General features: G+C 60.4%; 48 protein-coding genes and 1 pseudogene (1 of these 49 running past the window's edge). 30 read left to right on the forward strand and 19 right to left on the reverse strand.

Going from position 1 to position 57671, the window contains the following annotated elements:
• Nucleotides 1-357: 357 nt before the first annotated feature.
• The 6 genes from BLU17_RS19740 to BLU17_RS19765 form a co-directional block, all read right to left on the reverse strand.
• Complete coding sequence (locus BLU17_RS19740) at nt 358-1542, reverse strand: hypothetical protein (protein WP_092000055.1); 1185 nt, start codon at nt 1540-1542, stop codon at nt 358-360.
• A 142-nt stretch (nt 1543-1684) separates the two neighbouring features.
• Entirely contained in the window at nt 1685-2257 is a 573-nt protein-coding gene (locus BLU17_RS19745; protein ID WP_092000057.1) for a hypothetical protein, read from the reverse strand.
• A gap of 41 nt (nt 2258-2298) precedes the next feature.
• Complete coding sequence (locus BLU17_RS19750) at nt 2299-3162, reverse strand: DUF2971 domain-containing protein (RefSeq protein WP_092000360.1); 864 nt, start codon at nt 3160-3162, stop codon at nt 2299-2301.
• Nucleotides 3163-3376: 214 nt separating this feature from the next.
• The gene (locus BLU17_RS19755; RefSeq protein WP_092000060.1) at nt 3377-3619 is read right to left on the reverse strand and encodes a helix-turn-helix transcriptional regulator; all 243 of its coding nucleotides are present in this window, start codon (nt 3617-3619) and stop codon (nt 3377-3379) included.
• Nucleotides 3620-3809: 190 nt separating this feature from the next.
• A complete protein-coding gene (locus BLU17_RS19760; RefSeq protein WP_092000063.1) occupies nt 3810-4766 on the reverse strand; it encodes a nucleotidyl transferase AbiEii/AbiGii toxin family protein in 957 nt (318 codons plus the stop codon).
• Entirely contained in the window at nt 4714-5154 is a 441-nt protein-coding gene (locus BLU17_RS19765) for a DUF6088 family protein (protein ID WP_092000363.1), read from the reverse strand. Before BLU17_RS19765 ends, BLU17_RS19760 begins: the two co-directional genes overlap by 53 nt.
• 432 nt (nt 5155-5586) lie before the next feature.
• Here BLU17_RS19765 and BLU17_RS32505 point away from each other — a divergent pair, with 432 nt between their 5' ends.
• Complete coding sequence (locus BLU17_RS32505) at nt 5587-7188, forward strand: metallophosphoesterase family protein (RefSeq protein ID WP_143189296.1); 1602 nt, start codon at nt 5587-5589, stop codon at nt 7186-7188.
• Nucleotides 7189-7221: 33 nt separating this feature from the next.
• On the opposite strand, the gene BLU17_RS32510 is transcribed toward BLU17_RS32505, so the two are convergent.
• Nucleotides 7222-7782: a hypothetical protein gene (locus BLU17_RS32510; RefSeq protein WP_143189297.1), complete on the reverse strand. Its 561-nt coding sequence runs from the start codon at nt 7780-7782 to the stop codon at nt 7222-7224.
• 177 nt (nt 7783-7959) lie between these two features.
• Here BLU17_RS32510 and BLU17_RS19785 point away from each other — a divergent pair, with 177 nt between their 5' ends.
• From BLU17_RS19785 to BLU17_RS34275, 3 genes are all read left to right on the forward strand, one after another.
• Entirely contained in the window at nt 7960-11736 is a 3777-nt protein-coding gene (locus BLU17_RS19785; protein ID WP_092000072.1) for a hypothetical protein, read from the forward strand.
• 278 nt (nt 11737-12014) lie between these two features.
• Complete coding sequence (locus BLU17_RS19790) at nt 12015-12341, forward strand: MBL fold metallo-hydrolase (RefSeq protein WP_342713839.1); 327 nt, start codon at nt 12015-12017, stop codon at nt 12339-12341.
• Nucleotides 12342-12344: 3 nt separating this feature from the next.
• A complete protein-coding gene (locus tag BLU17_RS34275; protein WP_281247849.1) occupies nt 12345-12467 on the forward strand; it encodes a hypothetical protein in 123 nt (40 codons plus the stop codon).
• 97 nt (nt 12468-12564) lie between these two features.
• On the opposite strand, the gene BLU17_RS19795 is transcribed toward BLU17_RS34275, so the two are convergent.
• Complete coding sequence (locus tag BLU17_RS19795) at nt 12565-13206, reverse strand: hypothetical protein (RefSeq protein WP_092000078.1); 642 nt, start codon at nt 13204-13206, stop codon at nt 12565-12567.
• 6 nt (nt 13207-13212) lie between these two features.
• Entirely contained in the window at nt 13213-13863 is a 651-nt protein-coding gene (locus BLU17_RS19800) for a hypothetical protein (protein ID WP_092000081.1), read from the reverse strand.
• A 399-nt stretch (nt 13864-14262) separates the two neighbouring features.
• Between BLU17_RS19800 and BLU17_RS19805 the strand changes: the two genes are divergently transcribed.
• From BLU17_RS19805 to BLU17_RS19825, 5 genes are all read left to right on the forward strand, one after another.
• Nucleotides 14263-14670, forward strand: a complete 408-nt coding sequence (locus BLU17_RS19805; RefSeq protein WP_092000084.1) for a type II toxin-antitoxin system RelE/ParE family toxin — start codon at nt 14263-14265, stop codon at nt 14668-14670.
• Nucleotides 14663-14983: a helix-turn-helix domain-containing protein gene (locus BLU17_RS19810; protein WP_092000086.1), complete on the forward strand. Its 321-nt coding sequence runs from the start codon at nt 14663-14665 to the stop codon at nt 14981-14983. The genes BLU17_RS19805 and BLU17_RS19810 overlap by 8 nt, the downstream gene beginning before the upstream one ends.
• 54 nt (nt 14984-15037) lie before the next feature.
• Nucleotides 15038-15319, forward strand: a complete 282-nt coding sequence (locus tag BLU17_RS19815; protein ID WP_092000087.1) for a hypothetical protein — start codon at nt 15038-15040, stop codon at nt 15317-15319.
• A gap of 82 nt (nt 15320-15401) precedes the next feature.
• Nucleotides 15402-15686 carry a hypothetical protein gene (locus tag BLU17_RS19820; protein WP_143189298.1) on the forward strand — a complete coding sequence of 95 codons (285 nt, stop codon included), beginning with the start codon at nt 15402-15404 and terminating at the stop codon, nt 15684-15686.
• Nucleotides 15687-15794: 108 nt separating this feature from the next.
• On the forward strand, nt 15795-16316 hold the full coding sequence (locus tag BLU17_RS19825) for a hypothetical protein (protein ID WP_143189299.1): 522 nt from the start codon (nt 15795-15797) through the stop codon (nt 16314-16316).
• A 306-nt stretch (nt 16317-16622) separates the two neighbouring features.
• Here BLU17_RS19825 and BLU17_RS32515 read toward each other — a convergent pair whose 3' ends face one another.
• Nucleotides 16623-16808, reverse strand: coding sequence for a hypothetical protein (locus BLU17_RS32515; protein ID WP_143189300.1), 186 nt, complete (start codon nt 16806-16808; stop codon nt 16623-16625).
• 56 nt (nt 16809-16864) lie between these two features.
• On the opposite strand from BLU17_RS32515, the gene BLU17_RS19830 reads away from it, so the two are divergent.
• The 4 genes from BLU17_RS19830 (at nt 16865) to BLU17_RS19845 (ending at nt 29211) form a co-directional block, all read left to right on the forward strand.
• Nucleotides 16865-18058: an SIR2 family protein gene (locus BLU17_RS19830; RefSeq protein ID WP_092000095.1), complete on the forward strand. Its 1194-nt coding sequence runs from the start codon at nt 16865-16867 to the stop codon at nt 18056-18058.
• A complete protein-coding gene (locus BLU17_RS19835; RefSeq protein WP_092000099.1) occupies nt 18055-19848 on the forward strand; it encodes an ATP-binding protein in 1794 nt (597 codons plus the stop codon). The genes BLU17_RS19830 and BLU17_RS19835 overlap by 4 nt, the downstream gene beginning before the upstream one ends.
• A gap of 406 nt (nt 19849-20254) precedes the next feature.
• The gene (locus tag BLU17_RS19840; RefSeq protein ID WP_176929150.1) at nt 20255-27925 is read left to right on the forward strand and encodes a CHC2 zinc finger domain-containing protein; all 7671 of its coding nucleotides are present in this window, start codon (nt 20255-20257) and stop codon (nt 27923-27925) included.
• Nucleotides 27926-28125: 200 nt separating this feature from the next.
• A complete protein-coding gene (locus BLU17_RS19845) occupies nt 28126-29211 on the forward strand; it encodes a hypothetical protein (protein ID WP_092000104.1) in 1086 nt (361 codons plus the stop codon).
• Between the two features lie 567 nt (nt 29212-29778).
• Here BLU17_RS19845 and BLU17_RS19850 read toward each other — a convergent pair.
• The gene (locus BLU17_RS19850) at nt 29779-30504 is read right to left on the reverse strand and encodes an SDR family NAD(P)-dependent oxidoreductase (protein WP_092000107.1); all 726 of its coding nucleotides are present in this window, start codon (nt 30502-30504) and stop codon (nt 29779-29781) included.
• A gap of 228 nt (nt 30505-30732) precedes the next feature.
• On the reverse strand, nt 30733-31311 hold the full coding sequence (locus tag BLU17_RS19855) for a TetR/AcrR family transcriptional regulator (RefSeq protein WP_092000110.1): 579 nt from the start codon (nt 31309-31311) through the stop codon (nt 30733-30735).
• Nucleotides 31312-31473: 162 nt separating this feature from the next.
• Here BLU17_RS19855 and BLU17_RS19860 point away from each other — a divergent pair, with 162 nt between their 5' ends.
• Nucleotides 31474-32913: an alpha/beta fold hydrolase gene (locus tag BLU17_RS19860; protein ID WP_092000113.1), complete on the forward strand. Its 1440-nt coding sequence runs from the start codon at nt 31474-31476 to the stop codon at nt 32911-32913.
• A 177-nt stretch (nt 32914-33090) separates the two neighbouring features.
• Here BLU17_RS19860 and BLU17_RS19865 read toward each other — a convergent pair whose 3' ends face one another.
• Nucleotides 33091-34251, reverse strand: a complete 1161-nt coding sequence (locus tag BLU17_RS19865; RefSeq protein ID WP_245746938.1) for a LysR family transcriptional regulator — start codon at nt 34249-34251, stop codon at nt 33091-33093.
• Nucleotides 34252-34398: 147 nt separating this feature from the next.
• On the opposite strand from BLU17_RS19865, the gene BLU17_RS19870 reads away from it, so the two are divergent.
• The 3 genes from BLU17_RS19870 to BLU17_RS19880 all read left to right on the forward strand — a co-directional run bounded on the left by BLU17_RS19870 (nt 34399) and on the right by BLU17_RS19880 (nt 37653).
• Nucleotides 34399-35145, forward strand: coding sequence for an SDR family oxidoreductase (locus tag BLU17_RS19870; RefSeq protein ID WP_092000116.1), 747 nt, complete (start codon nt 34399-34401; stop codon nt 35143-35145).
• Between the two features lie 124 nt (nt 35146-35269).
• The gene (locus BLU17_RS19875) at nt 35270-36211 is read left to right on the forward strand and encodes an alpha/beta fold hydrolase (protein ID WP_092000119.1); all 942 of its coding nucleotides are present in this window, start codon (nt 35270-35272) and stop codon (nt 36209-36211) included.
• Between the two features lie 257 nt (nt 36212-36468).
• A complete protein-coding gene (locus BLU17_RS19880) occupies nt 36469-37653 on the forward strand; it encodes an MFS transporter (RefSeq protein WP_092000121.1) in 1185 nt (394 codons plus the stop codon).
• A 224-nt stretch (nt 37654-37877) separates the two neighbouring features.
• Here the strand turns inward: BLU17_RS19880 and BLU17_RS19885 are convergent, their stop codons facing one another.
• The 4 genes from BLU17_RS19885 to BLU17_RS19900 all read right to left on the reverse strand — a co-directional run bounded on the left by BLU17_RS19885 (nt 37878) and on the right by BLU17_RS19900 (nt 41584).
• Entirely contained in the window at nt 37878-38870 is a 993-nt protein-coding gene (locus tag BLU17_RS19885) for a sugar-binding protein (protein WP_176929151.1), read from the reverse strand.
• A gap of 208 nt (nt 38871-39078) precedes the next feature.
• On the reverse strand, nt 39079-40074 hold the full coding sequence (locus BLU17_RS19890; RefSeq protein ID WP_092000124.1) for an ABC transporter permease: 996 nt from the start codon (nt 40072-40074) through the stop codon (nt 39079-39081).
• Between the two features lie 84 nt (nt 40075-40158).
• The gene (locus tag BLU17_RS19895; protein ID WP_092000127.1) at nt 40159-40899 is read right to left on the reverse strand and encodes an ATP-binding cassette domain-containing protein; all 741 of its coding nucleotides are present in this window, start codon (nt 40897-40899) and stop codon (nt 40159-40161) included.
• Nucleotides 40900-41110: 211 nt separating this feature from the next.
• Nucleotides 41111-41584 (reverse strand): Lrp/AsnC family transcriptional regulator, encoded by a 474-nt coding sequence (locus tag BLU17_RS19900; RefSeq protein WP_092000132.1) that lies wholly within the window; start codon nt 41582-41584, stop codon nt 41111-41113.
• A gap of 254 nt (nt 41585-41838) precedes the next feature.
• Between BLU17_RS19900 and BLU17_RS19905 the strand changes: the two genes are divergently transcribed.
• The 12 genes and pseudogenes from BLU17_RS19905 to BLU17_RS19960 all read left to right on the forward strand — a co-directional run bounded on the left by BLU17_RS19905 (nt 41839) and on the right by BLU17_RS19960 (nt 53813).
• The gene (locus BLU17_RS19905; protein ID WP_092000135.1) at nt 41839-43233 is read left to right on the forward strand and encodes an amino acid permease; all 1395 of its coding nucleotides are present in this window, start codon (nt 41839-41841) and stop codon (nt 43231-43233) included.
• 48 nt (nt 43234-43281) lie between these two features.
• Entirely contained in the window at nt 43282-44484 is a 1203-nt protein-coding gene (locus tag BLU17_RS19910) for an amino acid aminotransferase (RefSeq protein WP_092000138.1), read from the forward strand.
• 271 nt (nt 44485-44755) lie between these two features.
• A complete protein-coding gene (locus BLU17_RS19915; protein ID WP_092000141.1) occupies nt 44756-45163 on the forward strand; it encodes a DnaJ family domain-containing protein in 408 nt (135 codons plus the stop codon).
• Between the two features lie 11 nt (nt 45164-45174).
• The gene (gene tadA, locus BLU17_RS19920) at nt 45175-45843 is read left to right on the forward strand and encodes a tRNA adenosine(34) deaminase TadA (protein WP_245746939.1); all 669 of its coding nucleotides are present in this window, start codon (nt 45175-45177) and stop codon (nt 45841-45843) included.
• 12 nt (nt 45844-45855) lie between these two features.
• Nucleotides 45856-46782, forward strand: coding sequence for a muramoyltetrapeptide carboxypeptidase (ldcA, locus tag BLU17_RS19925; RefSeq protein ID WP_092000147.1), 927 nt, complete (start codon nt 45856-45858; stop codon nt 46780-46782).
• 307 nt (nt 46783-47089) lie between these two features.
• Nucleotides 47090-47812: a GntR family transcriptional regulator gene (locus BLU17_RS19930; RefSeq protein ID WP_092000150.1), complete on the forward strand. Its 723-nt coding sequence runs from the start codon at nt 47090-47092 to the stop codon at nt 47810-47812.
• Nucleotides 47813-48098: 286 nt separating this feature from the next.
• Entirely contained in the window at nt 48099-49616 is a 1518-nt protein-coding gene (locus BLU17_RS19935; protein WP_092000153.1) for an NCS1 family nucleobase:cation symporter-1, read from the forward strand.
• A 37-nt stretch (nt 49617-49653) separates the two neighbouring features.
• A pseudogene (locus BLU17_RS19940) lies at nt 49654-50504 on the forward strand (aspartate/glutamate racemase family protein).
• A gap of 183 nt (nt 50505-50687) precedes the next feature.
• Complete coding sequence (puuE, locus tag BLU17_RS19945) at nt 50688-51647, forward strand: allantoinase PuuE (protein ID WP_092000159.1); 960 nt, start codon at nt 50688-50690, stop codon at nt 51645-51647.
• Nucleotides 51644-52165: a 2-oxo-4-hydroxy-4-carboxy-5-ureidoimidazoline decarboxylase gene (gene uraD / locus BLU17_RS19950; protein ID WP_092000160.1), complete on the forward strand. Its 522-nt coding sequence runs from the start codon at nt 51644-51646 to the stop codon at nt 52163-52165. The genes puuE and uraD overlap by 4 nt, the downstream gene beginning before the upstream one ends.
• 79 nt (nt 52166-52244) lie before the next feature.
• Nucleotides 52245-53255, forward strand: a complete 1011-nt coding sequence (gene alc / locus BLU17_RS19955) for an allantoicase (RefSeq protein WP_092000163.1) — start codon at nt 52245-52247, stop codon at nt 53253-53255.
• Between the two features lie 21 nt (nt 53256-53276).
• Nucleotides 53277-53813: an ureidoglycolate lyase gene (locus tag BLU17_RS19960; protein ID WP_092000165.1), complete on the forward strand. Its 537-nt coding sequence runs from the start codon at nt 53277-53279 to the stop codon at nt 53811-53813.
• Between the two features lie 469 nt (nt 53814-54282).
• On the opposite strand, the gene BLU17_RS19965 is transcribed toward BLU17_RS19960, so the two are convergent.
• On the reverse strand, nt 54283-55476 hold the full coding sequence (locus BLU17_RS19965) for a urate hydroxylase PuuD (protein ID WP_092000168.1): 1194 nt from the start codon (nt 55474-55476) through the stop codon (nt 54283-54285).
• Between the two features lie 147 nt (nt 55477-55623).
• Entirely contained in the window at nt 55624-55977 is a 354-nt protein-coding gene (gene uraH, locus BLU17_RS19970) for a hydroxyisourate hydrolase (RefSeq protein WP_092000170.1), read from the reverse strand.
• A 558-nt stretch (nt 55978-56535) separates the two neighbouring features.
• Between uraH and BLU17_RS19975 the strand changes: the two genes are divergently transcribed.
• Nucleotides 56536-57671, forward strand: the 5' portion of a protein-coding gene (locus tag BLU17_RS19975; RefSeq protein ID WP_092000173.1) for an 8-oxoguanine deaminase. Its footprint extends 265 nt past the window's final position; 1136 of the gene's 1401 nt are visible here — the first part of the coding sequence; the start codon lies at nt 56536-56538; its stop codon lies beyond the right edge, outside the window.

Genomic DNA, 57671 nt, shown 5'->3' on the forward strand with positions numbered 1-57671 from the left:
ATGCCTGTTACCCTGCGCTGAGCACACGCACGCCTCTCAGTGAATCATGGCGCTCGACCCGTCGCTCAGAGCGACGTCGACAATGGATCGCTTACGATCGAACAGGCAGCGTCAGATTGATTGCCTCAGTTTGACCATGAACCGTTATTTGCCCCGGTCATAGGTCGGACGTTCAGGTGTCGACTTCGCTCAGTTACCGGCCTCACGCGCACAATGATGCCCTTTTGCTAGCGACTCACTTGGGACGTCCGTAAGTCGTCGTAGGACTAATCACCGCCGTGTGGAGGCGAATATAGACCCGGTTGGACACGGGCGCTCTACGATTGTTGAAAATCCGCGCTTCCCGAATCTCGTGAATTATTCATCGATCTCGATGGACGTCACGGTAAGATAATCCCCCTCCGTTGAACAGTGAAAGGAAGAGTTGCATTCTCGGCAACTGTATTTGATTACGTTGGTCTCCGCAATTATTTCCGAATTTTGCTCAAGGTTTTGAGAGTGGCAAACGTTGCACAATACCCCAAGTGTGGCTCGGGCTACATCCCACATATCGAGATTAATTTTTAGCACGTTTATACCGAGTCTCACAACTTCGGAAAAAATATCGGTCCATCGTTCAAATTTTGTCTGTTGATAGACGAAACCGCTCCAGTTTCCGGAATGAATGCCGCCATTATTAAAAGCATCCTCCGCGCCGTGAATGTAACCGTTGAGTACGCCGTACACTGAGGAAACAGAGTCCGCGAGAGCTGCAGGCAGTGTCCCGGACGTGACCATTTTCGCGAGCAAGCCAGATTTTCCGCGCAAAGCAGGGATGTGGAAGCTATTGGCTTTCCACTTCCTAAGGTCGTCGATGTTGGTACAAAAATGGACTGGAAGAACAAAGCTTTCGATGAAGCCACGCAGTACTTGGAATGCCTGCCTGTAGTAAAGATGGGCAGCCAGGTGAATCGAGCTGGATAGATCCGTCTCCGTTTCGAGAATGTGAGAAATCGAGAATTGGCCGTTTTCCGACAGAATATTGCCAATCACGTTCTCCCACGCGATCATGTGCTTCGCAACAGACCCGAAGTGCGAATCCTTTGCGAAATTGGGGATATGGATATTCTTGGAAACGGAGGCCGGAGCGGGTCTTGCCTCAAGTGCAGCTTGATGAAAAATCTCTGCATAGGCCGAAAATTTTTCTTTCCCTTCCTCGAGGCGATAGCTCACCACATCTCCGTAACCCGTACCTTCGTATAAGTCATGCAAAAACTGGCTCAAATCTGTGGATTCGGTCCACTCCGACAATGCTTCTGGATTAAGCGGAAGTCGACTAACCGCCTTCGTGGGAAGCATAGCTTCGCTATTGGCGTTTTGTTTGAATATTTTCTCTATTTTCATGATCCCGTTTATTGTTGTCAGGTGTGAATGTAGGGGGGCACGCGATATAGACGCGCTCAGACCTTTCGTGCTAACAGCCGCGATCCAGTCCGCAACCATATCCATCGCCGTCGGCGAGGTCTGGAAGAAGCAAGGAGTGCCGAGCGCAGTCCCGCTCATTTTAGTCCAGCATTATTGTCCGATTCTGCTCCAGCTACTCCCGGTGTTTCGCATACTTTTTTCGGGTCCATACGTTGTTCTTTCATCTATTTTCATTGTAGGAAGATCTAGGCTTGTATAACTGATCGCTGCCGGGACGGATTCAGGCGCGACAGGCCTCTGCGATGGCCTTTTGCAACGTCTTGCACGCTTTATCGAAGGCCAACTGGGCTTGCGTGGCAGGAGCCAGGAATCGATCACCTGGCTCGCCACTTTTGTAGGCAGCCTTGTGTGTGTTGTGGATCTGACTGATCGTGTCCCGTTTGGTAAGGGCATCGTCGAAGGCAGAGGCGATATCGCCGCCGTATATGCGGACGATCATCTCCAGCCGGTTGAAATCGGTCTTGTCGTCCGACGCTGCCGCGATGATGGTATCGAGATACTGGTTGTAATCAGTTTGCCCTTTCATGACGAGCGCCAGATGCAGATGATGACTGGCGGAGACATGAGCCCATCGACCCACCAGGATGTACAGCTCTTCCAGTCGGTCGCGCGTCAATTCCTGGGTTCGCATTTTTTCTTCGTGCGCAAATCGGACCTTCTGTTGATGTGAATTGAAACCGTTCGTGATCAGAGCGCCTGATGCACTGGCAATGGCTCCCACTATGCCGCCTGCCAATGTGAACCAGGCCTGGGACGGGGCATCGTGCAGGATCTGCTGGATTGTTTCGAACATGTCGATCGTTTGTCTTTGCGCAGTAGGCCAGGGAAAATCTGTTAGCGGTAAGGTGATTGTGAAACAGTCACTTTTGCATTCTTGATTCCGGAATCATCGAGAAACTGGCGGATATAATTTTCGGCGCCGTTATCCGCGTTGGATGGCCCGATGATAACTTCCCGGATACACTCCTTGAGTGAGGGTGTTTCGAGATATGGTGTCAGTCCATAAATGCTTTTCCGCCAGTTTATGTCGGGACTCACGTCGACAAGTTCTTTTGCTCGTTCGCGGGAGAGCGTGACATTGTGTACAATTCGCCATTCGTGCTCGGTTCGAAAATCGGGGTGCTTGCAAAAAGCGCAAACCCGATCGATATATTCACGGGCGACTTTTGAAGCATCGAGTCCGAACGAAGGTTCAATATCGATCAGCATCATCAGATGATCGAGTTGTTCATTTTGTGTATTCTCTTCGGCATAAAACACCGGACCAAGGCCCCATGGCCCTGAACCGGCTTCTCCCGGCACGATGGAGTAGCTGGAGTCTACCAGCGGGGCGTCTACAGCTTTTCTCAAGGCGTTTACGTCGAATCCAATCGAAAATCCAGTGCCGCGCTCGGCGTAGGCGGCCCATTGCGGCACGGAGTCCGGTTCTTCCGAAAAGCAGCATATATAGTAATCGCTGATATCCTGTATTAATTCAAAGTGCAAATCGAGGTCTGCGATTATTGCATTGCGTTGATTGTCGCGCTTTGAATGGTTTTTCAGGTGACCCAATGCCAATGCCTTGAATCTGTGAAGTTCCTGGCGATCGTTTGTTTTTCGTGCATCAGAAACCCATAGTCGGCCATGTGTAATAATGTTCAAAAAAGCATCTGCGCCACAGTAGTGGTAAACGGTTCGAGGGCGATTCTTGTTTTTCATCATTGAACCTGTCTGGCCGTTGGGGGCAGTTAGATAGTCGGCTGGTTTCTGGAACGATCTCTGGAAGAATTTATAATAAAAACCGCTGCGATGCCACGACCGGTAACTCCGTGGATGGCCAGACCACAGTGATCCGACCTCAGTCAACGTGAGCAGAAACGATGTAATCCCCGGACCAGGATGACAGGGGGCGGTGTGTGTTGTCCTGCCTGGATCAGCGCGCTTGCGACGCATGGACCGCCAGGATGGCCCGGAGCTCGGCAACGTTCCAGCGGGTCGATGCACCGATTTTTCTCGGGGCAGGTAATTTGCCTGATCGGGTATGTCGCCACACGGTCGGGACAGAGATACCGAACAGGCCGGCGACGGTGCGCACGTCCACATGGGCGGCGTCGGGCAACTGGTCGAACTGCTGAAGTGCGCGGGGAAGGACAGCGTGGTGGGCTGAAGGTGTCATGGCCGCTCCTGGCGATCAGATCGCGTCAGACGGTGGGATACCGTTGCACTGCGATACATCCAGATTCGGCGATATCGGAGCGAGCGACGTGCTATAGCACGATGAAATAGCGAATATTTCGCTATTTCATGGAAGATCGAAGCCTGTCGGGCTGTCTTGGCCTTCGCTTTTTCACTGGTTCGGGACCGGGCTAAAGTGTACCGAGCAGCTTGTTGGCAGCGGTCTTGAACACCCCGAACGCCTCGTTGAAGGTTGGCCTGTCCCTGCCGTAAATCAGCGGGATGAGCTTGTCGACATATTCGCCGATCGTTTGGGCGTCGTGCCCGATTTCGCCGAGTGCGGTCTTCATGCAGGTCGCGGGATCGTTGACGAAGGCTTCGTGTTGCTGAAACTCGCCTCGATCGAACTCGACGAGTTCCCTGAAGTGAGTCGCGGCCCGGTCAACGGCTCCCGGGTCGACAGACACGATGCGCCAGGTGTCGTAGATGTGTCGCACCAGCGCTTCGTCCCAGTTTTCACGCACCTTTGCGCGGTGTTCGGCAAAACGGCGCAGAAACGAGAGGACCTTTTCCGCGAGGGTCTCTTCCACGGAGACACATTGCATGGCGAAGGGCTGGCCCGCCCGCTCGGCCAGTCGATCGACCAGATAGCCGAGTTGATGCTCTGACGTGTCGAAGACGGGCGTCCGGACCGTAAACTCGACGCTCAAATGGGTACGCAGGCTTTGATGCGCTCCGTAAACCGACGCGTAGCGCCAGCTGCTCGCGAAATACCGGTTGGCATTTCTCGCAGTTGCCGCTTCCTGAATTTCCTGAAAATCCAGTGAAGTAAGTGTCTCGGCTACCTTCTTTTTCAACGCGGAAAGATGCTTCCTTAACGCGTTGTCGCTGAGATCGTGCATCGGAGACAGCACGACCTTGAGATCAACGTCTTCCGACATCCGCTCAATGATGCCGTGTGCCTTCGAGAGGTTGGTGCCGCCGCAGAAGACCAGTTTGACGTGATCGTGCGCCAGGCTCGACAGGGCTCGCAAAGCGTCTGTGACATGGATGTCTTTCTCGAGGATGGCGGCGGAAATCCCGCCGACGTCTTTTTCAGCGAGCAGGGCGTCGATCAACTCCCGTTGGTCGGTTGTAATTGTTTTCATATTCGATGGTCTTGGGTCCGAAGCCTAGCTTGCGGGAGATGCGCCGATTTCCGGTGTTAATGACCGCCCCGGCTGGAATTTGCGTCGTCTGGCCTGCGTTATATTCTGCCGTTCGGCGGCTCGGATAGACCTTCACGCCAAGCTTCTTCAGTGCCTCTGGCGCCAGGAACTCGACGGGCTCCACCGGAATCGGCTTGCCGCTCAGCGCGCTTCGCTTGGCCTTGGCGTAGACGCCGACCCCAATTTTTACCACGGCGCCTTCGTCGACCAGATTGCGCAGCGCGCGGCTCAGTTGAGCATTGCTTCCCAGTTTCTCGAAGTCAGCCCGCAGGAAGACATTGGCCCTTTTCCGGCCGAGCGCCTTTCTCAATTTGTCCCGCAGGATCATGATCATCTCCATCAGACATCAGTCAGGGTTGTAACTGACTGATTATACGTCGAAAAGGCGTCACACGACGCTCATCGGACTGACTGGCCCAGTATAGCATCCGGGTCCGGTTCGGGAGCGTTGAACGCCTGCAGGTGGGGGCGCGGGCCGCCCGACGTGGAGCCTGCGGTCGCTGGCGCATGCCTCATGCGATGAGGCCGGGGTCGCCCGACAGCGTCCTCTTGAATGTCGCTCAACAGAAAGTCGTGACGGTATCTTCCAACGCTTCCAGCAGTATCGGGGTCTGCGTTTGCGCATCCCAAACGCGCTCCCGTGCAGCGGTAATGTAGCCGGCGCCAGTCCGTCATGTGTGGTGTGCAGTCTGGCGAGAAATTAAATAAACCAGAATATCGGCCGATATGGAATGTACGACAACCGGGTTCGATCTGCCGAATGCAAAAGCACCAACCGTATAGTTTCAGTGCGCCCGACCGGGAGGACGAATTGCGGGCAAAATTCTTTGGCCTGATTTGGGAGGATGAAAAGCATGTCCAACACGTTTCAGGCCCATGGTATCTGCTTGCCTATTTGTTGATCCTCGCGGGTTCTCTTTCCGTTGGTTTTCACCTGTTTTCGGATTGGACCCAGCTCTATATCGTCCCTGCGGCCATTTTGCTGGCCTGGATCGGATATGGTGGGTATCGGCGCACACGGTCGAATGAACACTGGCCGTCCTTCCGCGAGTCGCTTCCGGCTGCGGTGAAGCTGTTCATCGTTTCGAAAGGGGAGTCACTGGCCGCGGTAGCCAGTTGGCCTGTTGTTTTGCTATTCGTTCTGCTTGAATGGTTCTTCGACCGTAGGTACCTGCCGCTGTGGATTGTGACCCGCGTTGCCAGCGTGAGTGTGCTGGTGAGTTCGGTGCTCATGGCATATGGTGAGGTGAACATCTTCTCGAGATGTCCGTACCTTCGCCCGTTGATTGCACGATCGTGGACTGAGCTGATGCATGAACGTGCAAGGGATAGCGTCTGGAGCCGACTCGGGTTGATGGGCCACTATCTTGTCGCATGGGTGGGCTGGACGTACGCGCAGGCCATGGTGTTTGCGGCCATTGGCTGCTTCGTCTATTGGCTTTTCAGTCGTCGCATCGACAGGAACGCGCGCCCTTTGCCCGATGGTGTTCATCATCTGTCTGACCTGCATATTACGTCGGGGATGGACAAACCGATTCAGTCAGATGCCTATTCCAATACAAAGGTCTTCGAGAAGCTGAAGGCACAAGCTCAGATTGCGGATGTGCTTGTGATTTCCGGCGATATCACGGATGGTGGCCTGCGTGGCGAGTGGCACGATTTCCTGGCGGCGTGCAACCCGTTAAAAGCGGAGGCAAAGTTCATCCTGTGCCCGGGAAACCACGATTTGCACCCGTATTCGCACAAATATCGCCCGAAGGTCAGCGCGATCCCGATGAACTCGTGCCTGCCGCGGTTGAGAAAGATTCGTTATCTGCGCGCCGTGAACGAGCTGTGCCCTGACGGCTACGTGATGGAGAGTGGCGGTCCCATTGAGCTAAATAGATATCTTGCCCGATACGACCACGTTTTTTCTGAATATGCCTATGGCAATGATGGCGCGCTTGCCCGACAGGTCGATTCAATCTGGGAGGCCGCGTTCCCGATGTTCTGGACCATCAGAGATCAGATGTTTGTTGCGCTGGATACCAATCGGCTGCCGTCGAATTTGCTGACCTCCGCATTGGGTGACGTGGGCACGGCGCAGTTGCGCAGGCTGAAACAGATCGCTGGGCAGTTGCCGTTTGGCGCCCGACTGATTGTCGTCGGCCATCACCATGTGTATACCCCACCGTCCAGGAATCCGTTGGTCGAGCTCCAGATGAAGTACCTGCAGATGCTGCGGTCGAACGCCTTGACGCGGGTACTTTCGGCAGTTGACTGCCACTATCTTCATGGCCATCGCCACTACACCTTCGAGTTTTCGATTGACAGGATGAGTGTCGCGTCGGCGCCTTCCGCAAGATATAAGGATACCGTATAAATGGATGCAGGGAGATTGGAGCTCCCGTGATACTCAGCGACTCAAGTCCTTGCGGCGATCGATGGCGTCTGCGATGCAGGCCAGGTGCTTGTTGATGGTGCGGCGAGACAGGGTAACGCCAAGCTCGTTGCTTGCGCGTTCGATCGCGCCGGCATCGAGTTTCCCGGCACGAGCAGCGGCAGCAATCAGGACCAGCAGGGTGATGTGTTCGCGGGGGTCAAGAGCATCAGGATCTTCACCGCTGCGCTCGTGATCAGGGAGTAGTGATGGAGCTTGCTGTTCGGTGCTGACCAGCGGAGCTTCATCTTCACCGGGATGGTGAGGAACTTTCCAGGGCGTACCGCTAGCTTCGCACCAGCGCCGTAAGTCAGCCTGGCGAACATATCGCGTACCGTCATGTTCCGTCATGGAGATAACGCTACGCGCGACGGCATCCATGACCAGCGAGAGCCAATGGTCCTGATCGGCCTGGAAATGCATATTGCGTTGTGCACCGGACCGTGGCGAGCCGCCCGCCAGGATGGTGCCGGCATCGTCGAGCCGGATCCAGGGCTTGCCGACCAGGGCCTTGTTCCATGAACTGAAAATGCTCATAGGTGCTCCCATCCAGTCTTTCGCATGTGCGGACGAAACCGCCTGATAAAAATATAGTGCAGGACAACGCAAAGGTCATCACGCCCGATGCAATGGGGCGATGCGCGGGGACATGGAACGGTTCAGGCGCGCATGGCCAGTCGCTATCCCGGTCTAAAATGAGCCATCTCATCCGTCATGTCCTCCGCCATGTTTGACGTCGAACCCGCCGATATCCAGAAGCTCAATGACACAGATCTTCGCGAGTTGGTCGGGCGTCTATGTGAGGCTGAGCTTGCCGCTCAAGGTCTATCTCCCGCTGCGGTAACTTGGGGTGGGAGCCAGACCGCGAAAGACGGTGGTCTGGATGTGCGGGTCAATCTCCCGTCCGGTATCGACATTGCCGGATTCATCCCGCGTGGGGCGACAGGGTTTCAGGTCAAGAAGCCGGACATGGCGCGGAGCGCCATTACAAACGAAATGCGGCCCGGCGGGCGTATACGCCCCGTCATTGATGAGCTGGCCAATATGTCTGGTGCTTATGTCATCGTCAGCGCGAGTGGCTCAACAGCGGAGACGGGACTGCGCAGCCGGCGCACTGCGATGCGCGATGCCTTGGGTGACGTGACGCATGCAGACCAGTTGCAGACGGACTTTTATGACCGGACCCGACTCGCCGCGTGGATACGGATGCATCCCGGCGTCGCCACGTGGATGAGGGAGCGCATCGGCAAACCGCTGGTCGGGTGGCGACCCTATGGGGCATGGAGTTCACCGACCGAGGATATCCAGGCTGAGTATCTGCTGGATGAAACGTTGCGCCTGCATCTCGGGCAGTCCACGCTTGCGGTTCACGAGGGGATCGACGCACTGCGGGACGAGCTGGCCCAGCCCGGGAAGGTCGTTCGTCTGGTGGGCCTTTCGGGTGTCGGGAAGACGCGTTTCGCCCAGGCGTTGTTCGATGGGCGCATCGGCTCGCGGGCGCTGCCTCCTTCGCTGGCCATCTATACCAGCCTGCCGGATGCCATCAATCCGGCGCCGGTTGGGCTTGCGTCCCAACTGGTCGCGACGCGAACGCGAGCGATCATGGTGGTCGATAACTGTCCGCCGGACCTGCACCGGGAACTTGCTGAACTCTGCCGGGTGCCCGCGAGCCGGCTCAGCGTGATCACGGTCGAATATGACGTTCGCGAAGATCAGCCGGAAGGGACCCAGGTTGTCGTGCTCGAGACGTCATCGACTGGCTTGATCGAAAAACTGCTGCTCCAGCGATACAGGACGTTGTCTCAGGTGAACGCTCGCACGATCGCCGAGGCATCGGATGGCAATGCCCGTATTGCGATTGCGTATGCCGAGACGATCGGTGTAACGGAGTCGATTTCGGGTCTGTCCAACGAAGAACTGTTTCTCCGGTTGTTCCGGCAACGTCACGAAGCCGATGAAGGATTACTGGCCGCGGCAAAAGCGTGTTCCCTCGTCTATTCGTTCTGGGGCGAGGGGATCAGCCAGGGTGAGTCGGAACTGCCGCATCTGGCGAAGCTCGCGGATCAGACGCCCCGCACGGTATTCAAGCATATGAGCGAGTTACGTCGACGTGATCTCGTCCAGGCGCGTGGTCCCTGGCGGGCTGTACTGCCTCACGCCATCGCAAACCGCCTCGCTCGTCACGCGCTGGATGATCTGCCGTTCGAGGTCATTGATCAGCATCTGCTGGCTGGCGGTACGGCACGACTTGCCCGATCGTTTTCCCGACGCCTGTCGTTTTTGCATGATCATCCCGTCGCGGTATCGATTGCACAGAACTGGGTGGCGCCCGGTGGCCTGTTAAGTGATCTCCGCACCTTCGACGATGACAGGCAGGCCATGTTCAGGAACATCGCCCCGGTTGTGCCGGATGCCGTTCTTTCAATTCTTGAACAGGAGAGTGGCGGTGCGGCGACGTGGTCAACGTCTGTCCGGCGTCTTGCCATTTCACTGTCGCGCTCGCTCGCATATGACGCCCGGTTTTTCGAGCGCAGTGTTGCCGTGCTGGTCCGATTGGGAACAGCGCAGGAAAAGAAAGGGGATCTTTCTTCGGCATCCGAAACCTTCCTTTCACTATTCCCGATATGCCTGTCGGGAACCCATGCCACGATCGAGCAACGCCTGAAAGTGATTGAATCGCTGCTTCGGTCGGAGCGGGAATTGGGTGTCGAGGCATTGAAGAGGGTATTGCAGACGGGTTTTTTCAGCTCGCACCATTCGTTCGAGTTCGGCTCGCAGTTGCGCGATTTCGGCTACGAAGTACGGACTGGCGATGACGTCCGCCACTGGTACGCGAGCGCACTACAGTTGATCGAGCGCGTGGCCAGGGCCGATCCCACTCTCGAATCAAGCTTGAAGTCGCTGCTGGTGGAAAACTTCCGGGGACTGTGGTCGGCCTCTGGCGCGCATGACGAACTCGCGAAGCTGCTTCGCCTGTTTTCCGTAAACGGGTTCTGGCGCGAGGGTTGGGGGGCTTGTCGGGAATCGCTTTTTTACGACGGGGAGTCGATGGCGCCGGATATCAAGGCGCAGCTCTCCGGGCTCGAGAGCGAGTTGAGGCCCGCCAGTCTGGCAGATCGGGTGCGTGCGTCTGCACTGGGCAGAACGTGGGGGAATTCGGCAGAGCTCGATGGTCTGGATCCTTTGCAGGACATGGGCGTTGTCCTGCAACGACTGGATCAGATCGCGTATGACCTGGGGCAAGCGGTTGCCGTCGCGCCTGTGGTGCTCGACGAGTTGTTACCGGACCTGATGGAGGGGGGCGTGCGGGCGTGGCAATTCGGGCGAGGGCTTGCGAGCAGGGCGACGGAACCGTTTGCAGTCTGGACGAAGCTGGCTACTTCAATCGATGCTCGCACTATCGATATCTCGGTTCATCGTGGTTTTGTGCACTGGCTGTGGGAGCACAAGCGGGACGTGGCGCAACGCGTGCTGGATAACGCGCTCGAACATGCCGCCTTTGCCGGCCTGTTTCCGATGTTGCAGTCAGCCGTCGATCTGGACAAACGGGCGGTGGGCCGCTTGAGGCGCGCGCTTCACGAGGGACGCAGTCCGGTTTATATGTACCGCGCGTTGTGTTCTGCGCCAGACGCGGATCCGCTGGATGGCAATGATTTTCGGGACCTGGTCGGTCAGGTTGCTGCTCAGGAAAATGGACTGGATGTTGCGCTCGAAATTCTCGACATGCGTATTCACTCGGATAACTTGGCCAGTCACGATCTGGAACCGCTGGTGCTCCAGACCGGACGGGACCTGCTCGATCGGGTGCAGTTTGCGCGCCATTTCGCAGGGCAGGACCACCGTCTCGCAGAGATCGTCAAGACCTGCTGTGTATCTTCGGAGGGGGAGGCTGCTGCCATCCGTGTGGCGATTCGTCTGGGGACTGCGGTGGCGGAATACCGTGCCCACTGGACCAGTTACGATGAGTTGACGTGCGCGTTGCTGGAACTGCACCCGGTCTCGGTGCTGAACGCGCTGTTTCCAGTGGAGGCAGAGGACCTGGATAGACGAGCCTTCTCCTTTCGGGAGGCCCGCTCGCACTTCAGAAGGTCGACCGGTCTGATTCCGGACGACGCATTGCTGACGTGGTGTGCACAGCATCCGGCATCGCGCTACGCGCTGGCTGCGGCACTGGTGCCGTTTGCGGTACGGGCCGCCGATGGTGAGGGGGTGATGTGGTCGCATCAGGCATTGCTCCTGTTCGAACATGCACCCGATTGCAGGCTGGTGCTGGCCGCGTTTATCGATCGTTTTTCGCCGACGTCGTGGAGCGGCTCACGCGCAGTGCTGATTGAAGCCAACGCCAGGTTGCTGGATACACTGGATGGTAGGGTTCCGCCTGGCGTGATGTCTTTCGTAGAGCAGAACCGGCGCCGGTTAAGTCACCTGATTGAAGAGGAGCGCAAACAGGAACTGGATCGTGCGCGAATCTCGGACGAGCGTTTCGAGTAAGGATTGCGTTTGACAGTGCAGTGGCCTCCGAACTAGGGTTCAGCGCCGGAACGGGTTTGCAGCGACATTCATCGTGTACCGCCGGGAGGAGCGGGTGCTTCAGATCATGGCCGCGCGCGTAGGCCTCCGCGGCGGCTTGACCAATTGCTTGGGCGACACCAGCGCATTGTCTACCTTCCCATTGCGCTGGTATGCGCCTTACTTACTAGATACGCTGACGCTGTGGTTTGGCAGTCGCGAGATCACGTTGTGTCATCTCGGCGCGGGCCACTCGTTCGGTGTCGGTTTGCTGGCTACCGGAAGAGCGCGTGCTGTTTTCAGGCGATCTCGTTGAGAATCGTTGCGGGGTGTATGCGGGCAACGGCTATCTTCGTGCATGGTCGAAGACGCTTGCGAAACTGCGCGGACTCGATGCCGATGTATTGCTCCCGGGGCGCGGTGTGGCGCTCAGTGGGAGCGAGCAGGTCGAACAGGCGATCAACGGCACACAACGGTTCGTCGACACGGTGCTCGACTGTGTGAGCGCCGCGATTGCGCGCGGTGCCCCGCTCAAGGAGTGCTATTTCCAGACGCTCGAAACGATGAATCCCGTGTTCGGTGACTAGCCCGTGTTTCAGCACGTGTTGCCATTCGACGTCTGCCGCGCCTTCGAAGAGCTCAACGGAGCCGAGCATCCGGGCATCTGGACCGCCGAACGGGATGTCGATCTCTGGAAATTGCTGCACGAGTGAGCGATGTTGCCGGGCATGATCATCGCGGCGTGGTGGACTTCGCGGCGAACGATCGTGCCCAGCCAGGTCGGTTGACTATGCTCGCCATCCTGGTGGCTCAGGTCAACGGGAACGGGGCGGGACACGCGGAGACACGCTGTTCATGGGCGTTGCGCGCGTCGTCAACGCGCTTGATGATGTTTCGCAGTTCCTCATCGCGATTCCATTCGCCGGGTTCCGGTTCGACCACGGGCGGCAACTTGCCATAGGCGCGCAGGCGCTGCGCGAGGTTCGACACGGAAAGCGCAAGTTCAGCATAGCCGCGTTGCCTCACCCAGAAGAATTCTGTATGGTCGGGGTAGTCGTCGTCATATTCGTCAATCCCCCATAGCCTGTTCTCAATCTGCGCCTGATCGTCTGGAATCCGCAGGATCGCATACAGGAGATCCTGTGGAAGCACCTTCCATTCGACGTCCAGTTCCAGCGGCCTGAATTCGGGCGGTTTCGTCGTCGTAACGTATTCACCGTCCTTTCCCACGGGTTGCCCCATCGCGGTTCCATCGTCCAGGGCGACGTGGAAGCATCGGTTGGCCACCTGCTCCAGATGAGACAGGACATTGATCGAGAGATAGACCGCATCCTTTTGACGCTTCGTCCGGCTGACGATCCATTCCTTGACCGCGACGAACGAATTGCCGAGCAACACACCGGTGATGCCGGCCGTCGCAGAAATGATCGCCGATATGCTTCCTGTATCCATATGCCCTCAACTCGCCGTCGGTGTCGGGTGGGTGCTGCGTTCCCAGGCCTGGAACGTTCTCTGCATGGCCACGCCCAGTTGGTAGAGCTGCACAGAGCGTGCGCGGAGCCGCTCCGTCAGTGCCGCATTGCCGAACGCTCTTGAGGTCGTCGCGAACGTCGTGAGCGCCATCGCGACGCTATAAATCATCGAGAGTCCGGCGGCCAACCCGGCCGTGGGATGGGGGACGCCAGACACGTGGAAGGCGGGCGGGTTTCCACCATAGAGCTCCATCAATTGCGAGCAGTTTCCGTGGACGTAGCCTGAATCAAGCACGTAAGATGTTTTCATGAGGCTGCTGACTTTTGCATCTCCAGGTAGGGCCGGGCCGTTCGTGTACAACTCGTCCATGTATTTCCGGATCTTGTAACGGTTGAACTCCGGTCGCTTGTTCACTTCAGGGACTTCCGGGTGCGGGCCATCCTTCCAGTATTCGGTGAAGAAGCTGGTGAGATATTCCTGATGCTCTTCGCGCAGACCCAGCTCCAGGCCGCGTGCCAGGAACATGACATCCTCGACGGTCTCATCGACCATCCGTTTCAAGGCGTTGAACTCGCCGAAGTAGAAGGCGTCGAGGAGCAGGGTAGCTGCACGGGCCGTGCTGATCACGCGGGCCATTTTCGGCACGATGGCCTGCTCGACCCCTTGTTTCGCCTAACGGTGTGCTGGCCTGCCGCCGTGAAGTTTGACCATCTGCGGTGCGTCGATCATGGCAGCGAGCTGATGCAGAGCCTCTTCCATCAGGTCCAGCGATTCCGCTACCGCCTTCATGCCGTTAGATGGGGCTGTGCTCACTGGTCGCTATCCTCATCGTTCGCAGCGATGGACCGATGCCCTGGTGAGGGCAGAGGTCCATGGCGCGGAAATAGCCCGTAGCACATCTGTTCGCGCACCGGGCATCGACGCGAAGAGCGCGATGCCGTCAGGTAGGTTATCCATGGATCTCCCTGGAATTGGCTTGCCAAGTGTACCACTAAGTGGTATATATGTTGGCATGTCATTCAGTCTGGTTTTCCAATGAAAAAACAGTCTAGGCAGGTTGCCGCGGCGCGGCCGGTTGAGGCAAGCGTAGCGTCACGGGCCTTCAAGACGGCCTGGTTCGCCAGGAAAGCCAGGGCGGCCGGGATCAGGGACGCGGAGCTTTGCGAAGCGATCGCCGGACTGAATAAGGGTCAGGGTGACGATCTCGGAGGCAATGTCTGGAAGAAACGACTCGACAGGAACACCAGGCGCGGCATTGTCGTGAACAGGATCGGTGATTTCTGGGTGTTCGTCTACCTGTTCGCAAAGAGTGACCGGGAAAACATCGATGAGCGTGAGTTGAAGGACTTCAAGCGCCTTGCTCGTGACTACGGCAGGATGAAGGATGCCGACATTGACCGGTTGCTGGAATCGAAGGATTTAGTGGAGATTTGTAATGGCTAAGGCACGTTTCAGAAGCGATGCGTCGGAAGCAGTTCATAGCGCGGCTTCCGGCTTGTATCGTGCGAAGGTCATCGACAAGAAGACGATGCGCGAGTACGACGATCTGTGCATCGAGAAGGCGCCGGAGTTTGATGCGAAAGAAATTGCGCGGATCCGCAAGGGCGTGAACGTCAGCCAAGGTGTGTTTGCTGTGTATCTCAACACCACGGTGTCCACCGTGCGTCAGTGGGAACAGGGCGACAAGAAACCCAGCGGGATCGCTGCGCGCATGCTCCAGCTTGTGGAGAAGAATGGCCTCGGCATTTTCGGCTGACGATGGCCTGTGCTGCGTGACGCAATGACGGCACCCCTGTGTAAGGGTAAGTCTATGTACAAAAGGCGGCTGGTTCGTTGGTTCGTCAACTGGACGGATAGCTGGAACCGGGAGTTCCACGAGGCAATCGAGGCGAAGGTGCATGCGGAGTTCCGCCAGCTATTTCCCGAGGGGGCGCAGGATACGGAGGCCATGATCGAGAAAATGCGTAGCTTCTACTATGCACGCATGACAAACACGTCGATGCTGTTGATGTCGATCGCGGCGCTGGTGATTGCCCTCCTGGGAATCGCAGTCGCCCTGGGGATTGCAGTCTTCAGTGGGGCGGGGCAGTGAAAGGCGCGCACGATGGCGGGCGTCGAAGCCTATTGATCGGGGAAATGCGATGTCGTGTGTCCTGTGTCCGGATGAGCCCTGGGTGAGCAGCAGGATCCTCTACGCGGAGCGGACGAAGATTGTGACCGCGCGCCGGATGGAGACCGATGGCAGGTACGACGACCTGTATGAAGCGGCTATCGATGCGCTTGACCGTCTGTTGGATCAGACCATGAAAGAGATCGATAACGACGAGTGGAAACGTGGCGTGCAGCACGTCCAGGCGCAGCTGCTGGCGGCGATGCTTGGGGACTGTCACCGATGCGATTTCTTCCGTGGCGTCTATCGGGGATTGGTCGAGGCAGGACTGATCGTGGTGGATCAATAAGACATGGCGAATGGCGGGGGCGCGAATGGTCGCTACGATGTTCTTCCCGTTACGGGCGGCAAGTGCAACGGGCGCGGGTCGGCAATGCGAAGCAAGCCAGCAGTTGGCATGAAGACACATTGGCTGCGTCTCATGCATCGGGAAGCGTTGGAGCGACTCGATGATGCGGGGGCACTAAGAGGCGTGCGTCCCGATTCGAATGCGAGTTATCTGCTTGAGCTGATCGCTTTCGAGCTTCTATTGAAATTCGTCGCTTACGCGGCGGAACCAGCGAATATTGAGCGCAAAAAATCTTTCCGTCACGACTACAGGAAGATTTTCGATGCACTGCCGCTCGATGTACAGCATCGATTGCTCGCCTCGGCGGGTGAGCGTATTGGTCCGTCGGCGTTGTCCGATCGGGACAGGGTCTTCGCCGACTGGACCGCGAATTTTGATGGTCTGCGTTACCCGTTCGAGAAGTACGAGGGCGATACTGCGGAAGAATATGCCGCGCGGGGCAACCAGTGGCTATCTGCAGGCGGATGTCTGGAGGATGCGATGTTCCGTTTCCATCCGCAGGAGCTGTTCGGCATGCTGTATGCCCTACGGGTAGAGGCTCAGGAGCGACTGCAACAACTGCAGCAATAGCGAGACGAAAGATACGAAAAGCATAACGCGAGGAAAGCCGATTGCACGAAAGCTACTCCGTTTATGCTCTTGGACTCGAAGGAGATCATTTCTATATTGGCCTCACGTCAGGGCCGCCTGCGATTCGCATTGGCCAGCATGGCGGTAAACACGGGGCGGCATGGACGAAACTGCATCCTCCTGTCAGTCTGGTTGAAACGATCGCTTTGCCGGCAGCGGACGAGCCGCGAGCGTCCGAGCTTGAGAATGTGGTGACGTGGCAGTATATGCAGCGCTACGGCTGGCAGCGTGTGCGAGGCGGATATTTCACCCGTTGTGACGAAGAAGAAACGCGAAAGAACCTTCTGGCTCACGGATTTTTTGAAGCGCCCCCATGTCGCCGATAGAAACAGGCGTGTTGCGATACAAAAAAGGCAGCGCCAGAAGCGAGTACTTGTCTGCTCGCGAGAACATGTACGAAGTGTCGCGCAACAGGGGGAGCGATGTTCGCAAGCGCTATCTCCTTGCACGATCCGGGTGTCCAGCAGTGATTCGGCGAAGGAGCGGCAGTGATTGCAATCAGCGACATCTATGACAAGGACATCAACTTCTTGTTCGGATCGGGCGCGTCATTCGGCCTCCTGCCGACCCTGCAGTTGCAGCTACGAACCGGCGATGGCGACGCGCGCTACACTCTGGAAGAGCTCGCGACCAGGTTTGAGCGGGAGAACGACCGGCGCTTGATCCCGCTGTTCATGCACTACTACGCGAACTGCATCCGGCCTGCTGAACAGCTCAGCCTGGAAGGCGCGATGGCTACTGATTCAGGCGCCACGGTCATCAAGAACTACCGCACCTTTCTGATGACCGCGCTGGAGATGGTGAAACGCCGCAAGGCGCTGGATCGGCGCTGCAACGTGTTCACGACGAACTACGATGGCTGCTTTCCGCTCGTGGCTGACGCCCTCATCAGAGAAGGCCAGATTGACTTCGTGCTGAACGACGGAACGCGGGGCTTCGCTCAACGCATTCTGCAGGCCAGGAACTTCGGAGCCTACCTTTGCCAGGCTGGTGTCTTTGGTCGCTATCAGAGCAGCATCCCGCAGATCAATCTGATTCACCTGCATGGTTCAGTGTACTGGAGCAAGTTAGGCACCGCGATTCAGGTTGGCTACGACCTGTCGACACGTGAGACTCTGCTTGATGCCGAAGCGATCGGGTTGTTGCAACCGTTTTCCGTTGCCCTCGATAATCCTGCCTTCACGCTCGCGGATCTCCCTGAACCAGAATTTACCGACGAGGTGATGAGGGCGTTTTGGACAAGGTATGAACAGATGCCCATCGTGAACCCGACGAAGTGGAAGTTCCACGAGACGGTTTATGAAGAGCATTACTACCAGATGTTGAGGCTGCTGAGCTATGAGCTCGAAAAGCCAAACGCAGTACTTATCACTTTTGGTTTCTCATTCGCCGACGAGCACATCCTCAACCTGGTTATGCGTTCCCTTTCCAACCCCGGCTTGCAGGTATTCGTATGCTGCTTCAGTAAGTCCGGGCACGCTGAGATGGAGGACAAGTTCAAAGGTTACCGCAATGTCCAGTGTGTGGCGCTTGACGAAGGAGTCATGGACTTCACCGCCTTCAATAACCAGGTGCTGGCGTGGCCAGAGGCACTCGAATCTACATCCGCCGCACCTGCAGTTCCCCCGGCAGAGCCCATGGCACCGGTGGCGGACGCTGCGGGCGCCGAGGACCTGTTATGAGCATCCGCGTGGGCGAAGTCATTGCTGTCCATGGCACCAAGGTGGTCCTGAAGATTGACGAGCAATCGAGCAAGGAAACGCTCTTCTACGCAGGCGACAAGTACAAGGGGGTGTCGATTCGCGAGTACCTGTCGATCCAGCGCGGGTTCCGCGACATCATCTGTATGGTCGAGGGCGAGTTCCTGGACGAGAGCCGAATGGAGACCCGTGACGGCAGGACGACGTTTGTGCGGAAGGTCGAGGCGAGGCCGATTGGTTTCTTCGACCGCACCGGCTTCACTCAGGGTATCAAGTATCTGCCGATGATCCAGGACGCTGCTTACCTGCTTCCCGAGGAGCGCATCCGGTCCATCTTTGACCGCGGGGCAGACAGTGAATTCAGGATCGGGTGCATGCTCAAGGAGGAGATCGCGGTCGGGCTGCCGTGGAAGCGGCTCTTCAACAGCCATATCGGCATATTCGGTAACACTGGCAGCGGTAAGTCAAACACTCTGGCCAAGCTTCATACTGTCCTCTTCGATCTCAAGTTACCACTCATCGCGGGGAAAAGCCGCTTCATCGTCCTGGACTTCAATGGCGAGTACGGTGGTGAGCAGCTAGCTCCAGCGATCCACAAGACGGTCTACCAACTGTCGACGCAAGCAGATCCCGACCCGAACGATCCAACGGCCCGTTTTCCTCTGGCACCGCAGGAGTTCTGGGAGCTTGAGACGATGTCGCTGCTTTTCCAGGCCACGGCCAACACGCAGCGCCCCTTTCTCAATCGCGTCATCACGGGCAAGCTTAGATTCGGAGCCAACCCGGAGGCGCTGGCCAACTACGCAAAGGTGAAATTCCAGCAATCGTTTTGCGCTGGCGAGGTCAAGCCCGCAACGCTGGACCTGATGCGAACCGTGGCTCGGCGTGTGGGAAACCAGGCGCTGTTGGATCTACTGGCAAGCGTTACTTGGTACCGCAACGGTCGCTTCAACTATCAAGGCGCGTTCATCGACCCCGACGGGGCACAGTACAACGCCCGTATCGCGCCAACTGTTGACACCCTTGACGTCCATGGGCTCGACGAATTCGACCAACTCGTGCTGCGCGTCAATCTGCAACTGATATCAGACTTGAACGCTGGATACGTTCAGTTCGAACATATCCAGCCTCTTCTCAAGCGCGTCGAGTCCTCTTTGGTCAGCCTTCGCAAGGTCTTGTCTATCTCGGATGCTGCACCGGTCGAGCGTTTGCTCACCGTAATCTCGATGCGCCGCTGCAACAACGAGGTCAAAAAGGTCTTGCCGTTGTTGTTTGCGAAACACTACTACAACAGTCACAAAGCTACGGTCTCCAATCCGCCCGACCGTACTATCCATCTTATAGTCGATGAGGCGCACAACATTCTGTCCGACCAGTCGACGCGCGAAAGTGAAACCTGGAAGGACTACCGGCTGGAGCAGTTCGAGGAAATTATCAAGGAGGGGCGCAAGTTTGGAATGTTCATCACTATTGCCAGCCAGCGGCCGGCTGACATCTCGCCTACGATCGTTTCCCAACTACACAACTTTTTTATCCATCGGCTGGTGAATGACCGAGACTTGTATTTAATCGATAACACTATCTCAACGCTGGACGCGCTCTCGCGCGGGCTCATCCCGGGGTTGTCGCAAGGATGCTGTGTGGTGACGGGTACGGCATTCGAGCTGCCGATGGTGATTCAGGTGGACCGCTTGCCGAACAACAGGCAACCAGCTAGTGAGGACGTCGACCTGGAGAGGCTTTGGAGTCCGCCGCCGGCTGCTGCAGAGTAGGCGGCCTTCATGATCCTGCCTCGTTTCCACGTACAGCAAGTTATGCAGCGATCATCCTAACCTCGTAATCAACGGGAGTGGAGAAATTGATAGAGGTAAGCATGTAGCGCGTTCGCGATCAGTATTATGGATAGCAACGGAACGTCACGCACGACCGGTTATCAATCCAAGTCGCTGACGACACGACCAATTGACAAGACGCGGCTATGGGCTTTGTCAAGTCACCAATGCGTACCGTTGCGGGAGTCTGATTGATGCGGCACCTTCCCCCAACGCATCGATATAGAATTTGGGTTCGATTTTTCTGCAAAATCTCGCGACTGGGCGTTGATTCGAGTTAGCGCGAGTAGGCATGGATGAGCGGCAAGCTGATTGTGCCGTCTATGGAAAACAAAAGGAAAAATGCATGGACTGGTACGACCTTGACGAAATCTTGGCAACGGCGGAGCTGCCGGAAGTCGCGCGCCGGTTGGGTATGGACGTCGAACAGCGCGGGGCAAATCTGGTCACACGCTGTCCGTTCCACGAAGATACGCGGCCATCACTGGTGTTGTACCCGCGAGATGCGGGCCGGCATTCGCACTATCACTGTTTTGCATGCAACGCCCACGGGTATGCTGTCGATCTTGTCAAGGAGGTCCAGGGCCTCGATTTCAGGCCAGCCGTCGAATGGCTGGCTCGCAATCTGGGCATTGCACCCAAAACCGGGAACGCTGTTCGGGGTATCAAAAAGGACCCCCCCCGTGAAGAAGCGCTCGCCTTCGCGCAGCGGGTTTTCAACGAGAAGCACGACGAATCTGCGTTCATCCAATGGTGCGAAGCAAGACGCTTTGACCGGAATTTCCTTTTCAGCTTCGGGATGCGCTGCCTACCGGTTGGATCGTCACTCGTCCGAGCCTTAAAACATGAGAGTTTCGGCCAGAGACAGGAACTCATTGATGGACTGCTTTCTGCCGGGCTGCTGGTGCGGTTGCGCCCAGATAGGGTGCTCGATCTGCAGACTTCCCTTGACCTGAGTGAGCAGTTCAGAGACTACTTCCATGACGGGCGGGTGTTGATTCCGATCCGCGACATGAGCGATAAGCTGTTGGGCTTTGCGGGACGCTTCAGGCCCCCCGTAGATTCTGGCAGGGCGAACGAAAATGTTATAGCGAAATATCTACTGACGCCGGGGTTTCGTAAGGCAGACGTTCTGTTCAACGCGAACGTAGCCCGCAAGGCCGTGCGCGAATCGGTTAAAGCTGGCAACGTACAGCCGGTAATTTATGTCGTTGAAGGCTTCCTGGATGCTTTAAGGCTGCAGTCGTTGGGGATGTCGGCCGTCGCTGTGATGGGCTCAAATCTCGGGGAAAAACAGCGCACGGAACTAATCGAGCTCGTCGAAGGAGTCAACCTTCCCGGTGATACCCATCTGAGCGTGCGTCTTTTCTTTGATCGAGATACAGCGGGCTTTGACGGTGCAAGTCGCGCCGCTCGCCAACTTCTCGGGCGCTCCGGTATGGCGACCGAGTGGGTCGGTTTCACGATTGAAGAAAACACTTCGACCGGGAAGGACCCCGACGAAATACTGGCTTCGCTGGATCGTCAGGCAGGAGAAGCCATACTCGATCAGCACTCGTTGCCTGCAGTAGGTATTCTGCTCGCCGCGAGCCTTGGATATAAGGATGCGGCGCCATTGGTCAGTAATGATCTCTGGCACAGTATTTCTCACTACCTGCGAGAAAGAGCATTGCTTCAGACGGCGCGCTCGTTGCGTGCCCTCAGCGGTGCTTCCGCGAACTGGGAACAGCGACTCGATGCGTTGGCGGAGCCTCGCGCACAGTGGGTCGAAGACCTGCTTGCGCTCCTGCGACCACATTCGTTGAACGTTTCAGCCCACGCCAGCGTAATCGAGTCAACGGTGCTCGCGAACGAGGAAGCACGGCTGAATCATGCGCGGATGCTTGCTGAACACGGGTCCCGGCGAGGCGAGTTACCTTGCGATGATGAAACATGGCGTGTCCTAGATCGGAGCGCTCAACTGTTCAACTCACTTGCACGAGATCGCCTGCAGCAGACAGACTGGCGCCCGACGGCTCCATGCGATGCAGTACATTTGCCACGCAAGCTGTCCGGTGATGCGAACATGTTGGCGGACCCGAGGCGTAAAGTTATGCCTCATCCGGCAGACCTCCATCTGCAGCAGTTCCTCATAAACGAGCTGCTAACCGAACGGCATGATTTCGCACATGAGGGCCCACGGACCTTTTCTGATTGCATACCTGCGGTCCGCTGGTACGAAACCGAGGATGAGATTCGTGTTACTGGTTATGTCGGTGCGCACGATTCGGATTCTGCGATACGTGACGATGAGCGCGGCCGTTACGACGAGGTAACCCTGAGTTTTGCTTATCAGGTGGACATGGATGTGCTGGAGGGCCGGCGCAAGCCGAGCGACCAAGGCATGTTCAGGCCTTTCATGGAGTGTTGGCGCGGGTATATGGCCTCACTCAGTCGGCAGGCTCAAGCTATCGGCCCGCATGTGCACGTTCTGCGGCTGGATGCGAAACGCTATTACGACGCTATTCAGCGCTACGTTGTACGAGACCGGTTGATGGAGCCCATCCAGCAGGCCCTTACTGTCAGCGGCGGGGAAGAGTTTTCTCGACTCTTGAACCGACCGGGTCACGATGCAAAGGATACCGCCAAACATTTGGTGGATCTTTTGTGCGGCAGTCTATTCGAGCACGGCTACCGACATCCTGATAATGGAACTGAACGCTTCAGCGATCAGGTGATAGGCATTCCCCAAGGACCCGTTATTTCAGCCTGGATCGGGACAATCGCGATGTTCCCGCTGGATGCTGCAGCGCGTGCTTTCATGCGTGAGCCTAGCCAAAGACATCCGGATGATCCCGAGAGGCCGCGCGTTGGGTACGCCAGATACGTGGATGACATCGTCCTGCTGGCAGATTCTGAGGCTCGCCTGAATGCGCTGCGCGAGGCCGTGCAGAACGCTGCCTCGCATCTCGATCTGACTTTAGTGCGCAAGGGCGATGCCGTTACTCCTGGTACACCAGAAACGGTCATGCAGCAACTAAACAGTGGGCGGATATTGGCGGCATCCGTACCGGCCTGGGAGCCGCCGATGGTTGGAGACGGCGAATCCGGCTGGGGTATGAGCGCCGATGATAGCGGCGTTATGGATCGCCAAAGTGCTCTGCACCTCCTGAGGCACCCGGGTCTACTGGATGACTACGCCACCGTTCACGAAAAGGTACGTGAGGCCATGCAGGCACCGGACCTTCGTCCCAGCGACCTCGGCAAGTGTGCGCGAGCTCTGTGGTGGCAAGTGGCGATGCAGGAATTAGACCGCACGCATCCACTGGACACGGATGCATGGACGAGCCTTTGGGACGCCTACCGCCAACATTGGGAAGATGTCTGCGCCGGACACGCCTGGGCAGTAGCTTACGCGCGCCAGGGATATGACATTCTGTTTGCGATAGAGGGCTTGGACATGTTGATGGACTGGAGTCCATCAATGCAGAAGGGACGCACAAAGGAATGGATCGCGCGACACGACAAGGCGCTGGATGCTCTTGCTGCAGCTATTCTGCAGGCGGACGATTTGTTGCAGAACGTTCCACTGAAACGCAATCGGGCGCATATTCGCAGTCGCGTTCGAAAAGTTCAATGGAAAGCATTGCAGCGCGTGCCAGGCACGACACTTCCGTTTCACGTAGAGTCCCAAAGGTCAACGGATCCCACGTTGACCGAATGGCTATGCCTCGCAGCGATTCTTTTAAACCGCTATGACGCGAAGAAGGATACAAAGTTTCCCCTGAACCAGCTGCCGCTCGGTTTTAACCTGAAAGAAGCTTTGGGTCCGGAAACGATAAAAACAGCGTGCGGGTATATTCAGGCACCTGCCTTGGGCCGTGAAGGCAGGGGCGATAGCATAGACCCCGAGGCCAACAAGATAGCGCTGCAATTTCTGGTCGCGAATACCGGTGGGCCGCCGCGCTTTAGCCGTTGGGAGATCCTCAAGAAGTACGGTGACCTGATCGGAAATGGAATTGTCGGTTCGCAGGAAATCTCTATCTTGCCACCGCTGCCCGTTGCCGATTCAGGCATGCTGGCTTATGTGCAGGACGACAATAACCCGGGCGTCACACTTTTTGCGTTTGCATCTGAAAGCAATGCGCAACCGCCTGCACAGTTTGTCGGGGCAACAATGACAGAAGCCGGCGCGCAAGCTGTTTCTCCTTTGGCTTTGACCTGGGGAGCCTCCGATACATTGGCTCACGGATTGCACAGGTCCGTTGGCCAGCAAAGTCTTAAAATTGTATTTAACTCGCTGGCCCCCGCAAACCGGGCGCGCTTTGCTGCGGACTTGTACGAAACCCTGCATGTTATTCAGCAGACATCGGCCGTTGACGGCAAAGAATGGGTCGTTGTAATGGCCCATTTGGCTCACGGGCCCACCAACGGTAGCGTACAGGACGTCCGTGAATGTAAGTGGTATCTGGTCTCGGTCCCGCTGGACAGCGCGAACCTGGGCGTAAGCGCCTGGGTGCGGGATGGTCGAGGCGGATTGCGCAGCGTTAGTGTACCCGGCGGGGAATACACCAAACTGTGGCGGCTGGGGTGTACGGTGAGCGACGCTTTGGGTATGGCATTTGATCTGCCTTACGACGAAACCTCAGTGGAAGAGGGCGAAAATGCGTTAGCGCATCCGCATCAGATCGAAGACTATGTGCTGCGGCAACAACTGGGCAAGTTGCGCGGAACGCTGATCGCGGACGCGCAGGTTCAGCAGGAAGTTAGCAACGGCCTTCCTGGAACCGTCAGGCGCTCATTAGACATCCTGCGGCGATTCGATCCCGCGCTTGACCCTGTCTCACAGGTCAAACTGGTACTCCTCACTGAAGCCGAAACCCGATGTATGGCAATGCGCCTGCAGCGCAGGGGGCCCAGCGACCTGCGTGATCGTTTGCATCTGCTGCCTGCGTTTATCCTGCAGCGGTTGCCGCTCAGCGTTCTGGAGTGGATGGCGCTGCCGCGCAATCACGGCAGTGAGTCAATTCGTACTGACCTCGCTGTAATGCTGGCATTGGCAGAGTCTTGTAGCTTAGACCAGTCAGATGTCCGTTTCGAACAAGCGAAGAACGGAGCGGGATTTGGGGCTGTCCAAGCATTACATATAGGACTTTCGCTTGCGGCGACGGGGTTAGCTCTTCGAGGCCTCGTTGCGTCGACCTGGGGTGCGGCACGTTATCGTGGACACGCTTCACTGCCGGAGCGCTTGCCAATACCGCCGGGCTGGAACGCTCCAGACGCGAGCAGGCAGGATCCTCAGCTTGAGTACGATGCCGCGTGCAGGATTTTGCGCGCGGATGATTGGGCTGCTGCCAAGGAAACCACGCCGTGGCAATGGATGCTCGCATTGCTTGGGATCCTCGATCGTGTCGCACCTCAGGTGCTGAATGCGACCGATGACAATCCGTTGCGTGCTGTCTATGAGCAGTTGCGTCATTGGCAATCGGCGCCAGCTGAAAATGTCGAAAATCGGCAATGGGCGTGGCCATTTGACGACTTGCCGACCTACGACGCTAGCGCATGGATTTCCGTGGTAGGAACTTTGTCGCTTGCAACACATCAGGTCGATCAGCATCTGGGGCTTTCGGTTCGGCAGGTCGAGGCTCCGGCGTACCGTCGTCATCGCAATGACAGTGGCTTTACCGATGCAGAAAGTCAGCAATGGCTTCTGGCAAAATTGCAATACTCCGGACTCGGTTCAAACGACAGCGTTGCTCGCGTGCAGCGAGGTCGTAGTCGTCTCGCGACTTGGACGGAAGTCCGCCGCCAAGCAGACAACGAACTATTGTCAGTCCACACCCTCGATGACAAATTGGGGCGGTGGTGGCATGGCGAGCCGGCTGGTGGGACAGGGTCTCCATCCGCACCCCAGAAGATAGGACCTGAGACGACCCCGGCGACTCTGCTGGCGGACGTTGCGCCTGTGCCTGCCGTGCCTGGGACCGCTGACGATAAAGATATCGCCACGGCCACAACGGAGGATTCGATATCCGGATCGGATAAGGCAGGCGTCGCTACTACGGAAACCGCGATTGGCGAAGCCGTTACTGCGGACACAGGCGATGCCCAGTCTGCTAATGCTGATGCCACTGCTGGTGAATCCAGACCTTCGAATGCGCGTGGAGACGCTGGCAAGATAGATGTTGAAAGCGATGACATCCGCCGTAGGGTTCGAGATTCTCAATATACATCTTGGTCGCAACGCGGCGACCCAGAAAGCGGGCCCCATATGCGGGTGGCTTTGCTGCAATGGCGAATAGAGGAAAGTTACAGCCATCCTTTGGCGGAGGTCGGGCTGTGTGGCATGGGTATGCCGGACTTGGAAAAGAACGACTTGATCTCAGAGTTGAACGCGCAAGGAGCGCTCGCCAAGGCTAATGGGGCCGCCGCGCGTGGGAAGGAGCATACCTGGCCGACAGGCAACTCAACGTCGGTGCCGAGCTGGCCGGAGCACCGGCGGCGTACCTTGTTGAAGCGTGCCCTTGAAGCGTGTGCCCTTCTCAAGGTGGAATTGCTGGTGTTACCGGAAGTCTCGGTGCGTCGGGAAACGGTCGAATGGTTGGACGAACAACTTCTTCGCCACTATCCCAACCTCGCAGTGCTCGCTGGAACATACCGGCATTTTGGCGATTCGATTCCCGATTCGAGGAAGTCGACTGATGCGATCGCGGACATTCATCCGCTAATGGCGCCGCTCACACTGCTGTGGCGACCTGACGACGCTCTTTCCAAGGCGTTTTTCGGAGAAGGTAATGCGGTTCGAACGCTTCGATTTGTCCGGGGGAAGAAATACCGTGCTGTGGCTGCCAATGAGCTTTTTCGCCCAGATTGGAATGATCTACGACCGCTTTTTGGGGTTACCCAGCTACTGGAACAACTGGGCGACTTCGGCGTGCCTAACGAACGCGGCGTGCCTAAAGAACGTCTCAGAGAATTGATTCGCGCGATTGCGGAATCGATGCCTCCGGTGCGCTACTGCATGGAACTGATTTGTTCGGAATTATTTCTGCTCACAAGTCCGGCCAATTACGCACCACTGCAGCGGGAGGTGGCCGCCATGCTCAACCGCTTTCCTGATACGGCCGCAGCAGATGCCGACGAGATTGTCTGGCAAGACGTTAAGGCGTTAGGGGATGTCCTTACCGTGGCACAGCCACATAACAATCCTCGGCGCACTATTCTGTTGGTACCGGCAGCGACGTCCCGAAGTAACGACTATTGGCATGCAGGGCAGGCCAGTGTTCTTGCATCGGGAACAGCCACGATTTTCTGCAACGCTGCCAAATCTCCGATTGCCTGCGGAGGAAGCTGTTTCATCGGAATCGATTCGGCCACGAAGCCGCATGCCAACTCTGCCGGAATTGTAGAGACGCTGACGCCATACCATGGCTGGCGCAAAGGTATTCTCTCTGCCCGGGCGGAGGGGGCATTGTCTGATAATGACCAGGCCTTGGTAGTCGTTGACGTCGATCCGGTACATGTCGTCAGCGGTCGGCCACGGCCGCAGTTGCTTCCTGAACCGATGGTGCTCGTTGCCTATCTACCCGTTGTCGAACTTCTTGACCCGATCGCAAACAAAGTCAATCTGCACCAGGCGTTAGCCAAGGTTTCTGAATCCGAATTTAAAGAATCAAGCAGCGCCGAGAAAATACAGCTAGCGTTGGAAAAGGTTGCCACAACTTCGAATAGGCGAACGTCGCCAAGTGCATTCTGGCGAGCATTCGACGAACTGAGATCCGCATCGACTCAGAGCCTCGACGTCTCCAAGTTGGACGCATTCGCTAAACATTTTTCCGATCCAAAAGCCATGCGCGAGCGTTTGTCGGCGTGGGAGCGAGATCGATACCAACAACCGCACGCCAAACATGGCCCACTGAATCTCGAGCCAGCCTGGCTGGACTTTCTCGACGTCGATCTCACGCTTAGAGAAAACCAGGAATTGCCAAGCCTGCTCGTTCCGCCTTGGTGCGAGGAGGGGGAGGCTGGCGCCCCTTAGTGGAGTCCTCGCAGCTTGGATAATGACGCCGTTGAAAAGTCGTGTATCTCGCACGAGTTGATCAGACGCAGAGTGGGGCGTACTCTTTCTTTGTGAGCAATTGGCATGACGTTTTTACCTACGACTGTCGAAAGGCACGTGGGTTTCGGGTAGCACCGCGCAAACGTTCGCCTGGCATCTCAAACTTAAAGCGTTGGAATATGTCTCTTGAGTACATCCTAGAACAGTGCATCATTGGCAGACGCCTTCAGATTCCCATATCGGAGGCGCGCTTCAAAGAACTCGCAAACGCGCGAGAGGTGCTCTCGGCAGCACTGGCGTTTGAACAACGCTACGAGCTATTGCTGGGAAATTTTTTGGCGATGGAGTTGGCCTTTTCCGAAATTGGTCTGCGTGCGAAAGTTGAGCCCCAATACCGATATCCGGCCGTGGCAGAATTCCTCGAGAAAGCGAACCGCCATGTGGTGAACCTGCTTACCGCCATGCGAGGCTATGCCGACCAAGTGGTACAGGACTTCAAATGTTTGGAACTCGAGCCTGAGTTTGGCGTGGTGGCTAAGTCGGCACTCAGTCGGGCATACGACCAGAGCGCAGACTACCGGTTCATGTGCGGAATGAGAAACCACGTTCAGCACAAGGCAACCGCTGTTCACGGCTTCGTCGCCAATGATGAAAGCACGGGAGACGCCAACAGCTGGGCTGAGTCCGTTAAATTCATCGCAAACAGATCTACTTTACAAGGTGACAGGGTTTTCAAAACTCGCATCTTGGATGAGCAGCCTGAGAAGATCGACCTTCGTCGGTGTGCACGACGAAGTGTGCGAGATTTAGGGGCGGTGCATCTGGTGCTGCGCGAAATAGCCAAGGACCAAGTTGCTCGAGCCAGGTCGGTAGTTGCGAACGCAATTCATGACTATCAGGAAGCGGGCGCCGATTCCGTCGTCGGCCTTGGTGCCCGACGCGTTGGCTATCCGGACGAAGACGTCCCTCTGTTTTTGGACTGGGATGACATTCGACTCCAGCTCGTCGACAAGAATGGGAGCCTGCCGCAGCTCTGGCCGGATCGTACTCATCGTGAACCAAAAGTTGAGCAGATAGTCGCGCTACGCGAAGAAGTGAAACACACTCGGGCTCAAGCGGCAGCAGCGGTATTTGTTTCGGAGGAGCGCTGGCAGGACTATGAAGCTGGTTTGCCAATGCCTGAAGGACTGTTCATTCTGTACAAGCTCCAAGTGGGACGACATCCAACACACGCGCTGCAGCTATCGAACGCTGTGGCTGAGTAAGAGAAGATCAGATGCCGACTCCAATTTCGGGACGCGTTGGATCGAATCTCTAACGATGATGCATGTGCCGAAAATTCCGCCGGCCAGCAAAGGATGATCGGTGTATATGGTCAACGACTGCGCAGTCGATCAGACGGTATCGTCGACGGTACGAAAACGGCAGTCTCCCGGAAAGCCAGTTTCCAATTAGGCGCTTTATTCTTGTTGACAATCGAGTGGGAGTGATCTAAACGGCTCCCAAGTCGTTCCGGAAACTTTTTTTTTGTGTTTTTCGTTAAAAACATGGAGTATTGCCCGGGGAGATCCATGATGATCCGGGCAATGCCTTGCGGGAGGGGGCGGTACTGCTGACGGTATCGATATTCTCTCGTCGTACGGCCTTGTCGATACCGTCACAAACCACCGTGACGGTATCGGCTGACGATATACGTTCGAGAAGGCTGTAATCGGGCGAATGGCCGCCGGGAGACCTCGGTCATCGCCGCCATGGCCTGCAATTGCCGCCCCGGAAGCTACGTGAAGCGGACCAGTTGAGTTTTTGGTATATCGGTCAGCCTCGCAGTTCAGTCAACGCCCCGCTGCTGCCCCGCCATCAACCGGAAGAATCACGCCCGTAGTGAAGTCCGCGTCCGTCAAATATCGGACCGCGTCGACGATTTCCTTTATTTGGCCGAGTCGCCCAAACGGATTGAGCGTTGCCAGGAAGGCATGCTTTTCGGGGTTGTGTAAAGGCGTATCGATAACGCCCGGGGCAACCGCATTGACTTTGATCTTGTGTTTCGCGAGCTCAGTCGCGAGCGAGCGCGTGGCCTGATTAATCCCGCCTTTCATGAGTGCCGGCAACGTCGCGGGCACATTGGCATTGGGTTGAATACCAACCACAGCCGTGATGTTGACGATGTGCCCGCCGCCGTTCTCGATCATGTGCGCAGCGGCGGCTTGCGTCGGATAGAAAAAACCGCGCAAATTCGTGTCGATCAACATATCGAGGTCGTCGGTCGTGTAGCTCGTAATCGGCTTGGCAATGAAGATGCCAGCGTTGTTCACGAGAATATCAACCTTGCCGAAGTGGCTGATCGCCCTGCCGAACAGGAGATCCGATGTATCGGCAGCCGCAATGTCGCCCTCCACGGCGAGGAAGTTATCTGGATTGCCAAGTTTTTTCGCAGCGTCATGCAGACGCTCTTGTGAACGCCCATTGCCGACAACGTTGAAACCTGCCGACAAATACGACTCGGCGAGCGCGAATCCGATACCGCTTGATGCGCCAGTAATGATGACGGTCCGAGACATGACGAATTCCTCAATGTGTTAATCCGAAATGGAGGAATGGACAATACGCTCAGCAAACAAAACGTGAAATCGGGTGATTGTGAGGAACACTTGTTCAAATTCCAGGAATCGGAAAGAACAGCGAGCTACCGCGTATAGCACGCTTGTCACGTAACGTCATCAGCTTTCGCCAGGGCTAGACAACTCCGGGTAGGGCAGGCCGGTTTGACCAGGGCGCCGGACAATGCATTAATCGGGCGCGCGGGGTGCGCTGTCTTTGGCGAGATCGAGCAAGGCATTCATGGTGCGCTTGTAAGGTCCGGCTTCACCAATGGCCGCCTGCAGGATCAGCGCACCCTGCAGGCGCGCGACCCAATCTTCCCCGAAGTGCCGCGCTTTCACCGGTGACATCCCGCTCTCGCGCGCCAACGCTTCGATTGCCCCAATCCAGTGGGTAAGCGCCAGGACCAGATTCTGGCGGGCATCGGCGCCGATGCTGGCACCCGACAACTGGCCGAGGACGCATGGCGTGCTGCCCCCGGCATACATCCGGTCGAGCGTCGTCACGATCCTTCGGATGCGCGCCTTGAGCGAGCCAGTGGCTTGCGCGGCGCCGAGGATATCGCTATCGATCATGGCCGTGGCGCGCTCGAGCACGGCCTTCGCCATTTGCTCCTTGCCCTCGGGGAAGTGGTGGTAGAGGCTCGACTTGCCGAGCCCCGTCGCGCGCGACAGGTCGGCCAGCGAGGCGCCTTCGAAGCCACGGTCGCGGAACACCGTGAACAGTCGGTCGACTATTTCATCTTTCGTAGCCTGCGCTGCGGCCATGGTTGGCTCCAATTGGACGGATCATTCGGTACAGAAGCTAGTTTACAAAAATACTACGAGCAAATCAATGCTTGACCGACTGAGGTTTTGCTTATACTGTACCGATCGTTCGGTTCAGATTGATTGAATCGAAACCGTTTTTCACGTTCCCAGGAGATTTCGATGTCCACGCTTCCCGACTATCAAACCGTTTCCGTCTCGGACCGTCGCACCGGCTCGGCGCTCAATCTGTTCTACCGCGAGGCCGGCCACGAGGATGCGCCCGCCGTGCTGTTGCTGCACGGATTTCCGGCTTCGAGCCACCAGTACCGCGGCCTGATTGCACGGCTCGGCGACAAGTACCGCGTGATCGCGCCGGATCTGCCCGGTTTTGGCTTCTCCGACGCGCCGGATGCGAAGACGTTCGGCTATACGTTCGACCATCTCGCGGAGGTGATCGAAAGCTTCACCGACGCGATCGGCCTGACGCGCTACGCGCTCTACGTGTTCGATTACGGCGCGCCGGTGGGCTTTCGCCTGGCCGTGTCGCGGCCGGAGCGCGTGTCAGCCCTGATTTCCCAGAATGGCAACGCTTATGAGGAAGGCCTGAGCGAAGGCTGGAATCCGATCCGCGCCTATTGGCGGGAACCGTCCGACGCAAACCGCGCGCAGTTGCGCGGCATGCTGGCAGCCGAAACCACGCAGTTCCAGTACAGGCACGGCGAGGCGGATACCTCGCATATCGCGCCGGAAAGCTATACGCTCGATCAGCATTTCCTCGACCGCGCCGGCAGCGACGAAATCCAGCTCGACCTGTTTGGCGATTACAGGACGAACGTCGCAGCATACCCGCGCTTCCATGAATATTTCCGCACGCACCGTCCGCCGACACTGGCGGTCTGGGGCAAGAACGATCCGTTCTTCCTGCCGGCGGGCGCTGAGGCGTTCCGCCGCGATATCCCCGATGCCGAAGTGCGTTTTGTCGATGGCGGGCATTTCCCGCTCGAATCGCATCTCGATGAGGTGGCCGGCATTGTCCGCGCGTTTCTCGCGCGTACGCTGGACGTGGCGCAGGGCGCGGCCTTGTTCGGTATGCTGGGCGAAGCGACCACGCCGGCGCAAGCGCAACCGATTCTCGACGCCATGCGCGGCGTGTTCGGTTTCGTGCCGAACCTCGGCTATGCGCTGGCGGCCGAGCCGACCGTGCTCGGCGCTTACCTCGCATGGCTGCAGGCGCTCGGCACGACGTCGCTAGACCCGATCGCGCAGCAGGTCGCGATGGCGGCGGCCAGCCGGGCGAATGCGGCGGACTACGGCGTGGCCGTGCATGCGACGCTGGCGGCCAGGCTCGGCGCGAGCGGGGTCGTCGTCGATACGCTGCGCAACGGCGGCGCATTCGTGGATCCGAAGCTGGAAGCCGTGCGCCGCTTCGCGACCGCTATTGCGTCGAAGCGTACTCAGGTGTCCGACAGCGATGTCAATGCGCTGAAGGCCGCCGGCTTCGATCGTCGCGCGGCGGTGGCCATCGCGATGGCCGTTGCGGGCAAGACGCTAGCCAATACGGTTGCGCATCTGTCGCGAGTCGAGATCGATGCCGGCTTCCTGCCGGGCGCAGCGGTTTGATCCTCTGCGGGGACGGCGCGCGGCAAGGCTGTCCCGGCATTTGTCAAACGATCAGGGCGATGCCGAATACGGCATCTTGAACGAATCGGCATTCGTTGGCCTGTCGGCGGCAATGCGAGTTCGAGCAGCCGAACAGGCCGGCGCGCCGCCACTTGCGGCGTGACCCAGCGGTCTCGTTCAAGCTGGCTTGGCAAACCGGGACAAGGATTCCCTGAGCCGTGGCGTCACGAAGTCGAGAAAGCGCCGTAGCTTGAGCGGCATCATGTTGCGTGAAACATGAACCAGCTGGATCGGCACCGGGTCGAGCTCGAAGGTATCCAGAACGATCTCGAGCTTCCCGGCGTCAATCGCTTCCGCGACGTGGTAATGCAGCAGTTGCGTGAACCCGAGACCGCGAATGGCGGCATCGGCAGCCGAATCGGGCGACGACACCTGAAGCCGCGGCGAAATAGGGATGGTGACGAGCCGTCCTGTGTCCGGACACCGGAAGGTCCAGTCCGGCGAGAGCATCGGGCCGTTGAACACTACGCAGGGCATCTTTGCCAGATCGGCTGGCATTCGGGGAACGCCCTGTTTTGCCAGCAAATCAGGGCTTGCGCATATGACCGGGCGAAATGAGCCGACGCGCGTCGCGATCATGCTGCTGTCGGGTAGCCTGCCGATACGTACCGCCACGTCGACGTGAGCGTCGACCAGATCGACGTTGCGATTTGACTGCGTCAGCGTGATGTCGATCTCCGGAAACTCGTCCAGGAAGTCCAGGATCTCCGGCAGCACATAGAGCCGCCCGAGAAGCACTGGCGTCGCAATCGTGAGTGCTCCGCGCGGTACGGTGAATTCCCCTGTCGCCTCGCGTTCCTGTTCGGCAACCAGCTCCAGAATCTGTCGCGCCGTGGCCGCATAGGCCACTCCCGCATCCGTCAACGCCAGCTTGCGTGTCGTACGCGTGAGCAGGCGCGTGCCCAGCTGTTCTTCCAGATCGGTGATCCTGCGCGTAAACGTCGGGACCGGCACGTTCATTTCCCGAGCGGCGGCCGAGAAACTCCCTTTTTCGATCGCGGCGAGCAGCATCGTCATGGCTTCGAGTCGGTCCACGTCACTTGTCCATTTTTCGAGGAAATGAAAATCGATTTTAGTGGATTCAACATCGAAGCGCTGGAGGGCATGATGCAGGTCTGGTGATATCAATTCGTTTCCCAAGGACTTGCTCATGCCGCCATGGTTGCTTTCGGCAAGGCGTTTATTGTCGGCAACCTCGATCCTGGCGATCGGCCCCATCTCGATCTGCCGATGACGAAAGCGGCTGCGAAGACATACTCCGGCGGCGCGGAGGGGCATGCGGATGAGTCCCGCTACCAGGCCGCCCGATCCGCGCGGGTTTCAGCGGCTGGTGGCCGCGACGTGATTCTCCAGTCGTCTCCTGCTGGCGGCATCTTCATTGAAGAATATTAGTAATCCTCTTTACTACTGCATGAAGGAAGCAAAATGAAGCTGAATAACAAGGTTGCACTGATCACCGGTGGTACGTCGGGCATTGGCCTGGAAACCGCCAAACTTTTCCGTGCCGAAGGCGCCTCGGTCGTCGTGCTCGGTTCGGATGCGGAGCGTCTCGCGGCGGCCGGCAATGAAATTGGCGGCGATGTATTGCTGCTGTCCGCCGATCTGCGCAAGCCGGCCGATATCGAACGCGCTATCGAGGCGGCGCATGCCAGGTTCGGTCGCATCGACGTGGTGTTCGCCAACGCCGGTGCCGGCAAGGTTGCACCGCTTGAGGCTGTCACCACGGAACTGATCGACGAACATTTCTCGCTGAATTTCACGGGCCTGTTCCTGACGATCCAGAAGGCCGTTCCGTACATGCCGAAGGGCGGCAGCGTAGTGGCGACGACGTCGTTTCTCGACACTGTCGGCATGTCGGGCCTGTCGCTGTTGGCCGCAACGAAAGCGGCTGTCCGGTCGCTGGTCCGCACGTTGGGCGCGGAACTGGCACCGCGCGGTATCCGCGTGAACGCCGTGAGCCCGGGCGCGATCACGACGCCGTTTTACGGCAAGCTCGGTCTCACCGACGAGCAGCTCGCAGCAACCGCAGCAGCCATTCAGGCCAAGGTGCCGCTACAGCGCTTCGGCGAGTCGATTGAAATTGCCAGGAGCGCGCTGTTCCTTGCCAGCGACGATTCGTCGTACACGACGGGCATCGAGCTGGTGGTCGATGGTGGGTTGACGCAGTTCTAAGGATCGGTCAGCACTCCTGCCGGAACAGGGTACGAGAGGTGGGGTTGCTGACATTTCCTCCCGTCAGGCCTTGCACGCGCCGTCCGCAGTCCAGACAGAGTTTTTAGACAGGCAGAACCTGAAGATGAAAACGCACATTCTTTTGGCAGCAACGGCGGCGCTGACCACCGGCGTGGCGGCACAGGCGGCACCCCTGGCGTCGATTTCGAGCACGACTTCCTACCATCGTGCCACGGTCGGCGGCATACGGATCTTCTATCGGGAGGCCGGTCATCAGGACGCGCCGACAATCGTGTTGCTTCATGGTTTTCCGTCTTCGTCACGCGAATTCGATTCGCTGATCCCGCTGCTGGCGACGCGCTATCACCTGATCGCTCCGGATTTCCCGGGCTTTGGTCAGAGCGATGCCCCGTCTCCGGCCGCGTACGCATACACGTTCGATCACCTTGCGCAGACGACCAGCGATTTGCTCGATCAGATCGGAGTCAGCCGCTACAGCCTGTACCTCCACGACTACGGCGGCCCGGTCGGCTTCCGGATCATGGCGGCGCATCCCGAACGGGTGCAGGCGCTGATTATCCAGAATGCCAATGCCTACAGTGAGGGACTCGGGGTGAAGTGGAAGGGCATCGCTCAATACTGGGCCGATCCCAAGGCGCACCCCGACGTGCTCGATACATTCATCTCGTTTGCCGCGACCGAGCAGCGGCACACGGCCGGCACGTCGCATCCGGAACGATACGATCCCGACACGTGGACCGACGAATACGCACACCTGTCGCGTCCGGGGCAACGCGAGATCCAGGGGGCGCTGCTATACGACTACCGGACGAACGTCGCTTCGTATCCGGCATGGCAGGCATGGCTGCGCGCGCACAGGCCACCGACCCTGGTGGTATGGGGCAAGAACGATCCGTCGTTCATCGCGTCGGGCGCCGAAGCCTACGGGCGGGATTTGCCCAATGCGGAAATTCATCTGCTCGACGCAGGGCATTTCGCATTCGACGAACAAGTCGACGAGATCGCGAGCCTGATGCTCGATTTCCTGAAGAGGAACGGCTACTGATAGCGGCCTGGGCGTGGTGGCAAGCCCCCGGCTCGCCGCGCCGATCGCAGAGAAGAGACGCCGGAGGTCGTTATGGAACACGTCCTGGTATTCCCCAGCCGCCGGCCAGGCATTCCGTACATGGGGCTCTGCGGCATCTACCTAGACCGGGTTCTGGGGAGACGCAGTCAGGCTGCCATGAGCTGAATGCGTCCTCCGAGCAGGGTTGCACGACGCGGCCCGACCATCATCTGTTTGTTCAGTAAAAAGGATTCGCCATGGATCGCCGTCTTCTTGTACTTGCTCTCGGCATGTTTGCGCTGGGCACCGACAGCTTTGTCGTCGCAGGCATCTTGCCGCAGATTTCGCGCGCATTCCACGCGAGCATTGGTGCGGCTGGCCAGATGACCACGGCTTACGCGCTTACCTATGCGTTGCTCGCGCCGACGATTGCGGCATTGGCTGCCGGCGTGCCGCGCAAGAAACTGATGCTCGTCGGTCTGGGGTTATTCGTTGTTTCGAATCTGGCGACGACGATCGTGCATGGCCTCGGCGCCGCGCTGCTATCTCGCGTGCTGGCCGGCGTGGGCGCAGCAACCTTCTCGCCGACAGCGACGGGGGCAGGGGCCATGCTCGTGCCGCCGGAGCGTCGCGGCTTTGCTTTGTCTATCATCGTTGCCGGACTCACGACGGCTACCGCCCTCGGTTCTCCCATTGGCGCGGTTATCGGCGGGCTTAGCGACTGGCGGTGGACGCTTGTGTTTGTTGCCGCATTGGGCGCCGTTGCGTTCATCGGCGTGTGGGCGCTCTTGCCCGAGATGCCGCTTGCGCCCGCCATTACGCTCGGAAAGCGCGTTGCGCCGATTGCCGATTCGCGTGTGGCATTGACATTGGCGACGACACTGCTTGCGATGAGCGGCATTTTCACCGTCTACACCTATTTTTCTGTCGTGTTTGATCGTGCCGTAGGCGGCCAGGCCATCGTGTTGGGCGTGTTGCTGGTGATGTGGGGAGCCGCCGGCACGGCATCCAATCTCCTTGCGGGGCGGCTGATCGACTCGATCGGCTCGCATAAGGTGATCGTTCTGATGCTGGGGTTACTTGTGGCAGATATCGCGGCGTTTCCATGGACGGGAGCCCATGTCTGGAGCGCCGCGTTAGCCATTGCCGTCTGGGGCGCGTGCGGTTGGGGGATACTCGTCCCGCAACAGCACCGGCTCGTTACGTTGGCGCCGGCTATCGCGCCGGTGCTTATCGGGCTCAATACGGCCGGAACCTATTTCGGTGTGACGCTGGCGGGCATTATCGGGGCAGCCGTGATTCCGGTCGTTGGAGGGCATCGTCTCGGGTTCGTAGCGGCAGCGCTGGTGGCGATTGCATTGTTGGTATCCGAACTCGCGACGCGACGCATCATGACTGCATCCAGGCGGCAGCCAGTCGAGATCGTCTCATCGGTCCGGTGACGCAGGGGTAGTCGGGGATGCTTGTTGCGCGGGTGATGGTCATATTTCGTGTTGCGCCGCTTTCGCGCTCGACAATCGCCCGACCCTGCGAATTTTTCGTCCAGTTGCTGCGCGCATGCCTCCGCATGTGGGGAGAGCGGCGTACAGGCGCGCAGCGGCAAAGCCGTTCAGCAAGCCGGGCGATCGGAGCGATCGGAGTCCCGGCTCGCGCGTGGCGGTTGTGCTCAATGCTTGAGGCACGTATCGGCGTTCTTCCAGGTGCACACGTCGAGGCCGGTGTGGACGATGGGCTTCACCGTCTTCCCCTGCGCCAGGTCACGCATCACCATCGCCGCCTGGTAGCCCATTTCCTCGGGCCGCTGCCCGACCAGCGCATTGACCTTGTGATCCTTGAGCGCCTGCAGTTCGGGCCCGAGCGTATCGGCTGAAACGATCGCGAACTGGCCGTTCCGGATCTTGTCCATGATCGGCGTGACGACCTGCGAATAGGCCTCGGGAGCGAAAAGCGGCCAGCCGCCCTCGAACACGAACGCCTGGAGACCGGTGGCGTTCGCCGTGAGCGTGTCCTGCATCATCTGGTTCGCCTTTGCGGCGTCGTCGTTCACGTAGAGCGGACAAGCGCTGATCTCGTGCCAGTTGTTCTCGCCCGCCAGCTTCTTGATTCCCTTCTTGCCCGAGAGCGCGTCGCGCGTGCCCTGGGCGCGCTGGTTGATGTTCTCGGCCGCCGGATTGCCCATCACGAGGCAGATGTTGCCGCCCTTGGGCATCAGCGTCTTCAACTGCTCGCCGAGCTTGACGCCCAGCTCGTAATTGTCGGTGCCGACGTAAGACTTGCGCAGCGACTGGTCCTTCGGCAGCAAGTCGGCATCCGCGGTGATGATGGGGATTTTCGTGTTGCGGCGGCGGATCACTTCCGCGATGGCCGGCGCGTTCGACGGCGAAATCGCGATCGCCGAGACGCCCTTGGTCAGCAGGTCGTCGACGATCTGCACTTCGGCGCTTTCATCGGCCGCAGTGGCGGGCCCTGTGTAGTAGCACGTGTAGCCCTGCTTGCCGAGTTCCTTGTTCGCCCGGTCGCAGCCCTGATGCATGAGGTCGAAGTAGGGGTTGTCGAGGCCCTTCACGACCAGCGCGAGGGTCTTGTCGGCTGCATGGGCGGAAGAGGCCAGCATGGCGAGCCCTCCGATCGCAGCGAGATACTTCCACGCTTTCTTCATGGTTTCCTCCTGTTCGGCGCCGCTTGCGCGGCGCGCATGTCTCGTACGGTTTTCGTCGTCGGATGGAAAGCCCGCGCCCGTGCCTCGGGCTTCCTGCGGAACCTCGTGCTTCTTGTGACGGCCGGCGTCCGGCGGTTCCGCGTCTTGACCGTCCGCGCTGCCTGCATGGGCGCGCGGCGCTCGTCGCGGCCGCGCGCCCAAAGGTCGTTCAGTCTCCTTGCCGATCGCCGCCAAGCCGGTTGAACAGCACGGCGACGATGATGAAGCCGCCCACGACCGTTCCTTGCCAGAACGAATCGACGCCGAGCAGGATCAGGCTGTTGCGGATCACCTCGATGAGCGCGGCGCCGACGATGGTGCCAAAGGCGCTGCCCACGCCGCCTGCGAGATTGGTGCCCCCGATCACGGTTGCGGCGATCACGCGCAGTTCGTCGCCGGTGCCAAGGCCTGTCGTCACCGCGCCGAGCCAGCCGACTTCGAGAACGGCAGCGACGCCCGCCATGAGGCCGCCGAGCACATACACCGAGCAGATCACGCGCCTTACCGGCACGCCGGTGAGATTGGCCGCATGGCGATTGCCGCCGACCGCGAAAACGTAACGACCCCAGCGCGTAAAGGCGAAGGCAAACCAGAACAGCACGCCGAGGACGATCAGAAACCAGACGGGATTGGCGACGCCGAGCGTCTTGCCGCCGCCGAGCGCAAGGAGCATCCTGCCGTCCGGCCCGAAGTCGAAAATGGTGCGGCTGCCCGAGATCACGAGCGCGAGGCTGCGGCCGACGCTCAGCATGCCGAGCGTCACAACGAAAGGTTGCATGTCGAGATACGCGATGAGCAGGCCGTTCACGAGCCCGACCAGTCCGGCGGTGAAAAGCCCGAGCCCGATGCCGGCCCAGATCGGATAGCCCGCGTTCATGGCGACCGAGAGCACGATCCCGCTCAGGCCGATCGTCGAGCCGACCGAAATGTCGATGCCGCCCGTCACGATCACGGCCATCATGCCAAGCGCGACGATGGCGACGAAGGCGAAATTGCGCGTGACGTTGAACAGGTTCTGCTGCGTGGCGAAAGTCGAAGTCGCGATCGAGAGCAGCACGCACGCGACGACCGTGGCGAGCACTACCCAGAACACCTGGCTCGCGAGCAGTCCCGCCCAGCGGGTATGGGTCTGCGCCGATTGGGGGTCGTCAAGCAAGGTTGGCATGGGGCGGGGCCTTTGCGGCGCATCGTTCAATTTCGGGTCTCCCTGGCTTTCTTTGGTGCCCCTGCAAAGCCGTGCGCGGCGGTTTCAGGCGGCGGCGATCGCTCCGGTGATGAGACCGGTGACTTCTTCCGGAGAGGACGCTTCGGTTTGCTTGTCCGCGACCTTGTGCCCGCGCCGCATGACGACCACGCGGTGGGCGACCTCGAAAACGTCAGGCATGCGGTGACTGATGAGAATGACGGCGATGCCATGCTCGGACAGGCGTTTGATGAGATCGAGCACTTGCGTCACCTGGCGCACGCTGATCGCGGCGGTCGGTTCGTCCATCAGCACGAGCCGCGCCTCCGAGAGGCGCGTGCGCGCGATCGCCACGGCCTGGCGCTGCCCGCCCGACATCTGCCGGACGAGGTCGCGCGGGCGTGTCTCGGATTTCAGTTCCTTGAAAAGCTCGGCGGCGCGCCGGTACATGGCCGCATGATCGAGCACGCGAAAAGGCCAGATGCCGATGCGCGGCTCGCGGCCCAGAAAGACGTTGGCGGCTGCCGTGAGGTTGTCGCAGAGCGCGAGATCCTGATAGACGACTTCGATGCCCTTCGCGCGGGCGTCGACGGGACGGTTGAAATGGACGGGCTTGCCGTCGATGAGGATTTCGCCGTGAGAGGGCGGGAAGTTGCCGGCGATGACCTTCACCAGTGTCGACTTGCCGGCCCCGTTGTCTCCCATGAGCCCCACCACCTGGCCCGGCTCCAGGCTGAGCGTCACGTCGGTCAGCGCATGAATGGCGCCGAAGTGCCGGGAAACGTCTCTGAGCTCAAGAAGACTCATGGACTGTCGCGCTCGCTCTTGTGGTGCCGCCCGTTGCCGTGGCGAAGGGCGGCCGTAGACGTGCTATCCAGCCTGTTTTTTAGAGCACGATGGCGCTTTTAGCAAGACTATTTCATCGCCCCCTCAAACGGGGCCACCTGCCGGGCGCCGATGAGATAAAATTGCGTTTTCGCCGAAGAACCCCGCTGGACGGGCCTGACGCGCGCCTGGCTCATGCCTCCAGCGGCATCGCACTCGTTCCCTTCAACTCATCGAGGCACACGATCGACTGCACGCTGTTCACGCCGGGTGCGCGCATCAGCGTGTCGAGCAGGAATTCGGAAAGCGCCTTGAGGTCGCGCGCCACCACCTTCAGCACGTAGTCGATATCGCCAGTCACGGAGTAGCACTCCTGCACCTGCGGCAACGTCGCGACGAGTTCCTTGAACTTCACGAGCTCGCGCATGTGCCCGCGCTCCATCGTCACCTGAATGAAGGCGACCACGCCGAAGCCTAGCATCTGCGCGTCGAGGCGCGTCTCGTAGCGGCGGATCACGCCGAGCTCCTCGAGCCGCCGGTGACGCCTGAGCGTCTGCGCGGGCGAGAGCTTGATCGCGGCCGCGAGTTCGAGATTCGAGGCGCGGCCGTGCTCCTGGAGCGCGGCGAGTAGCCGCATGTCGATCGTGTCGAGCGCGAGATTTTGCATTTATCTTGCGTTGGGTGAGGTCAAGGCGAGACAGAATTGTATCAATCAGGGTTTGCCTGCGTACGAGATGAAATCCTATTTTCTTGTGTCAACTATACACTGGGCGCACCCGATCGGGCTGGCAGCCAATACCGTCAAGCCTGGCAGCGCGCCGGCGCAGAATGTTGTGCGCGCAATTTTATTTCGTGTAGCGGAGCCAGCGTCCTACCCGGATGCCTTGGCCTCGTGTAGATAAGTCGGAGACAGGAAGAGACATGGTTTCAAACGACACGCGTGAAAACCGCAGTCAGCTAAAACGCGGCCTGAAGAATCGTCACATCCAGCTCATCGCGCTGGGCGGGGCGATCGGCACGGGGCTGTTCCTCGGCATCGCGCAGACGATCCAGACGGCCGGCCCCTCGGTGCTGCTCGGTTACGGCGTCGCCGGCATCATCGCGTTCTTCATCATGCGGCAACTGGGCGAGATGGTCGTGGACGAGCCCGTCGCCGGTTCGTTCAGCTATTTCGCCGACAAATACTTCGGCCCGTTCGCGGGCTTCCTGTCGGGCTGGAACTACTGGGTGCTCTACGTGCTCGTGAGCATGGCCGAGCTTTCCGCGGTCGGCATCTACATGCACTACTGGTGGCCGGCGTTGCCCACGTGGGTGTCGGCGCTCGTGTTCTTCGTCGTCATCAACGGCATCAATCTCACGAGCGTGAAGTCGTACGGCGAACTCGAATTCTGGTTCGCCATCATCAAGGTGCTGGCGATCGTCGGCATGATCGGTTTTGGCGGCTGGCTGCTGCTCTCGGGCTCGGCCGGTCCCGAAGCCGGCGTTTCCAACCTTTGGCGCAACGGCGGCTTCTTCCCGCATGGCGTATCGGGACTCGTCATGGCAATGGCGGTCGTGATGTTCTCGTTCGGCGGCCTGGAACTCGTGGGCATTACCGCGGCCGAGGCCGACGATCCTTCGCATACCATTCCGCGCGCGACCAATCAGGTGATCTATCGCATCCTGATTTTCTACATCGGCGCGCTCGGCGTGCTGCTCTCGCTCTACCCGTGGCAGAAAGTGGTGGCGGGCGGCAGCCCCTTCGTGCTGATCTTCCATGCGATGAACAGCGACCTCGTGGCCAACGTGCTCAATCTCGTCGTGCTGACCGCGGCGCTCTCGGTCTATAACAGCGGCGTGTACTGCAACAGCCGCATGCTCTTCGGCCTCGCGCAGCAGGGCAATGCGCCCAGGGCGCTGCTCAAGGTGAGCCGGCGCGGCATTCCGCTCGCCGCGCTCGGCGTTTCGGCGCTCGTCACGGCCGCGTGCGTGATCGTCAACTACTTCAAGCCGGGCAAGGCATTCGAGTTGCTGATGGGCCTCGTGGTGTCGGCGCTCATCATCAACTGGGCGATGATCAGCCTCATTCACCTGAAGTTCCGTCGCGAGAAGGCGCGGGTGGGCGAGACCACCACCTTCCGCAGCCTCGGCTATCCGCTGACGAATTACGTGTGCCTCGCGTTCCTCGGCGGCATTCTCGTTGTAATGTATGAGATTCCGGATCTGCGGATGTCCGTGTACCTGATCCCGGTCTGGCTGGGCGTGCTCGGGCTCGCCTACCGCCTGTGGCACCGCAAGGCGGCGCCGGTGCTGCAACGCGGCGTGCCGGCTCCGTAAGCGCTGCCTGCCCTATTTGTCCTGAATTCGTCCAGAGAGCTAATCAGCATGTTCGAACACATCGATGCCTATCCCGGCGACCCGATCCTCTCGCTCAACGAGAACTTCCAGAAGGATCCGCGTCAGAACAAGGTCAATCTGAGCATTGGCATCTACTTCGACGACGAAGGCCGCCTGCCGGTCATGAAGGCCGTTCGCGCGGCCGAGGCGGCGATTCTCGAGGAGCCGGGCCCGAAGCCCTATCTGCCGATGGCGGGTTTCGCGCAATACCGCGACGCCGTGCAGGCGCTCGTGTTCGGCGCCGACTGCCCGTCGCGCGCGGCCGGCCGTATCGCGACCGTGCAGACGCTCGGCGGCTCGGGCGCGCTCAAGGTCGGCGCCGACTTCATCAAGCGCTATTTTCCGGGCAGCCAGGTGTGGGTGAGCGATCCGACGTGGGAGAACCATCGCTTCATCTTCGAGCGTGCGGGTTTCACGGTGAACACGTATCCGTACTACGACGAAGTGACGGGCGGCCTGAAGTTCGAGGCGATGCTTTCGGCCATCGACGCGCTGCCGGCGAAGAGCGTCGTGCTGCTCCATGCGTGCTGCCATAACCCGACGGGCGTCGATCTGGATCGCGCGCAATGGGAGCAACTCATCGACGTGCTGCAAAAGCGCGATCTGCTGCCGTTCGTCGACATGGCTTACCAGGGCTTCGGTTCGGGCCTCGACGACGACGCGTTCGCGGTGCGCGAACTCGCGCGGCGCGGCGTGCCGGCGCTCGTGGCGAATTCGTTCTCGAAAAACTTCTCGCTCTACGGCGAGCGCTGCGGCGGGCTGCACGTGATCTGCGAGGACGCGGCGGCCGCCGACCGCGTGCTCGGCCAGCTCACGGGCTCGGTGCGCGCGAACTACAGCAATCCGCCGACGCACGGCGCGAAGATCGTCACCCGCGTGCTCGGCACGCCGGCGCTGAAGGCGTCGTGGGAAGAGGAGCTGGCGGCGATGTGCGAGCGCATAGCCCGCATGCGCGCGGCGATTCACGACGGTCTGCGCGCTCACGCGAGCGAGGCTGCGCTCGCACGCTATGTGAAGCAGCGCGGCATGTTCACGTACACGGGCTTGAGCGAGAAGCAGGTCGAGCGGTTGAAGGCGGAGTTCGGCGTGTACATCCTGCGTTCGGGCCGCATGTGCGTGGCGGGCCTCAACGAGAAGAACGTGGGCGTCGTGGTCGACGCGGTCGGCAAGGTCATGAAGGACCCGGCGTAGGGCGCTCGCGGCGGCTGGCGCCTGCGTGACACGAACGCCGCCGGCGTGCCGGAACGCTCCGGCATGCTGGCGGCGTTGTCATGTCTGCGGGTCAAACCCGCGCGCCGGCGCCGCGTCCGCCGAAACGCCTGCGTTGCTCGCGCCGGTTCACCCGGCATCAAACCGCTAGTCTGTCAAGCCGTAAGAAGCCGGCGACGCACACGTCCGGCACGGAGGGTCTTCCAGGTCTTACCCTGATAGAATGCGTGAGCCGCAACGTAGTGGATTGCTGATGAAATTGCTTGATGCCCTCGTCGAACAACGGATTGCCGCCGCGGCAGCGCGCGGCGAGTTCGACGGCCTGCCGGGCGCCGGTGCGCCGCAGGAATTCGACGACGACCTGCTCGTGCCCCAGGAAGTGCGCGTAGCTCACCGCATTTTGAAAAACGCCGGTTTCGTTCCGCCCGCGGTGGAACAACTGCGGGCCTTGCGCGACCTCGAGGAAGAACTCGCCAAGGTCAGCGACAAGGCTGCGCAGTGCCGCCTGCGCGCGCGCATGCTCGCGCTCGACATGGCGCTCGAATCGTTGCGCGGCGGCCCGATGGTCGTGCCGCAGGAGTATCGTCGCCGGATTGCGGAGCGCTTGTCCGAACGGGCGGCCAGCGAGGCGGACCAGGCGCCGCTGGCGGGGGCGGCGTGACGGGCGCTCCCGTGCGCCCTGACGCCCCGAGCGGCGGGCACGCCGAGGCGCGGCCTGAATCCGCGCCAGCCGGCGTCGCATGCGCTAACCGGTTCGCGCCGGCGTCCGGGTCCGATTCCAGCCCCGAATCCGCCTCAGAGCGCGACCGTCATTTCATGCGCCTCGCCCAGACGGCCGCCGGGCAAGCGCGCGCCGCAGGCGAAGTCCCCGTGGGCGCGGTGCTCGTGCGCGGCAACGAGGTGATCGCGACGGGCTTCAATCATCCGATCGGCGCGCACGATCCCTCCGCTCACGCCGAGATGGCGGCCTTGCGGGCGGGCGCACAGGCGCTGGGTAACTACCGGTTGCCCGGTTGCGAACTGTATGTGACCCTTGAACCATGCCTGATGTGCGCCGGTGCGATCATGCATGCGCGCATCGCACGCGTGGTGTTCGGCGCGCACGATCCCAAAACGGGTGCGTGCGGCAGCGTGGTCGATGCCTTCGCCAACGAGCAGCTGAATCACCACACGAATGTGTCCGGCGGCGTGCTGGCGGACGAATGCGGCGAGGCGCTGCGCTCGTTCTTCGCCGACCGGCGTCGCGCAAGCCGCGAAGCGCGGCGGGCGGCGCGGGCGCAGACCGGCGACGAAGCGCATACGCAAACCGGCGCCGCCGGCCCGGATGAAACCGCGGGCTAAGTCCCGATCGACATGACCATTCATCGCACCATCGAACTGATCGCACCGTCTGGTTATCCGCACGATTCGGAGGCGGTGCACCGCGCACTTGCACGCTTGCGTGCGCAAGGCCATCACGTCGACGGGGTACAGGCGACCGAGCGGCGCTATCAGCGCTTTGCTGGCACCGACGGCCAGCGCGCCGCAGAGCTGAACCGGCTCGCCGACCCGTCGCGCGACCTGCCGGACATCGTGCTCGCCGTGCGCGGGGGCTACGGCGCGGTGCGTATCCTGCACGGGCTCGACTATGAGGGGCTGCAACGCCGCTTGAAGGATCAGCCCATCGCGTTCGTGGGACATAGCGATTTCACCGCCCTGCAACTCGCGCTGCTGGCGCGCGCCGGGCTCACGACGTTCGGCGGTCCCATGCTCGTGAGCGACTTCGGAGCCGAGAATCTCAGCAGCTTTACGATGCACCACTTCTGGGACACGCTCTCGAAGCCGGGTTACACGCTCAAGGTGAATGCGCCTCAAGGGCAGTCGGTGAGCGTTTCGGGCACGCTCTGGGGCGGCAACCTGGCGGTGCTCACCTCGCTGATCGGCACGCCGTATCTGCCGGCGGTCGAGGGCGGCATCCTGTTCGTCGAGGACGTGAACGAGCAGCCGTTTCGCATCGAACGCATGATCTACCAACTGCACCTGAGCGGCATTCTCGCGCGCCAGCAAGCGCTCGTGCTGGGCGACTTTTCGGGCCACAAGCAGTTCGATTACGACAATGGCTACGATCTGCGCGAAATGGTGGAGCAGGTGCGTGCCGTAGTCGGCATCCCGGTGATTACGGGGCTGCCGTTCGGCCACGTTCCGGACATGGTGACGCTGCCGATGGGCGCCCCAGCCCAGCTGGATTCCACGCCACACGGCTTCCAGCTGACCGTGCGCGACTATCCGCATCTGGGTTGATTCTCCGCCGTGAAGAGCGCTCTAGGGCGCTTTTTAAATGATCTTCTGCGCAACTAACAGCCAAGCCGTCCGAATCGGGCACAATGGCGATACGCATATGGTTTGCCTGGATTGTTGACAAAATAAATGACCATCGTAGGGCGGGAAATCACCATGTCGGTGCCTTAATCCCAGAAATAAGGCGGTTGTTGCCAAAAAATGAACATGCGTTCCCTCGGCGGGTGTGGGTATCTTCCCCAGGTTTGCCCATAAAATTGTTGACAATATTTGTGTCCAATCTAGGATACCCAACATAGAGATCCGAGACATGCAAAAGACCGATATCGACGCCGAAGCAACCGGCACGAAGCCCGAGGCGATCGCCGCGCGCATTCGCGCCGCGATCCTCGAGCACCGGTTGCCACCCGGCGCGAAACTGACGGAAGCACAGTTGTGCGAAGTATTTGGCGTGAAGCGCGGTCCGATCCGGCAGGCGCTCGCGCTGCTGGCGACGGATCATCTCGTCGACCTGGAGCCCAATCGGGGCGCGTTCGTCGCAAGCCCGTCGCTCCAGGAAGTGCACGAGGTGTTCGAGATGCGACGGATCATCGAGCTGGCCGTGGTGGGGCGCATCTGCAGCGCGCAGCACGGCAACCGGCGCCTGAGGAGCATCAGCGAGACGATCCGGCGGGAGCGCAAGGCGTTCGAGGGCCGCGACTTCCCGACGTGGATCCGCCTCTCGGGCGAGTTTCATACGTCGCTCGCGATGCTCACCGGCAACACGGTGCTCTGCGATTGCCTCAACGGGCTCGTGGCCCGCTCGACGCTGATTTCCGCGCTCTATGAATCGCCGGGGCGCAGCCCCTGTTCGTTCGATGACCACGAGGCGATTCTCGCGGCGCTCGAAGCCGGAGACGCCGCGCAGGCCACCGAACTCATGGTGCGCCACTTGCAGGGCGTCGAGCTCAGGATGCTCGACCGGCCGGCGGGTGCGTCGGTGGATCTGCAGGAAGTGTTCAGCGCTCGCGACGCGACGGCATTCGCACGCTGATTCGCCGCTACGGCGGCACGCAAACAGATTGCAGTAAAACGCGGCGGCGCACGGCGAACTGCGCCCGCCTCGGCTCAAAAGATGGAGTGGGGCGCGCATGCAGGCCATGCGCGCGGCTCAGGCCGGCACGGCGTTGCAGGGCGCGCGCAAGCAGCGACCGGCGCGGTTCCCGCGGAGGCCCCCCCTCGCGGACATAGCGGCGGCCGTGTCTGGCGGCGGCGCGCACGCGTTTCGAGGCGTTCAGGCGTCTTTTTCCCGTCGGCGTATCCATCCCAAGGAGCGGACCATGGCTCAGTTCAGCGCATCACCTGGCAGTCCTGCCGTACCCAACAACTTCGAATCCGGCGAGAGCAGCGAGTCCACGGAGACGCAGCGATTGCCGGCAGGCTACAGCGAGCGTCTCTACAACCACGACCTCGCGCCGCTGCGCGAGCAGACGTGGGGCGCGTACAACATCTTCGCGTTCTGGATGTCCGACGTGCACAGCGTCGGGGGCTATGTGTTCGCGGGCTCGCTTTTCGCTCTCGGCCTCACGAGCTGGCAGGTGCTCGTTGCACTGATCGTCGGCATCGCCATCGTCAACGTCCTCTGCAATCTGATCGCGCGGCCCAGCCAGCGGCACGGCGTGCCATATCCGGTTGCGTGCCGCGGCACCTTCGGCGTGCTCGGCGCCAATATTCCCGCCGTGATTCGCGGCCTCATCGCCGTTGCCTGGTATGGCATTCAAACCTATCTCGCGTCGAGCGCGCTCGTGATCGTCGTGCTCAAGTTCGTTCCGCAACTCATGCCGTATGCGGACGTTCACAGGCATGGTCTGCTCGGACTCTCGGCGATCGGCTGGGCCGGATTCATGACGCTCTGGGTGCTGCAGGCCTTCGTGTTCTGGAACGGCATGGACACCATCAAGAAGTTCATCGACTTCGCAGGGCCGGCTGTCTATGTCGTGATGTTCGCACTCGCAGGCTACATGGTGTATCGGGCCGGCTGGCAGAACATCGGCCTGAACCTCGGCGGCGTGAAGTACCACGGTACGGAAGTGATTCCGGTGATGATCACGGCGATTTCGCTCGTCGTGTCGTATTTCTCGGGGCCGATGCTCAATTTCGGCGACTTCTCGCGCTACGGTAAATCGCTCAAGAGCGTCCACAAGGGCAACTTCTGGGGGCTGCCGGTCAACTTCCTCGCATTCTCGCTCGTGACGGTTATCACGACTTCGGCCACGCTCCCTGTGTTCGGAGAACTGATTACCGATCCGGTGGAGACGGTCGGGCGCATCGATCATCCAACCGCCGTGATTCTCGGCGCGCTCACCTTCACGATTGCGACTATCGGCATCAACATCGTCGCCAACTTCGTTTCGCCGGCGTTCGACTTCTCCAACGTCGCGCCGCGTCTCATTAGCTGGCGCGCGGGCGGCATGCTCGCCGCCGTGGCCTCGATTTTCATCACGCCGTGGAATCTCTTCAATAATCCCGCCGTGATTCACTACACGCTCGACGTGCTCGGCGCGTTCATCGGACCTTTGTATGGTGTCCTGATCGTCGATTTCTATCTCGTGAAGCGCGGGCGTCTGGCCGTGGACGACCTGTACACGGTTTTGCCGCAGGGCGCGTACTGGTATCGCAATGGCGTGAACTGGCGTGCGGTGACGGCCTTGCTGCCTGCGGCGGTGATCGCGATTCTCTGCGTGATGGTGCCTTCGCTCGGCGGCGCCGCGAACTTCTCGTGGTTCATCGGCGCGGCGCTCGGCGCATTGTTCTATCGCGCCCTCACGATGGGCGAACGCGCTCGTGCAAACGCATGAACGGTATGCAAAACCAGGTTAGGACAAAGGAATCGACATGCGTATCAAGCTGATCAATCCGAACACGACGCAGCGCATGACCGCGGCGATGGAACAGTGCGCGCGCGCCGTGGCCGCGGCAGGCACGGAGGTCGTGGCGGTGAGCCCGACGATGGGACCGCCTTCGATCGAAGGCTATTACGACGAGGCGCTCGCCACGCCGGGCCTGCTCGCCGAAGTCGAGGCCGGCGAGCGCGAAGGCTTCGACGGTTACGTGATCGCGTGCTTCGGCGACCCCGGCCTTTACGCGGCGCGCGAGCTCGCGCGCGGACCGGTGATCGGCATCGCGGAAGCCGCGATGCATGCGGCGAGCGTGCTCGCGCCGGGCTTCTCGGTCGTGACGACGCTCTCGCGCACGCGCGCCATGGCCTGGCATCTCGCGGAGCGATACGGCATGACGCGCTTTTGCCGAAACGTCCGCGCGATCGACGTGGCCGTGCTCGAACTCGACGAGCCCGGCTCGGCCGCGCGCCGCGCGATCGTCGACGAATGCCGCCGCGCGCTCGACGAAGATGGCGCGGACGCGATCGTGCTGGGCTGCGCGGGCATGACGAGCTTGTGCGCGCAAGTGGAGGACGCGCTGGGCGTGCCGGTGGTCGACGGCGTGACGGCGGCCGTGAAGTGGGTGGAAGCGCTCGTCGCGCTGCGTCTGACGACCGCCAAGCGCGGCGACTTCGCGCGGCCGCTCGTCAAGCGCTATGACGGCGATTTCGCGCGCTTTAGCCCGACCAGTCCCGCGCCCGTCACCGAAACGCCGCCGCCGGCGCGGCCGCTGCGCTACGGGTAAACGCGCAACGCGAGCAAGCGGGCGTGAACGTCCGGCAGGACGACCACATACACCTCGCTTGACCCGTACTATCTGGGCGCGCGTATGGGCGCGTACGGGCGATTTCGCTACACTGGTCCGGTCCTGTCAGCCGGCTGCGCGGACCGCCCGCCGGGCCCCGCGGAACCGGCCGGCGGGCTTGCACGGCGCCACGCCGTCACGCAGATTTTTCGTTTCATCTTCTCTATTCGATTGATTCGATCAGCATGCCACTCGATCCCCAATATCCCCGCGACCTGATCGGTTATGGCCGGCATCCGGTGCAGGCCAACTGGCCCGGTCAGGCGCGCGTCGCGGTGCAGTTCGTGCTCAACTACGAAGAGGGCGGCGAGAACTGCGTGTTGCACGGCGACCCAGGCTCCGAGCAGTTCCTCTCCGAAATCGTGGGCGCCGCCGCTTATCCCGCGCGCCACATGAGTATGGAGTCGATCTACGAATACGGCTCGCGCGTGGGCGTGTGGCGCATCCTGCGGGAGTTCGAGAAGCGCGGTCTGCCGCTCACCGTGTTCGGCGTGGGCATGGCGATCGAGCGTCATCCCGAGGTCGCGCGCGCATTCGTCGAGCTGGGCCATGAGATCGCGTGCCACGGGTATCGCTGGATTCATTACCAGGATGCGTCGCCGGCGCTGGAAGCCGGGCACATGAAGCTCGGCATGGCAGCGATCGAGCGCGTGGCGGGCGTGCGGCCGCTCGGCTGGTACACGGGGCGCGACAGCCCCAATACACATCGGCTGGTCGCCGAACACGGCGGCTTCCTCTACGACTCCGACTACTACGGCGACGACCTGCCGTTCTGGATGGACGTGGAAGTCACGGGCGGCGAGCGCGTGCCGCAACTGATCGTGCCGTACACGCTCGACACCAACGACATGCGCTTTGCCACCCCGCAAGGCTTCAACACGGCGGAGCACTTCTTTACGTACTTGCGCGACGCATTCGACGTGCTCTACGAAGAAGGCGACGAAGCGCCGAAGATGATGTCGATCGGCATGCACTGCCGCCTGCTCGGGCGTCCCGGGCGCATTCGCGCGCTGCAGCGTTTTCTCGATCACATCGAAAAACACGAGCGCGTGTGGGTCGCGCGCCGCGTGGACATCGCGCGTCACTGGCGCGAGCATCATCCCTATCAACCGCAGCAGAACGACCACGGCGGGGCCGCCGCATGAAGGCAATGCACTACACCCTCGAACAGCTGAATCACGCCTCGGCCGACGCTTTCGCGGCGGCGCTTTCGGGCATTTTCGAGCACTCGCCGTGGGTGGCCGAAGCGGCTGCGCGGCAGCGCCCGTTTGCGAGCATCGACGCGTTGCATCGCACCCTGTCGCAGGCGGTCGAAACCTCGGGCGAGGCGAAGCAGCTCGCGCTCATCAGCGCGCACCCGGAACTCGCGGGCAAGGCCGCGGTGCGCGGCGAGCTGACTGCCGAATCCACGCGCGAGCAAAGCGGCGCGGGCCTGAACCACTGCACGCAGGAGGAGTTCGACAGGCTGCAGGCGCTGAACCGCGCGTATCGCGCGAAGTTCGGCTTCCCGTTCATTCTGGCGGTGCGCGGCTACGACCGCCACGGCATCATCGCGAACTTCGAGGCGCGCGTGAACAACAGCCGCGCGGATGAACTGCGCGCGAGCCTCGACCAGATTTACCGCATTGCGCGCTTTCGGTTAGATGAACTGATCGATGCCTGACGTGGCGCAGCGCCCCCGGCTATGCCGGGAGGGCGCTGCGTCGTTTTGATTCCCAGAAAAGACACGAAGGAAGACAACGATGGCACTCCCGACTCTCGACCCCAACGCACCTGACTTCACGCGCCGCTTCGTGAATCTCGCGGACCCGCGTCTGGGCGCGCAGGCGCTCGAGGCGAGCGACGACTTCTTCGCCCCGAAGGAGCGCATGCTCAATCCGGAGCCGGCCGTCTTCATTCCGGGCAAATACGACGACCACGGCAAGTGGATGGACGGCTGGGAAACGCGCCGCAAGCGCACGAACGGCTACGACTGGTGCATCGTGAAGCTCGCGCGCCCCGGCGTGATAAAGGGAATCGATATCGACACGAGCCATTTCACGGGCAATTATCCGCCGGCGGCTTCGGTGGAAGGCGCATATGTATCCGACGGCGCGCCGGGCGCTGCGACGCAATGGACAGAAGTCGTTGCCTCGACGTCGTTGAACGGCAATAGCCACCACTACGTGGAAGTGTCGAGCGGCGAGCCGTTTACGCACCTGCGCGTGAACATCTATCCCGATGGCGGCATCGCGCGTCTGCGCGTGTATGGCCAGCCCCAGGTGGATTGGGCGGCCGCGAGCCGAACCGAGCGCTTCGATCTCGCGGCGATGGAAAACGGCGCATACCTCGTAGCGGCGAACAACCAGCACTTCGGCCTCGCCTCCACGCTGCTCATGCCGGGCCGCGGCGTGAACATGGGCGACGGCTGGGAAACGCGCCGCCGTCGCGAGCCGGGTAACGACTGGGCGATCATCGCGCTCGCGCAGCCCGGCATCATCAAGAAGATCGAAGTCGATACGGCACACTTCAAGGGCAATTACCCCGATCGCTGCTCATTCCAGGCCGCACGCGTGACGGGCGGCACCGACAGTTCGCTCGTGACCCAGGCCATGTTCTGGCCCGTGCTCCTCGGCGAGCAGAAGCTGCAAATGGACAAGCAGCACGACTACGAAAGCGAACTCGCGGCGCTCGGCCCGGTCACGCATGTGCGCTTCAACATTTTCCCCGACGGCGGCGTTTCGCGCGTGCGCCTCTGGGGCACGCTCGCCTGATCCGCTGACGAGGCCATCATCATGAGTGAAACCACGCAGTCGACCCGCGCCACGCTCGCCATCGAGCCGCTCACGCGCGAGGCGTTTGCGCCGTTCGGCGACGTGATCGAGCTTGCTGGCGCGAAGCAGATTCCGATCAATCTCGGCACGACGATCCGCTATCACGATCTCGCGAAAGTGGACGTGACGGACGAGGGCGGCCGCACGCTCGTGAATCTCTTTCGCGGGCAGCCGCGCGAATTGCCGTTCGAGGTGAAGATGCTCGAACGGCATCCGCTGGGTAGCCAGGCGTTCATGCCGCTCAACGACAAGCCGTATCTCGTGGTGGTCGCCCCGGCGGGCGTGCTGGACGTCACGCAGATTCGCGCGTTCGTTTCGCGCGGCTGGCAGGGCGTGAACTATGCCAAGGGCGTCTGGCACCATCCGCTGATCGCGTTGGACGAGGTGAGCGATTTCATCGTCGTCGACCGGGGCGGCGAGGGGCGCAATCTGAATGAGCAGGATTTGCCGGAGTCGCTCTGGTTGACACAGGAGGCGATGGCGAGCGCGATGCGCTGATCGCCGGCATGGCGAAGCGGTTCCGGGAAGCCACGGCGCAGACCGTGGCTTTTTCGCATTTGGCGACCGGACGCATATGCTCGCGAATTGCCGGCGCGGCGAGCAGAGATGATCGGCCGTGCGGGGCAGCCCGATCTTGCCCGGTTGCACGCGTAGGTATCGCGTATCGAACGGCGCGCTGCGCCGTGCGTCTCAAGTCTGCACAGGCGGTTGCGAACCGGTACGCGCCGCCTGCTCGTCGCTGGAAACGTGTTCGCGGCATGTGCTCGCGCACGCAACGGACCGGAGGTCTGTGAAAGCCGCGATGCGTGCGGCGCACGTCCCGAACGAACGCGAGGCTGCAGGCCGGGCGGTACGCACCGCGCGACAACAAAAAGACCCGAAGCGCATCGCACGTCGGGTCCTTCGATTCACTATTCCGTTCACCACCCGGAGCCGCGCGCGAGTCAACCCATGCGCGCCCCCGACATTACGGCTTCGCGCCTCCCTGGAACCACGCCGCGATCTTCTGCCGCTCGTCGTCGGTCATGTGCGTGACGTTGCCAAGCGGCATCGCCTTGAGCGTCACGGCCTGCTGATACAGCCGTTGCGCGTTCTGCGAGATCTCGTCGGGCGTATCGAACATCACGCCGGCGGGCGCCGCGCCCATCATCGTCGGGTGAGCCGAGTGGCAGGCCGCGCAGCGCTGCTGCAGTATCGGCTGGATGTCGGCGACCTTCAGCGAAGGCGCGTTCGCGGCCTCGGCCTGCGGCACGACCGGACGCGGCAGCGTCCACACGAGCGCGACGAACATCAGCGCCACGCCGCCGATCGGCAGGTACCAAAGCTGCTGGCCGCGATGGCGCATCACGAAGAACTGGCGAATCAGCGCGCCGGCCAGCATGATGACGACGAGCACGGCCCAGTTGTAGGCATGCGCGTAGGTCATCGCGTAGTGGTTCGACAGCATCGCGAACACGACGGGCAGCGTGAAATACGTGTTGTGCACCGAACGCTGCTTGCCGCGCTTGCCGTAAACGGGATTCGGCACCTCGCCCTTGAGCATCGCGGCGACCATCTTGCGCTGGCCGGGGATGATGACGAAGAACACGTTGGCCGACATGATCGTCGCGAGCATCGCGCCCATGATGAGATACGCGGCGCGGCCCGAGAAGATGTGGCAGGCGAGGTACGCCGCGATCACGACGTAGATGCCGACGCAAACGCCGAGCAGCTTGTCCTTCGTGCCGAGCAGGCGGCACAGCGAGTCATACACGATCCAGCCCGCGGCGAGGAAGCCGAGCGCCGAGAAGATCGCGACCACGGGGCCCATGTCGAGCACGTTCTTGTCGATCAGATACGTGTTCGGCGCCATCAGGTAGAGCACCGTGAAAAGCGATGCGCCAGAGAGCCACGTCGTGTACGACGGCCATTTCGACCAGTGCAGGTCGTCGGGCATTTCGGGCGGGGCAACGGTGTACTTCTGCATGTTGTAGAAGCCGCCGCCGTGCACGTGCCACAGCTCGCCGAACACGCCGCGGCGGCGCTGGTTCGGATCGGCGGGCGGTTTGAGGCTGTTGTCGAGCGCGACGAAATAGAACGACTCGCCGATCCAGGCGATCGCCGCGACGACGTGGAACCAGCGCAGCGCGAGGTTCAGCCAGTCGGTAATAAAGCCTTCCATGAAACGCCTCCACTTCTGTTGCAATGCGCGTGCCCCGGCGCATGGGCTGACTGCGGAACATGCGCGATTCGGCGCCGCCGCGCGGCCGTTGTTGTTCGTATGACTTCGGGGTTCGGGATCGAATATCGCCCGGAATACGCGCGTCGCTCAACTGCCCCGATAGGTGCTGTACGACCACGGCGAAACGAGCAGGGGCACATGGTAGTGCGCTTGGGCATCGGCGATGCCGAAGCGCAGGACTACGCGGTCGACGAAGCGCGGTTCGGGCACGTTCGCGCCGAGGGCGGCGAAATAATCGCCGGCATGAAACACGAGTTCGTATTCGCCTTTCGCAAGCGATTCGCCTTCGAGCAGCGGCGCGTCGCAGCGGCCGTCGTGATTGGTGATGACGGTCTTGAGCGCGCGGCGCGCGTCGCCCGCGAGCGCATAGAGTTCGACTTTGATGCCCGCGCCGGGACGGCCGTTCGCGGTGTCGAGCACGTGGGTAGTCAGCTTGCCCATTCGCAGTTTTCCTTGTGAGTGCCTGGTGCAATTGCGAGGTTTCAGCGGCGGCTCGATCCCATGATGCAATGCGGCGGATCGAGGCTCCACGTCAGTGGCTACATACCCGTCGGCGGATCGAAGCGAGCGCCGTATGCGCATTTTAAGAACGATCGCAGCCGGCGCGCGCGCGCGATAGGAAAGATAAAGCTTCGAGCATGAGGGTGCGCCCTGGGAGAGCGCACTCATTGCTCCCCGGATTTGCAAGCGCCATGTGTGCATCGTAACGACGCCAAAAATCGACCTTTATATGCGCGGCGTGAATGTGGGTATCGCAGCGGCGTGAATTGCCACGATTATTTTGACCAGGGATCGTTGAGTCCATGCGCAGCGCGTGCTGCGCGTCCCGAAGACGGCGATGGACGCCGGGTAACCGGGCCAGCGGCGTCCTTCGCGGGACGCGTCGGCACCGGCGCCCCGCGACCGGGCAGCCGGCGGGTACGGCGAGGGCGTCTGGTTCACACGCCGCGCAAGCGCGCAGGGGCTCGCAGCGGCACGACAACGGAGCGAACAGGGACGATGGAACGCACACTCGCGCAGCGGCAAGATCCGCAACGGAACGCCAGGACCTTGCTGCTGAAGAACGCCGACATGCTGGTGACGATGGACGGCGCGCGCCGTGAGATCCGCGGCGGCGGCATCTATGCGGAGGGCAACCGCATCGTCGCGGTGGGTCCGACGGCCGAACTGCCCGCCACGGCCGACGAGGTCATCGACGCCGGCGGCCATCTCGTGACGCCAGGGCTCGTGAACACGCATCACCATATGTACCAGAGCCTCACGCGGGCGGTGCCGGCCGCGCAGGATGCCGAACTGTTCGGCTGGCTCACGAATCTGTACAGGGTATGGGCGAATCTCACGCCAGAGATGATCGAGATTTCGACGCTCACGGCGATGGCGGAACTGCTGCTCTCGGGCTGCACGACGTCGAGCGATCATCTGTACATCTACCCGAACGGCAGCCGTCTGGACGACAGCATCCGCGCAGCGCAGCGCATCGGCATGCGGTTCCACGCGAGCCGCGGCAGCATGAGCGTCGGCCAGAAAGATGGCGGGCTGCCGCCCGATTCCGTGGTCGAGCGCGAGGACGCGATTCTCGCGGACACCCAGCGCCTCATCGAGACGTATCACGACGAGGGCCGCTACGCGATGCTGCGCGTCGTGGTGGCGCCATGCTCGCCATTCTCGGTGAGCCGCGACCTGATGCGCGAATCGGCGGTGCTTGCGCGGCAATATGGCGTGTCGATGCACACGCATCTCGCGGAGAACGTCAACGACGTCGCGTACAGTCGCGAAAAATTCGGCATGACGCCCGCGCAGTACGCCGAGCATCTCGGCTGGGTGGGCCGCGACGTGTGGCATGCGCACTGCGTGCAGCTCGACGACCACGGCATCGGCTTGTTCGGCCGCACGGGAACCGGCGTCGCGCATTGTCCATGCTCGAACATGCGGCTCGCGTCGGGCATCGCGCCTGTGAAGAAGATGCGGCTCGCGGGCGTGCCCGTGGGACTCGGGGTGGACGGCTCGGCCTCGAACGACGGCGCGCAGATGGTGGCCGAGGCGCGCCAGGCCATGCTGCTCGCGCGCGTGGGCTTCGGCCCCGACGCCATGACCGCCCGTGAGGCGCTGGAAATCGCGACACTGGGCGGCGCGCA

The sequence above is a fragment of the Paraburkholderia lycopersici genome (genome assembly GCF_900096975.1).
In the GTDB taxonomy this organism is placed as follows: Bacteria; Pseudomonadota; Gammaproteobacteria; order Burkholderiales; family Burkholderiaceae; genus Paraburkholderia; species Paraburkholderia lycopersici.

What these genes read in the sequence shown, in the direction of transcription:
- BLU17_RS19935 (WP_092000153.1), top strand. Translation starts at nt 48,099, where the DNA reads ATGGCTCAGTTCAGCGCATCACCTGGCAGTCCTGCCGTACCCAACAAC.
- BLU17_RS32510 (WP_143189297.1), bottom strand. Translation starts at nt 7,782, where the DNA reads ATGAGCATTTTCAGTTCATGGAACAAGGCCCTGGTCGGCAAGCCCTGG.
- BLU17_RS19905 (WP_092000135.1), top strand. Translation starts at nt 41,839, where the DNA reads ATGGTTTCAAACGACACGCGTGAAAACCGCAGTCAGCTAAAACGCGGC.
- BLU17_RS19815 (WP_092000087.1), top strand. Translation starts at nt 15,038, where the DNA reads ATGTACAAAAGGCGGCTGGTTCGTTGGTTCGTCAACTGGACGGATAGC.
- BLU17_RS19840 (WP_176929150.1), top strand. Translation starts at nt 20,255, where the DNA reads ATGGACTGGTACGACCTTGACGAAATCTTGGCAACGGCGGAGCTGCCG.
- BLU17_RS19765 (WP_092000363.1), bottom strand. Translation starts at nt 5,154, where the DNA reads ATGATCCTGCGGGACAAATTGAGAAAGGCGCTCGGCCGGAAAAGGGCC.
- BLU17_RS32505 (WP_143189296.1), top strand. Translation starts at nt 5,587, where the DNA reads ATGCAAAAGCACCAACCGTATAGTTTCAGTGCGCCCGACCGGGAGGAC.
- BLU17_RS19850 (WP_092000107.1), bottom strand. Translation starts at nt 30,504, where the DNA reads ATGTCTCGGACCGTCATCATTACTGGCGCATCAAGCGGTATCGGATTC.
- ldcA (WP_092000147.1), top strand. Translation starts at nt 45,856, where the DNA reads ATGACCATTCATCGCACCATCGAACTGATCGCACCGTCTGGTTATCCG.
- BLU17_RS19855 (WP_092000110.1), bottom strand. Translation starts at nt 31,311, where the DNA reads ATGGCCGCAGCGCAGGCTACGAAAGATGAAATAGTCGACCGACTGTTC.
- BLU17_RS19875 (WP_092000119.1), top strand. Translation starts at nt 35,270, where the DNA reads ATGAAAACGCACATTCTTTTGGCAGCAACGGCGGCGCTGACCACCGGC.
- BLU17_RS19835 (WP_092000099.1), top strand. Translation starts at nt 18,055, where the DNA reads ATGAGCATCCGCGTGGGCGAAGTCATTGCTGTCCATGGCACCAAGGTG.
- alc (WP_092000163.1), top strand. Translation starts at nt 52,245, where the DNA reads ATGGCACTCCCGACTCTCGACCCCAACGCACCTGACTTCACGCGCCGC.
- BLU17_RS19865 (WP_245746938.1), bottom strand. Translation starts at nt 34,251, where the DNA reads ATGCCCCTCCGCGCCGCCGGAGTATGTCTTCGCAGCCGCTTTCGTCAT.
- BLU17_RS19880 (WP_092000121.1), top strand. Translation starts at nt 36,469, where the DNA reads ATGGATCGCCGTCTTCTTGTACTTGCTCTCGGCATGTTTGCGCTGGGC.
- BLU17_RS19895 (WP_092000127.1), bottom strand. Translation starts at nt 40,899, where the DNA reads ATGAGTCTTCTTGAGCTCAGAGACGTTTCCCGGCACTTCGGCGCCATT.
- BLU17_RS19745 (WP_092000057.1), bottom strand. Translation starts at nt 2,257, where the DNA reads ATGTTCGAAACAATCCAGCAGATCCTGCACGATGCCCCGTCCCAGGCC.
- BLU17_RS19800 (WP_092000081.1), bottom strand. Translation starts at nt 13,863, where the DNA reads ATGGCCCGCGTGATCAGCACGGCCCGTGCAGCTACCCTGCTCCTCGAC.
- BLU17_RS19910 (WP_092000138.1), top strand. Translation starts at nt 43,282, where the DNA reads ATGTTCGAACACATCGATGCCTATCCCGGCGACCCGATCCTCTCGCTC.
- BLU17_RS19740 (WP_092000055.1), bottom strand. Translation starts at nt 1,542, where the DNA reads ATGAGCGGGACTGCGCTCGGCACTCCTTGCTTCTTCCAGACCTCGCCG.
- BLU17_RS19760 (WP_092000063.1), bottom strand. Translation starts at nt 4,766, where the DNA reads ATGAAAACAATTACAACCGACCAACGGGAGTTGATCGACGCCCTGCTC.
- BLU17_RS19810 (WP_092000086.1), top strand. Translation starts at nt 14,663, where the DNA reads ATGGCTAAGGCACGTTTCAGAAGCGATGCGTCGGAAGCAGTTCATAGC.
- BLU17_RS19965 (WP_092000168.1), bottom strand. Translation starts at nt 55,476, where the DNA reads ATGGAAGGCTTTATTACCGACTGGCTGAACCTCGCGCTGCGCTGGTTC.
- BLU17_RS19860 (WP_092000113.1), top strand. Translation starts at nt 31,474, where the DNA reads ATGTCCACGCTTCCCGACTATCAAACCGTTTCCGTCTCGGACCGTCGC.
- BLU17_RS19960 (WP_092000165.1), top strand. Translation starts at nt 53,277, where the DNA reads ATGAGTGAAACCACGCAGTCGACCCGCGCCACGCTCGCCATCGAGCCG.
- BLU17_RS19805 (WP_092000084.1), top strand. Translation starts at nt 14,263, where the DNA reads ATGAAAAAACAGTCTAGGCAGGTTGCCGCGGCGCGGCCGGTTGAGGCA.
- BLU17_RS19825 (WP_143189299.1), top strand. Translation starts at nt 15,795, where the DNA reads ATGAAGACACATTGGCTGCGTCTCATGCATCGGGAAGCGTTGGAGCGA.
- BLU17_RS19930 (WP_092000150.1), top strand. Translation starts at nt 47,090, where the DNA reads ATGCAAAAGACCGATATCGACGCCGAAGCAACCGGCACGAAGCCCGAG.
- BLU17_RS19755 (WP_092000060.1), bottom strand. Translation starts at nt 3,619, where the DNA reads ATGACACCTTCAGCCCACCACGCTGTCCTTCCCCGCGCACTTCAGCAG.
- BLU17_RS19795 (WP_092000078.1), bottom strand. Translation starts at nt 13,206, where the DNA reads ATGGATACAGGAAGCATATCGGCGATCATTTCTGCGACGGCCGGCATC.
- BLU17_RS19885 (WP_176929151.1), bottom strand. Translation starts at nt 38,870, where the DNA reads ATGAAGAAAGCGTGGAAGTATCTCGCTGCGATCGGAGGGCTCGCCATG.
- BLU17_RS19845 (WP_092000104.1), top strand. Translation starts at nt 28,126, where the DNA reads ATGTCTCTTGAGTACATCCTAGAACAGTGCATCATTGGCAGACGCCTT.
- BLU17_RS19870 (WP_092000116.1), top strand. Translation starts at nt 34,399, where the DNA reads ATGAAGCTGAATAACAAGGTTGCACTGATCACCGGTGGTACGTCGGGC.
- BLU17_RS19915 (WP_092000141.1), top strand. Translation starts at nt 44,756, where the DNA reads ATGAAATTGCTTGATGCCCTCGTCGAACAACGGATTGCCGCCGCGGCA.
- puuE (WP_092000159.1), top strand. Translation starts at nt 50,688, where the DNA reads ATGCCACTCGATCCCCAATATCCCCGCGACCTGATCGGTTATGGCCGG.
- BLU17_RS19890 (WP_092000124.1), bottom strand. Translation starts at nt 40,074, where the DNA reads ATGCCAACCTTGCTTGACGACCCCCAATCGGCGCAGACCCATACCCGC.
- uraD (WP_092000160.1), top strand. Translation starts at nt 51,644, where the DNA reads ATGAAGGCAATGCACTACACCCTCGAACAGCTGAATCACGCCTCGGCC.
- BLU17_RS19750 (WP_092000360.1), bottom strand. Translation starts at nt 3,162, where the DNA reads ATGAAAAACAAGAATCGCCCTCGAACCGTTTACCACTACTGTGGCGCA.
- BLU17_RS19900 (WP_092000132.1), bottom strand. Translation starts at nt 41,584, where the DNA reads ATGCAAAATCTCGCGCTCGACACGATCGACATGCGGCTACTCGCCGCG.
- uraH (WP_092000170.1), bottom strand. Translation starts at nt 55,977, where the DNA reads ATGGGCAAGCTGACTACCCACGTGCTCGACACCGCGAACGGCCGTCCC.
- BLU17_RS19785 (WP_092000072.1), top strand. Translation starts at nt 7,960, where the DNA reads ATGTCCTCCGCCATGTTTGACGTCGAACCCGCCGATATCCAGAAGCTC.